Raw genomic sequence first — 57,671 nt, 5'->3', positions numbered from 1 at the left:
ACTGACCGGTACCGTCCGCCTGGATGCCAACGGTCAGATGCAGTGCACCAGCTGTCACGAACCTCACGACAATACCTGGGGGAAATTCCTGGTCAAACCGGCACGTGCGTCAGGTCTGTGCACCACCTGCCACATCAAAAATGGCTGGACACAATCACCACACAACCTGTCCGGTGCCACCTGGAACGGCCAGGCGCCCGACCCATGGCCAGCCACCAGCTGGAACAACGTATCTGATAACGGCTGCCAGAACTGCCACCGCCCACATACAGCAGGAAGCCGTGAGCGCCTGTTGAACTACCGCGTCGAGGAAGATAACTGTAGCGCCTGCCATAATGGCAACGTGGCTGGCAACAATGTCATGTCAGTCTTCAACCAGTTCTCCAGTCACCCGATTGCTGATACTGTCGAAACGCACGACCCCGCCGAACCCAATGTTGTTGCCAACCGCCATGTAGAGTGCGCTGACTGTCACGACCCCCATGCGGCCCGCGCAGGTTCCACGGCTGTCACAGGCCCACTGCTCAATGTGCGCGGCATAGATATTAATGGCATCAATATGGACCCTGTCACCGAAACTCACCAACTGTGTTTCCGCTGTCACGGTGACAGCCAGGGCAAACCCACAGCACCTACACCACGCCAGATCGAGCAGACCAACACACGCCTGGAATTCACCCTCTCCAACCCGTCTTTCCACCCCGTTGCGGGACCCGGTCGAAATCCTGACATTCCCAGTCTGATCTCGCCGCTGACCCCGGCCAGCACCATCGGCTGCACCGACTGCCATAACAGTAACGATGCACCCTCAGCAGGCGGCAGCGGTGTTGAGGGTCCTCACGGTTCGGCGTTTTCCCCGATCCTGGCGCGGCAATACATAACCCTGGACAACACACCGGAAAGTGCCTCCAACTATGCCCTGTGTTACAGCTGTCATGACCGCAATAGCATTCTCGGCGATCAGAGTTTCAGCCTGCACAGGAAACATGTTGCCGGAGAAAGGGCGCCCTGTAATGTCTGCCATGACCCGCACGGTATCAGCGATACCCAGGGGAACAGTGTGAACAACAGCCATCTGATCAACTTTGATACATCGGTGGTATCGCCCAACAGGATGGGGCAGTTGAGCTTTACCGATAACGGCAGCTTTGCAGGCACCTGCAACCTGAGCTGCCACGGACAAAATCATATGAATTTCTCCTACCCCGAGGGTATGGGGGGAGGTGGCGGCATGGGCGGCGGCCGATGACTCCAACTGGCACAGCCTGGATTTTCACAGCACTCATCCTGTGTTCTACCAGCACGATGGTTGCCGGGATGGGGAAAATGGCCGCACCTGCAGTCGATACCAGAGAGGTGCTAACGCAGCCAGACAAAGTGCCGCAATGGCTGAGCCAGGGACGGCTGCGACCGGCACAGATCCCTAACCCACACTGGCGCAACGACGCCTGTACGAGTTGCCACACCGCAACTTCACCGTCACGTAAAAACCCCGCATTGCGGCACAAGGATCCTGGACAACTGTGCAACACCTGCCACGACACTGTTAGTCAGCATGCCTATATTCATCCCTCGGGCAACACACCTGACCCTGATATGTGGAAACGCATGCCCAGCGCCTACAGGCAAGCCATGAAGAACGGAAGAATCGTCTGCACCACCTGCCACGACCTGCCGGCACAGTGCCTGGATGAACGGCGCAGGGAACAGCATGCCAACCCTGCGTTCCTGCGTGGAGCACCGTTTACACACCGCTCCGACCCCTGCTACCTGTGTCACGATGCCAGCGCCTATACGCGCATCAATCCACACGACCAGATCAGCGACAGTGGCCAGATCCGTGAGGCCACCTGCGCCCTGTGTCACACTGATGTTGAAAACCTGCGGACAGCTGCCAGAATAGAGGGTGTGGGCTTTAATATTGAACATGACCTGGCAAGGATGTGCACCGGCTGCCACCCGTGGATACCGCACCCCGGCGGGAAATTTATGTTTTCTGAAACCTTCAAGGACAGAAAGCACCCCGAACACCTGGCTGTGCCACCCAGACGGATGCGTGAACAGATGCAACGCATGGCAGTAAAAAACAACATCATCCTGCCACTCGACCCAACGACCGGGAAAGTTTACTGTGCCACCTGTCACAATCCACACGAACGCGGTTTATTGAAGAACAGTGCTGCAGCAAGTGGCGCCGACTCAGACAATCGCCTGCGAATGAAGAATCTGTGTACCAACTGTCACGATAAATAGTCACGGGTTTGCCGGGCAGTGATTATTGACCCATATCAAGGCACTCTCATTCAGCGGGGTCCAGACTGTGAAACAGGAGCAATCCACAGGGGGCAGAGAATACCAGCATATGGCCCGCTTACTTAACAAACTGGTGTTGGGGTGGCTATTACTGGCCATAGGAGGTTCTTATAGCGCTTCTGCCATAGCTTTCGAAGATGATGAAGCTTGCCTGCTTTGTCACAAGTACCCCAAAATGGGCCGCATGACAGAGGACGGGACCCGGCGATCCTACTATGTCGTGCCTCATGTGTTTGGCTCTACCGTACATCGCAATGTACCCTGCACAGACTGCCATACCTACATAAAGAAACTGCCGCACCGTGAGGTCAAAACCGGTGTAACCTGCGATGCTGAATGTCACTCTATCAAGAATCCCGCCACAGGCAAGAATTTCAGCCACAAGCCGATCGCTGAAAAATACCTGCGCAGCACACACGGACGAAAAAAACTGGCTGAAGGGCCTGATGCCGACAAACCCTACTGTGTCACCTGTCACCAGAACCCGATCTATAACCCGAATGAATCTGAACCGCCCCAGGCTATTATTGCCCGCTGCACCGTCTGCCACGAAGACAGGGACTTTGTTGAAAACTGGTACAAACACACCAGCCGTCGCATAAAGGAGGTTAAACGCTCCTCAAAGGAAATCGTGGCACTGTGCTCTTCCTGCCACGGCGACGAACGACTGGTTGAACGGCATATAAAGGCTGCTGAAGAAGAGGGCCGGGAGCTGGGTAAGAAATACCGTTACGCCGTCGAGTCATACAAGAAGAGCTTCCATGGCAAGACCACACACTACGGGCTCAAACAGGCGCCAAACTGCCTGGACTGCCATGCTGACAGCGACAACTATTATCTCAGCGTTCATTTTATCCGCCCCTCGCGCGACCCGCAGTCACCGGTAAGTCCCGAGCGCAAACTTGAGACCTGCAAGCAATGTCATATCTACGCCAACAAAAACTACGCGGCACTGGATCCTCACCCTACCGACGACCCGAAAGAAAACCCATTTATTTATTACGCAGAAATGGGCTATAACTGGATGGCCTATACCGTGATCGCCTTCCTCCTGTTCATGGCCTTACTGGAAACCATCGGGCGCCGGCGGGACGGTGTGGAGTGGCGCCTGAAGCGCGGATCCTCCTGGTGGCGCCGGTCAAAGCGCGGCCGTGACCGGGTTATTTGATCATGAATCACTGGACAGGATGAATATGTCATGAAACTTTCACCCGAAGCACGCGATGTACTTGAAACCTCGATGCGCATCAACAAGGTGAGTGACAGGGAGCGGGATGAAATCGAGTCCGTCATCCTGTCCATGCCGCAGGATCGCGTCAAACTGTACAAGAATGTTCTCTCCAACCCTATCGGTGACATCCCGCGCTATTCAGTTCATATCAGAATCCAGCACATGCTCACTTTTGTCACTTTTCTTGCCCTGGCTTTCACCGGCCTGCCTATCGCCTTCTTTGATCATTTCTGGGCACAACCACTGAACGCTATCGTCGGCGGCGTAGACATCTCGCGCGTCATTCACCGTACGCTTGCAGCCATTATGATCTTCAGCATGCTGTATCACCTTGCCACAATAACGCTGGGTCCTCTGCAACAAATACTGAAGCGACGCTTTGAATTGCGGCGCACAATTCTTCCACTTATGAAGGACATTCGCGACTTCAAGGACGACATGCTGTATTTTGCCGGCACACGCGATCAACGCCCGGAGATGGACAAATTCATGTATAAACAGAAAATTCATTACTTTGCCGCTGCGTTCGGCAATCTGGTGATGGTTATCTCCGGTTCATCCTTTCTGTTCCCGGAATTCTGGGCTGCCCTTTTACCAGCCAGTGTAGCTGCAAACTTCCAGGAAATGATGCGCCTTTCTCACCCGCACGAGGCTCTGCTTGCCCTGCTGGTGATCGCCTTCTGGCACTGGTACAACGTCCATCTGGCACCGGGCAGGTTCCCCATGCAATGGACATTCCTGACAGGCAAGATAACCCGCGAACACCAGATCGAGGAACATTTCCTCGAATACCTGCGTAATCTTGTTGAGCTGCCCGAGGAAAGGGCCTACCTGATCGGGCAACTTGAGGCACGCGAACTGTTTACGGATATTGAGGATTCTGTTTCCGATCAGGCCGATGTAGTCAGCGAGCAATCTCCGCCATGATGAAACCACTGACAGGCCTGCAAAAGTTTATCGCCTACAGTGCCCTGCTGTTTGTATTTTTCTGGACGCTGTTTGGCCTTTTCGCAATCTGGCTGATACTGACCGAGTACTGAACCATGCATGATATCGGCGCCAATGAAGCTACATACGTTGTATTGACGGTACTGTTCTTTGTACTGTTCGGTATCGCCCTGCTGGTCATTATCGACCACAAGGCAAAAATACCTGGCGCCTTCCACAATGACCCGTTCAGTATATCCGGCTTGCGCCGCGGACACCCGGTCATCAGTTTCCTCACTGCACTTATCCTGGGCGCCATCATTCTTGCACTGCTGTTTGAAATTGCAGTCGCCGGTTTTGAGTTCCTGGGACTCAACAGGGAAAAAGAGCAACCCGAACTGTTACTGGAACTCAATGAGCAGCGCTTCTCGGAACGCATGCGCCATTTCCACAATGAGCCGACCCGGGACCTTGTTACAGCCGGCAAGAAAACGGTATGTTTCTACTGCCACGGTGACTTCCCCCACGCCAAACAACGCATGATAAGAACCCTGCTCAACATGCACACCCAGTTTACCGGTTGTATGACCTGCCATACCGATCCCGACAAGGTGCCTGAGAACCGTTACCGCTTCCGCTGGCTCAACTACTCCGGCATCGACACAAAAGGGCCACCATTCGGCACCCGTCTTAACACGAAAACGGGTTTCCTGATCGATACCGACGACTACTTCTCCAAAATTGTTATCTACGCCACCAGCGGTGAAGACGAGAAACTGCTTGAAATTCCCGAGCTGTTCGGGAAAGGCCAGGAATTCCTGCGCATACGCGAGCAACTCACCGAGCAGGACAAAAATGCGTTGAAAAAACGTTTCCACGCACTGATCATGCCCAAAGGCAGGGCGTGCGCACGCTGCCATACCAGCGAAGAAAAAAGTTACCTGCCATTCAGAAAGCTCGGTTTCTCCGAGCAACGCGTATCTGACCTGACAAATGTCAATATGGTCGGCATCGTTGACAAATACCGCGAGTTTTTTCTCCCGCGATTATTTGACAACACCGGGCCAGAAAAAGAACCTGCCAGGGATTCAATTAACAAACCGTCATCGGACAAAACCGGGGCAGCTCAGTCAAACGGACAAAAATAATGACCACGGTCAACAGGCATCCTTTCCAGGCTGTCTTATTTACTCTCATGTTGTGTGTGCACGCCCTGTCCGGCGCCGCACCATTTCCCACCCGTGCAGTCCAGCCCGTTATGACGCTTGAAGGCGGCAAGGCCGGGCCAATGTCACTACCCAGTGACGTCGCCGTAGATGGCGGCAACATCTATGTCGTAGACGGCGGCAACCACCGTATTATGGTATTTGACACGAAGGGGCGTTTCCGTTTTCAGTTTGGCGCGCCAGGTAAAGGCAAGGGCCAGTTTGACGGACCTGTCGGTATCGCCGCCCGGGACGGGCGCGTGTATGTCGCTGACCGTGGCAACCACCGGTTACAGATATTCGACAACAAGGGCAATTTTATTCAGCACTTCGCTACGGGCAGCAAAGATCTCCCTGTACGCCCCATCGACGTTGCCATGAGTCGTGATAACAAAACCCTCTACGTAACAGGCAACAACAATCACAAACTCATGGCGTACAACCGCAAGGGGAAACTGTTGCGCGAATGGGGCGGAAACGGCAGCAATCAGGGCCAGTTTCGTTATCCGGCAACACTGACCATACTCGATGACAACCGGATTGCAGTTGTCGATGTACTGAACACCCGTGTGCAGCTCTTTGAACCCTCTGGAAAGTTCTCATTCGCTATCGGTGACTGGGGTGTTCTGCCCGGTCAACTGTTTCGACCCAAGGGTGTTACCGTTGACGACAAGGGAAGGCTCTATGTCTCGGACAGTTATATGAACCTGATACAGGTCTTCAGCGACGCCGGTGAATTTCTGTATGTTCTTGCCAGCAAGAACGGTCCGCTGGAATTATCAGCACCTACCGGGGTGGCGCTGGACGGACAAAACAGGCTGTATGTCGTCGAAATGATGAAAAACCGTGTTTCAGTCTTTGCGTTACCCCCATGAGCACCTCAAAACCACAAGCCGGTTCTGTTGTTCTGCTGCTCTGCGCACTGTTGTTTCTGCCCGAAATGTCAGACGCAGCCCCAAGGCTGCCCTCACCAAACCGTGAATGTTCCCTCTGCCACATCATGTGGCTGACCGAATTCAAACGACAGGACGTGACTCCGCTTGTCCCCTATGAACCAAGGCCCGTAGTGGAAACCGGACGCCAGGATGTTGTAAGCACAGAACGCATGTGCCTGTCCTGTCACGACGGCTTCGTGCTCGACTCACGCTTTCTCTGGAAAGACAGGCAACACGCTCACCCGGTGGGCAAAAAACCATCCGCTGCCATCAAAATTCCTGCCATCGACGGTGAGAATCTTTTCCCCCTCAATGACGATGGCAAGCTGTATTGCGGCACCTGCCACACGGCTCACGGCGTCGACTGGGATTCAACAGAATCTCCCATTTTCATGCGCAACCCGAGCCGGGACGGAAAGTTCTGCCAGTCCTGCCATAAAGACAAGGCGCAGGGTACCGCCGCAGGTTTTCACCCGATCAACAAACCACTTGACACCCGCCCGGCACTCTTCGACACCAGCCACGCAAAACTCAGCACAAAAGGTGAAATCATCTGCCAGAGCTGCCATACACCTCATGGGGCGCCGGCGGAAAAAATGCTGGTCGTTCGAAATGATCGTTCACAGTTGTGCGGCAGCTGCCATAGCGACCGAGCCGCGCAAGACCTGGCTGATGCGGCCCGGCTTCATACCCACCCCGTAAACCTTGTTCCCCGGCAGGCAAAAGTTCCCACAGCGCTCAGGAAGCAGGGCGCGCGGCTGGGACCGGGTGGCTCTGTTATTTGCGAGAGCTGCCACAAACCACACGAAGCTGTGACCAACACACGGTTGCTGGTCGCGGATAACCTCGATTCATCACTGTGTACCAGCTGCCACACCAGACAGAAACGTGTTGAAGGCGGCAAGCACGACATGCGCCTGATCAAGGCGGCCGGTAGCGGAAAGTCCGGAAAATCCACAACAGGTGGCGGTGCCTGCATTGCCTGTCACCTGCCGCACCAGGGAAAGGGTCCGAAAATGTGGGCGCGTGACCCGGGCTCCAGCCGCGATGCCATGGCAGCACTGTGCATGAGTTGCCACGATAAAGCGGGGCTGGCACAAAAGCACCAGGTTGGCCGTTACACCCATCCCGTAGGTGTTGAAATTGGACAGCGGGTGGAACTGCCGACCTACGACCGTAATGGGGTAAAGTCGGTTAATACCGGCACAGGACGGGTGACCTGCGCGAGCTGCCATGACCCGCACCAGTGGGATCCTGATCATCCTGCGAAAATCGCCAAACCCGGATCAGAAAGTACTTCGCGAAACAGCTTCCTGCGCAAACCCAACGCCCCGGATTCCGCACTGTGCAAAACCTGCCACAAGGACAAGTGGGCAGTGAAAGGCAGTGAGCACGATATGGCAAAAATGGCCCCTGAAGCACGCAATGCACACAACCAGACTGCGGCACAATCCGGACTGTGTGGCAGCTGCCACCAGGTACACAACGGCAAGGGGCCGCGGATGTGGGCGCGGATCTTGCCCGGCCGGACCAGCCCGTCGGCCGCACCCTGTCTCAGTTGTCACAATCCGGACGGGATAGCCAGGAATAAACTCATCGGTGATCACAGCCACCCGCTGGATGTTCCGATCACTGATCTTGGTATTCGTGCAACATTGGATAAGTGGACCAGTGAACTGGCTGTTCTGGCCGGGGTTAAACCGCTACAACCACTGCCCCTGTTCGACCGGCTTGGCCGGAATACCGGGCGGGACGGGATGGTCAGCTGCGGCAGTTGTCATGATCCACATCGCTGGTCGCCGGATACAGATAAAGTCGAGTTTGATATTGAAGGTGATTCCAGCAACAGTTTCCTGCGCATCAGCGAGCAGGGTAACGGCGAGCTGTGCATCAATTGCCACGTCGGCAAATCCAGCGTGTCTTTATCCAAACACGGGCTCAAACAACTTTCGCCAGATAAAAAGGAAACAGGCGACACCCGCAACGGTGTATGCAGCAACTGTCACCAGCCACACAACAGCAAGGGAACTTTCCTGTGGGCCAGAGATGACGGATCCGGGCATAGCGCAGGTGAAAAACGTTGTTCCAGCTGCCACCGCGACGATGGCCTCGCCAAAGACAAGCAAACGGGCCGTTATAGCCACCCGCTGGGGATCAAGGTGGCGAATACCGAACACCCGGAACATCTTCCGCTATACACAGCAGAAGGCAAAAGCACAAAAAACGGAGGCCACATTGACTGCGGCAGTTGCCACGACCCTCACCAGTGGCAGCCAGGCAAGCTCATGAGCGAAAGCGACATGACCCCGGACAGCGAAGGTGATGCAGGCAACAGTTTCCTGCGCGTCTCGGCCACCCGCGGCGAACTGTGTGTTGAATGCCATCATAATAAACGCCAGGTAATCGCCACTGACCACGACCTTGCCCTGACTGCACCCGAAGCCACCAATGACCATAGCCAGACTGTCAGTGAATCCGGGCTGTGCGGTCCCTGCCACAGCATACACAACGCTACATCGCCAATGCGCCTGTGGGCCAGACCTCTGGGCGAGGCCAACAACCCCGCAGAGCAAACCTGCAGGAGCTGCCATGCTGACAAAGCCATTGCACAGGCCAAAGTACCACCCTATTTCCTGCACCCCGACAAGGTCAGCGTCTGGTCAGAACAACTGCGCAAAGGCCTTCGCCCGGGTAAAAGCACCGCGTTACCGGTACTTGACCGTGAAGGACATCCCGCACTGACCGGTGTCATCAGCTGTACAAGTTGCCACGACCCACACCAGTGGCAGGCAGATCTGGCCCGGCCCGGCCCGGGCAAAAATACCGAAGGCGATGCCACCACCAGCTTCCTTCGCCTGTCCGGCAGCGCTTCATTCCTGTGCGCCGATTGTCACGGACTGGACTCGATCTTCCGCTATAAATACTTCCACGCCGAAAAAGCACACCGGAAACACCCGCTATTCCGTTGATCCGGAACACGTTACCTCGATGGACAACCGTGCCCCGCTACAAGCGGGCAACCTGCCCCTAAAGAAATCTCCTGCAAGCTCGATAACCTGAACAGTTTTGTGACAAAAGCAAACCAGCCGAAAGGCTGGGACGCAAAGTTACCTGCCTGTGGCCAACGGCTATGGCAGAGGGACTACCGGAGAAACAGCATGAACAGGTTTTATCGCCTGACACGCATACTCATCACAGCGTGTCTGACCACCTTATTACCAGGCATCACTCATCCCGTATATGCAGGCAGCTTCTCAGATGCCTTCAGGGAATTCGTGTTGGGGCCGGAAGCCAGTGCCGCAACCATTCCGACCGTGCAATTACCCACCAACAGCCAGTCAGGCACCTGCATGCAATGCCACAACGGTAGTAACGGACCACAGGTCAACATGAAACACGCCGGGACATCCATGCAGTTCCGCGGGAACCTCAGCGTCGATCACCCGATCGGCATGGATTATAAGCAATACGCATACAGATATCCTGACACCTACGTTGCGCCTGGACAAATAGACAAACGGATGGTCTTTGAGAGCGGAAAGGTTACCTGCGTCACATGCCATGAAATTAAAACTGAAACTGCGACCGTGCCTGGCGTAACACAGGCCATGCAATACCCCATGTACTGTAATGCCAAATCCAGCTATACCACCGGCCAAAATCGTACCCGACTTTGCATGAGTTGCCATAGCATGTAACCTGGTAAGCTCATCTTGAATGCAGTAGCCCGGAAGGGTAAACACCATCATAATTGGCTGAACCACCCCAATCCTTGTTTCGATACAAGGCGTTTGTACTTTTCAGGCGGGTACAAAAAAGGGCGGCCCGGGCCGCCCTTTTTCTGTTCACTGACAGGGCGCTAATCAGTTAACGCGCACGTCCAGTTCACCGGACTCATAACGCGCAACCATACCTTCCAGACTGATCGGCTTGATCCTGGAAGCGTGGCCGGCACACCCGAAGGCCTCGTAACGCGCCTTGCAGATGTCCTTCATGGCCGCAGTAGAAGCCTTGAGGAATTTGCGCGGATCGAAGTTGGATTTGTTTTCCGCCAGATGTTTGCGGATTGCACCGGTGGACGCCATACGCAGGTCGGTATCAATATTGACCTTGCGCACGCCGTGCTTGATGCCCTCGCAGATTTCTTCAACCGGCACCCCATAGGTCTCGCCCATGTCGCCGCCGAAGTCGTTGATGATCTTCAGCCATTCCTGCGGTACGGAAGACGAACCGTGCATCACCAGGTGCGTGTTGGGCAGACGCGCATGGATCTCCTTGATGCGGTTGATGGCCAGGATGTCACCGGTCGGCGGACGGGTGAACTTGTAGGCGCCGTGGCTGGTGCCGATAGCGATAGCCAATGCATCAACACCGGTTTCCTTGACGAAGCTCGCGGCCTCTTCCGGATCGGTCAGCAACTGGTCCATGGACAGCTTGCCTTCGGCGCCGTGACCGTCTTCCTCACCCATTTCACCGGTTTCCAGTGACCCCAGGCAACCCAGCTCACCTTCAACGGATACGCCGCCGGCGTGCGCCATTTCCACCACCTTGCGGGTCACGTCAACGTTATATTCAAAAGTAGACGGGGTTTTCATGTCGGCCATCAGTGAACCGTCCATCATCACGGAAGAGAAACCGGACTGGATGGAACGCAGGCAAACGGCAGGCTCGGAACCATGATCCTGGTGCATGACGATCGGGATGTGCGGGTACATTTCGGTTGCCGCGGTAATCAGGTGACGCAGGAAGGGTTCGCCCGCATAGGAACGCGCGCCTGCGGAACCCTGCATGATAACGGGGCTGTCAGCTTCATCGGCAGCCTGCATGATGGCATGCACCTGTTCCATGTTGTTCACGTTGAAAGCCGGCATACCGAAATCATTTTCAGCAGCATAGTCGAGTAGTTGTCGCAGGGATATCAAGGCCATGACGGACTCCTTGGAGTTTTTAATTGAGTGATGTTGTACGTTTGATTGCAGGTGCCCGGGCGTACATCATTCTGCATTGATGACATGTTCGCCCACGCGAATTATCTTCATGGCATTTGTGCCACCGAGAACACCCATCAGATCACCCTTGGTGATAATGACGAGGTCCCCGTCGCGCACCGCACCCCGCCGCATCAGTTCGTCGATCGCTTCGCGATTGACCTGTGCATGATCGGAGGTCGTGACGTCAAAGCTGACGGGGTAAACGCCGCGATACAGGGTTACCTTTCTACGCGTCTCGACATGACGCGTCAAGGCGTAGATCGGGATACCGGAGCTGATGCGCGACATCCATAAAGGCGTTGCGCCAGACTCGGTCAGCGCGGCAATGGCCTTAACTCCGGTGTGGTTTGCGGTGTACATGGCAGCCTTGGCAATTGCCTCGTCGATCGCCCTGAAGTGTGTAGCGGTACGCCGTTCCGCGGCACTGTCCATGCGCTGGGTTTCTGCACCGCGGCAGATACGGTCCATGGCCTCAATGACCTTGGCGACGTGCTTGCCGGTTGCCGTTTCTGCCGACAGCATGACAGCGTCGGTACCGTCGATAACCGCATTTGCCACGTCAAAAACCTCGGCCCGCGTAGGGATAGGATTTTCGATCATGGACTGCATCATCTGTGTTGCGGTAATCACAACGCGATCCATGCTGCGGGCAATGCGGATGATCCGTTTCTGAACGGCGGGAAGTTCGGCATCACCGATTTCCACACCCAGGTCCCCGCGCGCGATCATCACAACGTCGGTCGCCTCGATGATTTCTTCCAGCGCATTCATGGCTTCGGCGCGTTCGATCTTGGCAACAACGCCACCGTGACCGCCGGCCTTGCGCAGCAGATCACGCGCTTCGTGGATATCGCTGGCATGGCGCGGGAAGGATACCGCGATATAGTCAGCGCGCATTTCCGCCGCCACCTTGATGTCGGCACGATCCTTGTCGGTAATCGCCTGTGCAGACAAACCGCCGCCCTGGCGATTGATCCCCTTGTTATTGGACAAGGTACCGCCAACCACAACACGCGTGTCGATTTCAGTACCTTTGACTTCCTCGACCCACAGTACCACTGCACCGTCATCGAGCAGCAATGTGTCGCCACGATTGACGTCTTCGACCAGCGCCTTGTAGGCTATGCCGACGCGTTCGACGGTGCCGTCGTTTGCACCAAGCGCCGCATCAAGAATAAACCGCTCACCTTCCTTGAGTTCGACCTTGCCCTCCTTGAAGCGGTCGATGCGGATCTTCGGCCCCTGCAGATCGACAAACACGCCGACCTGTCGGCCGTGCGCGCGGGCGCGGTTACGAACCGCCTCGGCACGCTGCATGTGCTCTTCCGGCGAGCCATGCGAAAAATTCAGTCGAACAACGTCCACGCCGGCCTGGATCATATCATCCAGCACCTTGGGGTCGTCGGTCGATGGACCGAGTGTTGCGACTATCTTTGTTCTACGTTGCATATTGGGCTACTTGTGTCCCTGGGTGTTGCGCCGTTAACTGCGGGCGCGTTCTTCCAGCATGGCGACAGCCGGCAGGGTCTTGCCTTCGAGGTATTCAAGGAAAGCGCCACCGGCGGTAGAAATGTAGGAAACCTTGTCGTAAATATCGTACTTCTGGATCGCGGCGATGGTGTCGCCACCGCCGGCCAGACTGAAGCCTTTGGAGTTGGCGATTGCCATGGCGATTGTTTTGGTGCCTTCACCGAACTGGTCGAATTCGAACACGCCGACCGGGCCATTCCAGACGATGGTACCGGCCTTCTCGATAATATCCGCCAGCTCCTGCGCAGATTTCGGGCCGATGTCGAAGATCATGTCATCGTCCTCAACCTTATCTGCGTCCTTGACCACAGCCGGTTCATTTTCGTCAAACTTCTTGCCGCATACCACATCGACGGCAATCGGAATGTTGGCGCCGCGCGCTTTCATTTTTTCGATGAGTGCTTTGGCGGTATCCACCAGGTCATTCTCGCAAAGCGATTTACCTACGTTGCAACCGACAGCCTTGAGGAAGGTATTGGCAATACCGCCACCCACCACCAGCTGATCGACCTTTTCCGACAGGGCTTCCAGCACGGTCAGCTTGGTCGATACCTTGGAACCGCCAACAATAGCCACCATCGGACGCGCCGGGTTGGCCAGCGCCTTGGCCAGACTGTCCAGCTCGCTGGCCAGCAGAAGACCTGCGCAGGCAACTGGCGCGAACTTGCCAACGCCATGGGTTGAAGCCTGGGCGCGGTGCGCAGTACCAAAAGCATCCATCACAAATACGTCGCACAGGGCGGCATATTTCCTTGCCAGCGTTTCGTCGTCTTTTTTCTCGCCAACATTGAAACGGACATTTTCCAGCAGCACCACTTCACCTTCCGCAACATCAAAGCCGCCTTCGAGGTAATCCTTGACCAGGCGCACGTCCTTGCCGAGCTTTTCGGACAGGCTGGCGGCGATCGGTGCCATGGAGTTTTCCTCATCGGGTTCACCCTCTTCCGGGCGGCCGCGGTGAGACATCACCATGACTTTGGCACCGGCTTTAACACAATGCTCGATCGTTGGCATGGATGCGGTAATACGCGCATCGGAGGTTACCTTGCCGTCCTTGACAGGAACATTAAGATCAGCGCGGATCAGTACGCGCTTGCCGGCAAGATCAAGATCGGTCAGCTTGATAAAAGACATCGTGTAACTCCTGACTATTTTTTTGAAAAACCCTTTGCCAAACACGATCGGCGCTTGGCAAACAGCTTTTATCTTCCGTGCTAAAAACGTTGATCTCGCAAAGATGCGAAGAGCGCAAAGAGAAAGCTTTTCTCTGCGTACTCCGCGCCTCTGCGAGAGCCCCGTTTAAAATTCGGACCTGTTACAGCCTAGTTAGCCGCAACGTGCTCAACAAAACGCAGCATGTTGCAGGTGTAACCGTACTCGTTGTCGTACCAGGAAACGACCTTGACGAAAGTACCGTCCAGCGCGATACCGGCTTCGGAATCGAAGATGGAGGACTTGCCACAACCCCGGAAGTCAGTGGAAACCACTTTCTCATCGGTGTAGCCCAGCGTCTTGCTCATGTCGCCGCTTTCAGAGGCGGCTTTCATGGCGGCGCAGATATCCTCGTAGGAAGCGTCTTTCTCCAGTTCGACGGTCAGGTCAACCACGGATACGTCAGAGGTCGGCACGCGGAACGCCATACCGGTCAGCTTGCCATTCAGCTCCGGCAACACCACGCCCACAGCCTTGGCGGCACCGGTGGAAGACGGAATGATGTTTTCCAGGATACCGCGACCGCCGCGCCAGTCTTTCATGGACGGGCCGTCAACAGTCTTCTGGGTCGCGGTTGCCGCGTGAACGGTGGTCATCAGGCCGCGCTTGATGCCCCACTTGTCGTGCAGCACCTTGGCAACCGGCGCCAGGCAGTTGGTGGTACAGGAGGCAGCGGAAACAATGGCCTGACCGGCATAGGTGTCGTGGTTCACGCCGTATACGAACATCGGCGTGCCATCCTTGGAAGGCGCGCTCTGCACAACCTTTTTGGCGCCGGCGTCGATGTGCTTCTGGCAGGTTTCTTCGGTGAGGAAGAAGCCGGTGCACTCGATAACCAGGTCGGCGCCGATGTCACCCCACTTGAGGTCGGATGGGTCACGCTCGGCCGTCAGGCGGATGGTCTTGCCATTTACCACCAGGTTATTGCCATCGACAGAAATGTCGCCGTCGAAGTTGCCGTGTACGGAATCGTACTTGAGCATGTAGGCCAGGTAGTCCGCATCCAGCAGATCGTTGATACCGACCACTTCGATGTCGCTGAAGTCCTTGGCGATTGCGCGGAATGCCATACGACCGATACGGCCGAAACCATTAATACCGACTTTGATTGTCATAGTTATCTCTCCGTAATTCTCTTGGTGTTAACTGCAATAAAAAATTCAACATTCCTGTCAAAACCTACAGCACGTCTTCCACGGCCTTGACCACGTTCTCCGTGGTAAAGCCGAAGTGCCTGAACAGGTCGCCGGCCGGCGCGGACTCGCCGAAGGTATTGATACCAATCACCTTGCCGTCCAGGCCCACGTACTTGATCCAGCCGTCGGTCACGCCAGCTTCCACCGCCACACGCGCCTTCACGGCAGACGGCAGCACAGACTCGCGGTAGTCGTCGTCCTGGGCATCGAAGACATTGGTGGATGGCATGGAGACCACGCGGATCTTCTTGCCGCCGAGCTGCTCGGCAGCCTGCATGGCGAGATCCACTTCGGAACCGGTGGCGATGATGATCGCGTCCGGCGTACCGTCGCAGTCCTTGAGAATATAACCACCCTTTTCGATGGCGGCGATCTGCTCGGCGCTGCGGTTCTGGTGGGCCAGGTTCTGGCGCGAAAAGATCAGGCAGCTGGGGCCATCCTTGTGTTCGATGGCGGCCTTCCAGCACACCGCAGACTCAACTGCGTCACAGGGACGCCATACCTGCATGTTCGGGATCATGCGCAGCGTGGCGGTTTGCTCAACCGGCTGGTGGGTCGGGCCGTCTTCACCCAGGCCGATGGAATCGTGAGTATAGACAAAGATGCTCTGGATCTTCATCAGCGCCGCCATGCGCAGGGCATTACGGGCGTACTCGGAAAACATCAGGAAGGTGGCGCCATAAGGGATGAAGCCGCCGTGCAATGACGCGCCGTTCATGATGGCGGACATGCCGAACTCGCGCACACCATAGTAGATGTAGTTGCCGTCCGACACGGTGTTGCTGATGCCTTTTGAGCCGGACCAGATGGTCAGGTTTGAACCTGCCAGGTCGGCGGAACCGCCCAGGAATTCCGGCAGTAACGGACCGAAGCCGTTGAGTGCGTTCTGTGAAGCTTTACGCGAGGCAATGGACTCGGCCTTTTCGTTGACTTCATTGATGAACTTCGCAGCGCCTTCCGCCCAGTTGGCCGGCAGGTCACCCGCCATGCGGCGTTCGAATTCGGCTGCAAGCTCAGGATAGGCAGCCTTGTAGGCGGCAAACTTTTCGTTCCATTCCGCTTCTGCCGCGGCACCCTTGTCCTTTGCATTCCAGCCAGCATAGATGTCGTCAGGAATCTCGAACGGAGGATGGTTCCAGCCGAGGTTTTCACGGGTCGCCTTGATTTCATCATCACCCAGCGGTGCACCGTGGCAATCGTGGCTGCCACACAGGTTTGGCGCGCCGTAACCGATAACGGTTCTGGTGCAGATCAGCGTGGGCTTGTCATTGACCGACTTGGCTTCGCGAATGGCCTTGTCGACAGCTTCGGCGTTGTGGCCGTCGACGTCGCGGATAACGTGCCAGCCGTAGGCTTCGAAACGCCTCGGGGTATCATCACTGAACCAGCCTTCGACGTGACCGTCGATGGAGATACCGTTGTCATCCCAGAAAGCAATCAGCTTGCCCAGGCCCAGCGTACCGGCCAGTGAACAGGCTTCATGGGAGATACCTTCCATCATGCAACCATCACCCATGAACACAAAGGTGTTGTGATTGACAATGTGGTGGCCGTCACGGTTGAACTGTCCGGCCATGACCTTTTCAGCAATCGCCATACCGACACCGTTGGTGATGCCCTGGCCCAGTGGACCGGTGGTGGTCTCGACACCCGGCGCATAACCGTATTCCGGGTGCCCCGGGGTCTTTGAATGCAACTGACGGAAGTTCTTCAGGTCATCGATCGACAGATCGTAACCGGTCAGGTGCAGCAATGAATAGATCAGCATGGAGCCGTGACCGTTGGACAGGATAAACCGGTCGCGGTCGACCCACTTGGGGTTGTTGGGGTTATGGTGCATGTGGTCGTTCCACAGCACTTCGGCGATGTCCGCCATGCCCATGGGCGCACCGGGGTGGCCGGATTTGGCTTTTTGTACCGCGTCCATGCTCAAGGCACGAATCGCATTCGCTAGTTCTTTACGCGAGGCCATCGCTGTCTCCTGTTTCTGTGTCTTTAAAACCGGTAGCTGCCTGAATTGAAAAGCAGCGAAGCCGCCACACCCGCACGGGTGAGACCGCTTGTGAATGTATTCTCTGCAAAGCCGGAACGCTGTGCCTGACCGCGTTCCCGACATCGCCCCCGACGCGTGGCGCAACCTGCTGCGCTTCAGCCCTCTGGCCGGATCGGATCGAGCGCGACATTCTCCAACAGATGGGATGCCGGGGCAACTGTTGATTTGCCTATGCGACGATTTATTGACGTCCGCACCCGCCTGACGCAAAGCCTGCCTTATGAAGGTATAAATTTTACTCGTGAACTATTGTCAGCCGCCGCCATCTTTCCATTTGATGGAACAACCCATGCTCGGTATCTGCTCCTGCGGCCCCTTGCCGGTCCGGGCTACCTGCGCCATGGCCTCAAACAGATCACGGCGGGCATCCGCTGGCGCGGCTTCCTTGCGACTGGCATCGAGGCGCCCCCGGTACTGGAGTTCAAGGTCAGCGTTGTAGCCAAAGAAATCCGGCGTACAAACCGCACCGTAGGCCCGGGCGACGTCCTGGGTTTCATCTATAAGGTAGGGGTAGGGGAAATTTTCCCGCTCGGCGATGGCCTTCATGTTTTCGAACGAATCCTCGGCGTACTCGGCGGGGTCGTTGGACATGATGGCAACACTGTTAACACCCAGATCCCTGAGTTCACGCGTATCGCGCACCAGGCGGTCGAGGATGGCTTTCACGTAAGGGCAGTGGTTGCAGATGAACATCACCAGCAGACCTTTCTCACCCTTGCACTGATCCAGCGTCCAGATCCTGCCGTCTACGCCGGGCAAGGCGAAATCTATTGCCGGGGCACCAAAATCGCATACGGGCGTTTGTAATGAGACCATCCTGTGCTGCTCCTGAAAATTTTTGGGGCGCAAAGTGTAACCTGACCCGCCACCCTGCTCGCAAGCTACTCTGCATCGCCTGACTTGTCGGAACTTCTGACACTGGATTTTCGCCTGCCAGGGGCCGGATAATATACATAAAATCCTTTACTATCAATTAATTGATTTCCAACGCCGTGTTTCAACACTCCGCCATATGTGACGGAATTGTTAACAGACCGGTACCCTGACCTTATACCCGGTCACGCCTTAGCCACTGAAAATCATAAAAAAATATTTTCCAGCACGATTCTTGCAGAATTTAAACAACGCGGCACCGCGAAGAACGGCAGGCTAACAACATTTCCGTGCCGTATAAAAAAAACTGGACCAGATTCCGGGGCGACAAGCTTGCAGGTTTAACGGATTTGGCGTTGCAATTCTGGAGGAGAAAGCAATGAGAGCAAGCAGAATTTTGCTGGTTGGTTTATGGGGTTTGCTGGGATTCACAAGCTCTGCAAATGCAGCGCTGCTGGGTACAGTGTGTACATTCGCGGGCGGTTGCGGACCGGATTTCGCCGTTATTGGTGCAAACGCCAGCTACACATACAATGGATCAACCGGGACGCTTTCGATCAACGGGACAACAGGCAACGCTTCATTCCTGCCCGGCCAGCTTGAACCCTGGCCCGATGCAAGCGAAGTCACCGGCGCACTGGCGGGAAAAGACCCCGACGTTTCCATTAACGTACTGAGCGCCACAGACTCCGGCAACGACAATTTCTTGCTGACTATGACGGTTGACGCCGCAGGCAACCTGATCAATGGCGCCATGACCATGAATGGCAAGGTCACACAGTTTTTCAGCAGTCTGAACAACACCAATCCGGCCTTTCAAACCGCCGGCCTCTACACTGCGACTTCGACAAATGGCACCCTCCTGGATGGTGCGCTCATCTCCGGCAGCAGCATTACATCGATGGGATTTAACGCTTCTACCATCGACTTCTATGCATCACTCGATCCCTCCAGTGTCCTTTCAATTGCGGGCTTTGGCAATATCGCCTCGGGCATCATCGGACTAAGCGGCATCACGTCAGGCTCAGGTAATATTGAGTGGACTACCGACTGGACAGCTACTGCAACACTGGATGTCGTTGTCCCACTGCCTGCTGCACTCTGGCTGTTCCTGTCAGGTATAGCCGTGCTGTTTTCAGCATCAAAATCGAAATTCACGAGATCCAGCGCCTGAACACAGCAAGCCTGGATCGTCTACATAAGTAAAATAACAGGGAGAACCGGAGATGCCGTTCAAAAAGACCGCTCTGATTACCGCAATAGCACTACCTTTACTGTCGAGCGTTGCGTCCGCGGCACTACTGGGCGTGACACCTGGGGAACCGATTTTTAACTACAATTCCGGTGGTACGACTACGTTTGATTCAACCACCGGCACACTGAGCGTCAACGCCACGCCTCTGGATTACACCCAGACGGGTGGCACGCCACTAACAATCTTCCCGCTTGCCACGGCGCCGGCTGTCACGCTCAACGTGTCACTGGACAACAACTGTAACCTGGTAGGCGGCGACCCCGGAGGCGATGATCTCGCCGTCACCGGAGACATCGACCTGAACCAGGACTTTGTACCTGAATACTCCGGCACGCTGCTGACCGGCGAAATTGTCGCTATTGGCATTGACCCGGCCAGCACGGCTACAGGCGCCAACCTGGATGCGCGGTTTGCAATAACAGGCGGAGCACTGGTGACTGCGGGTGATTACACCGTAGGCGCCGAAATTGGCATGACGCTCCTTGTTGAAAACAATAACTTTACCGGAAGCTGTAGCGCAAACTGGAATGGTGGCGCCAAAGGACAGATCGGCGCTATAGCACCCGTCGTACCCCCGGTAGCCATGTGTTTTGACGTCAAGAAAGTCAAGATCCGGGACGGCAAGAAGCACTACCGTCACATGGGTTCATACGGCATCTCAAGGTCCAAGATCAAGGCCAGCCTGTCAGCCGGTTGTCCCGCCGGTTTTGACCCGACCCAGTCACTGATTTCGCTGTCCATGGACGGTGAAACGTTTGATTTCCCGATCGGATCTTTCAGCAAGGTGGGCAACAAGAACAAGTATCGCGCATGGGTTGCGGGTTCACCAAGCCTGGATGCAACACTCGATTGCAACAAGGGCCGGTTCAACTTCAGCGCTTCCAAGGCCGACACCAGCCAGATCGATAACAGTGACGGCGTTGATATCTCGCTGGTACTGGGTGATTCCAGCGCCAGCAAGAATATCCTGCTCCAGGCAACCGGTCACCAGCACTGGTACAGGGGACAAAACAATGTTCTCTATTACCACAACGATGCTGCGCTGGATTGCTCTGCGGTAGCCGAGGAAGACGAATCGGATATACACGAACTGAAGATTCGTCACCGCGCATCCGGCAGAATCCACACGTTCAAACGCGCAAAGGGTGGCTATGGTGCAAGTTGCCTGGTGAATGACTCGATCTCGGGACAGTTTGCCGCCTTTGACACATCCAGAACGACGACCCTGACGTGTGGCGATGGCGATGCCAACTTTGAAGTGGTCGGCATCGAACATAGCTCTGCCAACAAGTCATGTACCCTGCTCGATGAAGCAGAGGAAGATGATGATGTAGAAGATAACCAGTACAACTGACGAATTGTCCGGCTTGAACCTGAAGGCCCGCTATTGCGGGCCTTTTTCTTTTTCCGCGATAATCGAATCATGAAACCCGACAAATTTCTGGTTAGCGGTCTCGCCATAGCCGGGCTTGCACTGGTCTTCGGCTACTTCGGGTTCACTGAAGATGACACAACTGCTCACATTGCCCGGGGTACCGGGCTTGACGAACAAACCAACATCATTGTTCTCAAAAAAACACTCTCCCCGGGCACATCAACCGACGCGCCGCAATCAAACCAGGAAATTGCTGAAGACACCTTGCCCGACGCGGTTAACCCGGCGTTTGCCGATGAGCCTCGCATCCAGAGAGCCTGGGTGCAACGTGGGCAGGACATGGTGCTCAAAAACCACCCTGAGGCCGATGCCGCCAGCTTCAGGCACACCTTCTTTCACCGCGGATTCAACAACCGAGCTGTGACCTGCGGTGAGGTTCAGTTTCTCGCGAATGATGAAATACTGCATGAATACCAACGCTTTATCTATGTCGGCAGACAGTCGAGTTACCTGGAAAACGATATCCCGAATTTTGACCTGCTATGGGATAAACTGTGCAGCCAAACCTACAACTGACAACCCAACCCTTTACATTAATTGTTGCCGCACGACACGATTAGCTCTACAATCCGGGTTGAGCGCTGATTTGAAATCAGATTGCGGGCGCTATACAAATACGGCTAAAGCGAGGAAAAACAAGAATTTCCAGAACCCGCTTGAGCTGACGCCAGGCGGGTTTTTTGTTTTCAGGAGATAAATATAATGAGCGAACACCTTTTTACCTCTGAATCGGTTTCCGAAGGTCACCCGGACAAGATGTCCGACCAGGTGTCGGATGCTGTTCTCGATGCCATTCTTGCCGAAGATCCCCATGCACGCGTGGCCTGCGAGACACTCTTCAAAACAGGCATGGTCATGATCGCCGGCGAAATTACCACCACCGCCAGGCCCGATTATGAACACATCATGCGCGACACCATCAAGTCTATCGGCTACACCAGTTCAGAGATGGGCTTCGACTACGAGACCTGTGCCGTCATGACGGCTATCGGTGTCCAGTCGCCGGATATCAACCAGGGTGTGGATCGGTCGAAGCCGGAGGACCAGGGCGCGGGCGACCAGGGCCTGATGTTCGGCTACGCCACCAATGAAACCGATGTGCTGATGCCGGCACCGATCACCTACGCACACCGCCTGGTACAGCGCCAGGCGGAAATGCGCCGCCGGGGCGTGCTGTCATGGCTGCGACCGGACGCCAAAAGCCAGGTGACCTTCCGTTACAGGAATAATAAGCCGGTGGCTATCGATGCAGTCGTGCTGTCCACCCAGCATGCACCGGAAATCGACCACAGGGAACTGGAAGAGGCCGTGATGGAACACATCATCAGGCCCGTGCTGCCAAGTGAATGGTTGATGGCCGATACGCAGTACCACATCAACCCCACCGGCGCCTTTGTGATCGGTGGTCCAATGGGCGATGCCGGCCTGACCGGGCGCAAGATCATTGTCGATACCTATGGTGGCGCAGCACGTCACGGCGGCGGGGCTTTCTCCGGCAAGGATCCGTCCAAGGTGGATCGCTCAGCCGCCTATGCCGGTCGCTATGTCGCCAAGAATATCGTCGCGGCCGGACTGGCGGATCGCTGTGAAATCCAGGTGTCCTACGCCATTGGTGTGGCAGACCCGACCTCGATCATGGTCGAGACTTTCGGCACCGGCAAGATCAGCGATGAACGCATTACCGAGCTGGTACGCGAGCACTTTGACCTGCGGCCCTATGGCATTCTGAAAATGCTCGACCTGCTCAACACAGACAGGATCAAGTACCGGAAAACAGCCGCCTACGGACACTTTGGTCGCGAGCAGGAAGGCTTTACCTGGGAAAATACCGACAAGGCGGAAATCCTGCGGGCTGACGCGAGAATCTAGTGCTCCCCGGCGCTTTACCCCTTGGCCTGACGTTATGAATTGGCGATAATCGCAGACTTTCAAATTCGGCTGTGTTCCCCGAGGGGCGCTGCAGCGGGCGATGCCCGCCAGGCTCGGGGAAACCAGCATCTCAAAACAACGGCGCTCGACCTTAAGCAACCTTTAAGGGAGATGCATCATGAACGCTGTTCTCGATTCCACTGACGATTATAAAGTTGCCGACATTTCGCTGGCCGACTGGGGCCGCAAGGAAATCCGCATTGCGGAAGTCGAAATGCCCGGCCTGATGGCACTGCGCGAGGAGTTTGGCGCACAGAAACCGCTCAAGGGCGCGCGTATTACCGGCAGCCTGCACATGACCATCCAGACCGCCGTGCTGATTGAAACACTGGTCGAGCTCGGCGCCGACGTGCGCTGGGCCTCGTGCAACATTTACTCCACCCAGGATCAGGCCGCCGCTGCGGTCGCAGCAGCGGGTGTGCCGGTATTCGCCTGGAAAGGCGAGACCATCGAGGAATACTGGTGGTGCACCGAACAGGCCCTGAACTGGCCCGACGGACAGATGCCCAACATGATCCTCGACGATGGCGGCGACGCCACCCTGCTGGTCCACAAGGGCGTGGAATTCGAAAAGGCCGGCGCTGTGCCGGAACCCATGGCCGACGACAACGAGGAATGGAAAGCCATTCTCGACGTGCTGCGACGCAACCTGGAAAACAACCCGGGCATGTGGCGGAAAATGGCTGACAGCATCAAGGGCGTCACCGAAGAAACCACCACCGGTGTTCACCGCCTGTACCAGATGCAGGAAACCGGCGATCTGCTGTTCCCCGCCATGAACGTCAACGACTCGGTGACCAAGTCCAAGTTCGACAACCTGTACGGTTGCCGAGAGTCATTGATCGACGGCATCAAGCGCGCCACCGACGTAATGATTGCCGGCAAGATCTGTGTCGTACTCGGTTACGGCGACGTCGGCAAGGGTTGTGCGCAAGCCTACCGTGGCATGGGCGCGACGGTGCTGGTGACGGAAATTGATCCGATCTGCGCCCTGCAGGCGGCCATGGAAGGTTATCGCGTGGTCACCATGGAAGAAGCTGCCGGCATCGGTGACATTTTTGTCACCACCACAGGCAACATGAGTGTGATCACCCACGACCACATGGCGGCCATGAAGAATGAAGCCATCGTCTGCAACATCGGTCATTTCGATTCGGAAATCGATATTGCCTCCCTGGAAAAATACCAGTGGGAAGAAATCAAGCCACAGGTCGATCACGTCATCTTCCCGGACGGCAAGAAGATCATCATTCTTGCCAGGGGGCGCCTGGTCAACCTGGGCTGTGCGACCGGTCACCCGAGTTTCGTGATGTCAGCCTCTTTCACCAACCAGGTGATGGCGCAGATGGAACTGTTCAGCAATGGTTCAAGCTACAAAAACGAAGTCTTTGTATTGCCGAAACACCTGGATGAAAAGGTCGCGCGTCTGCACCTGAAGAAGATCGGTGCACAGTTGACTGAACTGACGCCAGAACAGGCGGAATACCTGGGGATTCCGGTAGAAGGTCCGTACAAACCAAACCACTATCGTTACTGATTCGAGCGGTAACTGAGTTGTGCCGGGGGACGAATTCCCCCGGCACTGACCGGAGTCATTGATACTCATGGAATCACAAAAAAAATACCCTCGCGTTTACAGTTTCGAGTTTTTCCCGCCCAAAACCGATGAAGGTGCAGCAAAGCTGCGGGTAACACGCGATGAACTGGCAAAACTCAAACCACGGTTCTTTTCTGTCACATTTGGCGCCGGCGGTTCAACCCGGGAACGTACGTTCGATACCGTCCGGGAAATACAACAGGATTCAGGCATCGAGGCGGCGCCTCACCTGTCATGCGTAGGCTCCACGAAAGAAAGTATTCGTGACATCCTGAACAGGTACCGGAAAGAAAATATCCGCCACATTGTCGCGTTACGCGGTGATCTTCCGTCCGGCATGGGGCAGCCGGGGGAATTCCGCTATGCGAACGAACTGGTTGAATTTATTCGCGCGGAAACCGGCGACCATTTCCACATTGAAGTCGCGGCCTACCCGGAATTCCATCCCCAGGCACCCAACGCGCTGGCTGATATCGACAACTTCAAACGCAAGGTCGAGGCGGGCGCCGACAGCGCCATTACGCAATATTTTTATAATGCGGACGCCTATTTCAGCTTTGTCGATCTTTGCGAAAAACGCGGCCTGGACATTCCCGTTGTACCGGGCATCATGCCCATCACCAACTATACGCAACTGGCGCGTTTCTCCGACATGTGCGGTGCGGAAATTCCGCGCTGGATCCGCAAACGCCTGGAAGCCTGTGGTGATGACAGCAAGGCCATTCGCGCCTTCGGCACAGAAGTCGTCACGAATATGTGCCGTCAGTTACTGGACGCCGGTGCGCCCGGACTGCATTTCTACACCATGAACCGGGCCGAACCGTCGCGCCTCATCTGGGAACAGCTCGGCCTCGACTGAGCGGGGCCGGGGTGCAACACTGCACCATTCAACTGTACCCGGGAAGCCGATATCCATGACCTCGAAAACAAACCTCAACGCTGAGCTTGCCGCACGCGACCTGTCAGTCATCTGGCATCCCTGCACGCAGATGAAGGACCACGAATGGCTGCCGATGATCCCGATCCGGCGCGGCGAAGGCGTATGGCTGGAAGACTTTGAAGGTAACCGTTACCTGGATGCCATCAGTTCCTGGTGGGTCAACCTGTTCGGGCACTGCAACCCGTATATTAACGCGGCGCTGACCGATCAACTCAATACGCTGGAACACACGATCCTGGCAGGCTTTACCCATACCGCTGCAGTTGAACTTGCTGAAAAGCTGGTATCACTCACACCTGCGGGACTGGATCGCTGCTTTTTCGCCGACAATGGTTCATCGGCCGTCGAAGTCGCGCTGAAGATGAGCTTCCATTACTGGCTCAACCAGGGACAGCCCGGCAAGACAAAATTCATCACGCTGGAAAACAGCTACCACGGTGAAACGCTCGGTGCACTCGCCGTGGGTAATGTGCAGCTGTACCGGGATACCTACGGCCCGTTATTGATGGAAACCCTTCGCGTGCAGTCACCCGACTGCTACCTGCGCGAGGAGGGGGAAACCTGTGCCGACTACAGCCGCCGCGCTTTCGCACACATGGAACGCGCACTCGAACGCCACGCGGGAGAAGTCTGCGCGGTCATTGTCGAGCCACTGGTGCAATGCGCCGGCTCCATGCGCATGTATGACCCGGTTTACCTGGAGCTGCTGCGAGAGGCCTGTGACCGTCACAATGTTCACCTGATCGCCGATGAAGTCGCCGTCGGATTTGGCCGTACCGGTACCCTGTTCGCCTGCGAACAGGCCGGCATCAGCCCGGACTTCATCTGCCTGTCCAAGGGACTGACCGGCGGCTACCTGCCCCTGTCGGCCGTGTTGACGCGTGAATCCGTCTACCAGGCCTTCTATGACGACTACGAAAAACTGTCAGCCTTCCTGCATTCTCACAGCTACACCGGCAATGCACTGGCCTGCCGCGCAGCCCTGGCTACACTGGAAATCTTCTCGAAAGACCCGGTCATTACACAGAATCGCGAACTTGCGGCTTATATGGGACAGGCCACGGCACATTTCCGCGAACACCCCCATGTCGCGGAAGTCCGTCAGACCGGCATGATACTGGCGATCGAACTGGTGAAGGACAAAAAAACCCGGCAACCCTACGCCTGGCAGGAACGACGAGGACTGAAAGTCTACCGGCACGGCCTGGAAAACGGCGTACTGCTGCGGCCACTGGGTAATGTTGTGTATTTCATGCCGCCATACATCATCAGCAGGGATGAGATCGACAAGATGGTCAAGGTGGCCTGGGAAGGCATACAAAAGGCCGTTGCAGATTAATGCGCCTGTCACGCTTTTACGTTGACCAGCCGCTGACTGAAGGCGCCGGCATCCTGCTGGATGAACGCAACAGCCACTATCTGCTGCGTGTACTGCGCCTGAAACCGGGGGACACGCTGGTCATGTTTAACGGCGACGGCTATGAATACACCGCCCGGCTGGACCAGGCCACAAAAAAGCAGGCCAGGGTACGGCTGGATCGGAAAGTTTCGCCACATCGCGAATCCCCGCTGCACATCGAACTGGGGCAAGGCATCTCACGCGGGGAACGTATGGATTTTGTGCTGCAGAAATCCGTGGAACTTGGCGTAAATTGTATTGCGCCGCTGTGGACACAACGGTCACAGGTACGGCTGGATGAAAAACGGCGGGAGAAACGCCTGGCACACTGGCGAGGTGTCGTACGTTCAGCCTGCGAACAGTCGGGACGGGTTCATATCCCTGAACTGCAGACACCGGCCACGCTCGATAGCTGGCTGGAAAAACCGGCTGACGGAACGGGTCTCGTGCTATCACCCCATGCCGGCACGACACTGAAAGACCTGCCACCAACAAACCGCGTCCGGGTATTGATTGGCCCGGAAGGTGGACTGAAACAGGAAGAAATACGTCTGGCCGAGACAATGGGTTTTCAACCGGTTTGCCTCGGGCCGAGAATACTGCGTACTGAAACGGCAGCGCTGGCAGCGCTGGCTGCGCTGCAAATGCTGTGGGGCGACCTCTCAGCTCAGGCCTCGGATAGCTGAGCAGATACGCCTTTCCACACTTCGGCAACCACGGTCTGGACCACTTCCAGGTTGGGAATCAGCGCCTGCTCACTACCGATCTGCACACAGTCCGCCACCGTATCGGGCAGGTTATTGGCCGCCATCAGCGACGGTCCGAGCGCATCTTCATCCGCACTGAACAGCCGCGGTATACCTGCCGTCACTATGGCATAGAACGCAATATCCGAATCTGCCTGCACAGAGTTGAGGATGGAAATACGCGCTCCCCGCCCACCCTGCGGCAAACTGAAACCACACAGGCGCTCCATGGAAATGAGCGGCAATGCCTTGTCACGCCAGTGCAGACCGCCCAGCAGCCAGTCGGGGCCTGACTGGATCATGTCCAGTGGCTGGTAATTAATAACTTCTGCCACAGCTACGTTTGGCAGCAACAGGTTCACACCTTCCAGTGGCACCCACAGGCTTCGTACCGATTCAACGACTGCATTCATGATCTACCACTCCCTGTCAAAATTCAGTTTATGCCAGCCTGGGCAAGCTGGCAGCGCAGTGCCAGTTGCTCGGCCAGTTGTTCCGGAGTTCCGCTGAACTCGACCCGGCAGGATCGTCCAGCCGCATCCGGAAGATTTGAAATCGTGCAACTGTCCGCGCTTTGTGTCCATACAAAACCGCCGTATCCGGACACTGCCGAACAACCACGCGAACCATCTTCGCCCAGGCCGCTGAACAGGATAACCCCGCAACGCGCCCCACACCCTGCCGCAACACTTTCCAGCAGCGAATCGATATCCGGCTGGTAGACCGTGTCCCACGCCCGGTCCAGTCGTGTCGCACGGCGCTGTTTGTCGAGCTCAACCCTGCGTTCGGCGGGGACCATCCACACCTGTCCGGCTTCCAGCACCTGTTCATCACCCAGCAGGGCAACTGGCCAGCGGCTGCAACGGTCAAGCTGCTCGGCAAGCAGGTCCTGGAACGATTCCGAGATGTGCTGTGCCACAAGCAGGACGAGAGGGAGATCGGGTGGCAGTGCTTTCAGAAACCGTGCCAGCGCAACAGGACCGCCAATCGATCCACCCAGCACAACCACCCACGGGGCGGAAACATCGGCAGCTGCGCCTGTATTCTCAACCACCCTGAGATCCGGGCGATTGTTATCTGTATCGTCGAGCCGGGCATGCGGAAGGGCCCGGCGCGCCAGCGTTTGTAATTTACCAATCAGGCGCCGGTTCCAGATTTCACCCTGGCCTATACCACCGTGATTCAGTAATACCGGAACCGGGGACTGTTGCAATACGCCGCGGACTTTCGCCCTGTCAACCTGTTCACCATCCATGCCGACCAGCAGCACTTCCGCACCGTTCCAGATGACCGGCAGTGGCAGTTCAAGAATGCCATCGAGAACCACTTCCAGCCCTTCTTCTTCGAGCAAGGCGCGAAAACCACTCCGCTCGCGCTCGGCCGCCAGCACAGCGACGCGCAGAACATCCTGTGGTAAATCGTCCATCCGAAGTCTATTCCTCGAGCAGTTCCGTTATATTGTCCAGCAAATCACTTTCCTGGAATGGCTTGCCCAGGTAGCGATTGACGCCGATCTGCATCGCACGCTGGCGATGCTTGTCACCGGTACGCGATGTAATCATGATAATCGGAATATGTCGCAAGCGCGGCTCGTTACGAATGTGCGTCGCGAGTTCGAAACCGTCCATGCGCGGCATCTCGATATCGAGCAGCATTATATCAGGGATATTTTCCTGAAGCCTGGAGACCGCATCAACGCCATCCTTGGCCGAGATAACATTCATATCGTGTCGCTCCAGCAATCGGGTGGTGACCTTACGCACAGTAATCGAGTCATCCACGACCATGACCGTCAACCCTTCACGCGCTTCCGGCTGTTGCATCATTTCCTGAACCTGGTCCAGCATACCGGATGCGTAGCCGCTACCGCGCAGCATGGCGACCATATCCAGGATCATCACGACCCGCCCGTCGCCAAGAATGGTCGCACCGGATACACCGCGTACCGTGCTGATCTGCGGGCCAACCGATTTAACAACGATTTCGCGGCTGCCCAGCAGGTTTTCAACGTGGAAAGCCACACCGTGATCGCCGGAACGGGCCAGTAACACCGGCAAACGTTTCTGCCCACCATCAAGATAGGGCCTGCCAGTACCCAGCACGCTGCCGAGGTGGCGCACTTCATACTCGTAGCCACCGTATTCAAAACGGGAATCCGGGTCATCGTAGTAGCCCTTGAGGTCTTCACGGCGCAGGCGCACGATACCTTCCACACTCGAAAGCGGAACCGCATAGGTGTCTTCACCAACCTCGATGAGCAACGCCTGGTTAAGTGCCAGGGTAAACGGCAGGCGCACCGTGAAGGTTGTACCTTCTCCCGGCACAGAATCAATATGCAGCGAACCGCCCAGTTGTTTGACTTCGCTGTTCACCACATCCATACCAACACCACGGCCTGACACCTGTGTCACCTTGTCTGCTGTACTAAAGCCGGTCTCAAGAATAAACTGGAGCACTTCGTTATCGCTCAGCACGGCATTTTCGTCCATCAGACCGCGTTCGACAGCCTTGCGGCGAATGGCATCAAGGCTTATGCCTGCGCCATCATCGGTTATCTTCAGCACAACATCGGAAGATTCACGCTCGAAGGTAATACGTATGGTACCGGCTTCGGGCTTGCCGGCCTTGCGGCGCTGTTCAGGTGTTTCAATGCCGTGGGATATGGCATTGCGCAGCATATGCTCGATCGGTGCAACAATCCGGTCTACCACCGTGCGGTCCATTTCTCCTTCGGCACCGGACAGCTCAAGCTCGGCCTGTTTGCCCAGCTCCTGACAGGTCTGGCGAACAATACGGCGCATCCGCGGCGCCAGACCGAGGAAAGGCACCATGCGGGTGCGCATCAGACCTTCCTGCAATTCTGTGTTGACGCGTGACTGCTGCAACAGCAGGGTTTCCGATTCACGGGTAATATTTTCAAGCAGACCCTGCAAACTGCCAAGGTCACTGCAGCTTTCCACCAATGAACGCGAAAGCTGCTGCATATGGGAATAACGGTCCATTTCCAGCGGGTCAAACTCTTCAGCACCACTGTTTTCCTCCGCTTCGCGCTCGTAGCGGAACAACACCTGTGCTTCGGTCTCGATCTCGAGCTTGCGCAATTGCTCACGCACACGCGCAACGGTCTGGTCCAGCTCAACCAGGTTAAACCGATAGGCGCCGACCTGCTGTTCAAGGCGTGAACGGTAGATACTGACTTCACCGGCATAATTCACCAGGCTGTCCAGCAGCGATGCCTTGACACGAACGAGTTCCTGGCTGGAGCGGGTCTGCGTCCTTCGTTCTTCCGTCTCGCCGTCTTTTTCCACAACCACCGGCTGTGCAGCAGCCTCGGTTTTTTCCGGCTGACGGGTACGCGTGGCAAGCTCACGGCCTTCACGAAGTGCTTCGAGATCGGCGATAAGCTCCGGGCTTTCCTCGATTGCCCTGTTTGCCGCAACATTGGCAACCATGTGAGTCAACGCATCATGCACATTCTGCAACACGGAAAACATCGGGGTACTGGCCTCGACGTCACCCGCGGCCACCTTCTCTACCAGTGATTCCACGGCGTGGGCCAGGTCTCCGATCGCGGTGATATCCGCCATTCTGGAGCCGCCTTTCAGGGTATGCAGCTCGCGCTGGAACTCGGCCATCAACTCGTGATTGCCAGCATCATCCTTCCAGTTCTGTAATGTTTCTTCACTGTGCTCGAGAATGTCCGTCGCTTCCTCAAGGAAGACTTCAAGCAGCTCGGGGTCTATTTCCGCATACAGGCTGTCGGCTGTGGCGACTTCAGCGGGTGATTCCCCTGCTTCAGCGGCTGGCGGCGCAGAATCCTCTGCTTCGGGTTCAACCGCAACTTCATCAGCATCATGACCGGACATCACCTGTTCACGTAACGCCTGAAGCTCTTCAATCAACGCATCCTGGGCGCTCATCGGCCTGTGGCCCCGGACCTCGTCAAGCAGGCTTACCAGTGCATCCTGGGCCCGCTGAACACCTTCGAGGGCCTTTTCATCGGCGACCCCGTCACAGTCGTTGACAGCGATAATCAGTGATTCAACCGCATGCGCCAGATCACCCACGACCCCGAGTTGCGCCATGCGCGCACCACCTTTTACAGTGTGCAATGCACGTTGCAGCTCGGCCAGCGCCTCACGATCCGTACCATCGGTACGCCAGCGATGCAGCGCTGCATCGCTGGTCTCCAGATTCTCATCACTTTCTTCAAGGAAAATTTCCAGCAATTCAGGATCGATACCGGCATACAGTTGATCGTCAGCCTCGCTTTCGCGGACATCTTCAACATACGGCTCGGGGATTTCTTCTGAATATGCAAATTCATCCGCAACCACCGGTGCAGATTCACATAACGCCTGAATCCGTGCCAGCAATTCATCAAAACCTTGCGGCGCACGGTGTTCGCCCGGGAGCACATCAAGCATATCCTGAATCTGGCTTACACTTTCCTGGAGCGCAACACAGCCTTCTTCGGGCATACCGGTACCGGCCATAGCCAGCCGCTTGGTATATCTTTCCAGCTCGCCGGCAAGGTCGGCGATCGGGTTACTGCCGGCCATATGCGCACTGCCGTGCAGGGTATGCAGCGCACGGGTCAATGTGTCGTCTATGGCGGGTTCTCCATTGTCCACCCGACCAAGATACTGACGTATCACTTCCAGGTGCCCGCGTGATTCCGAATTAAAGATCTCGTACAGCATCGGGTCCATCACACTGTCGACTAACAGGCTGTCATCAGCCGCCGCCAGGTCATCCACCGCTTCAATCTCTTCTGATGCTGACTCCGACTGCATGGATTCAGCTTCTGTAGCCGGGGGTTCAGCCTCGACTTCAGCAGCGGGAGCATCTTCCTGTACGGGCGACATATCGGGAGCTGAAGGAAGTGCTTCGCGCTTACTGATGGCGTCTGCACACGCCATCAACCAGGCAACGGGTTGCGTAACGGGTGTGCCGTTCTTCACCTGGCCGACAAGCTCGACCAGTGCATCAAGCACACGTTCGAGAATATCCGTCATGGGCTCACTGACTTCAACAGTTCCATCAATGACCCGGTTCAGCATATTTTCGTAGGCCCAGGCGAATTCACCGATCCGCATGGCCCCCACCAGGCGGCCACTGCCCTTCAATGTATGAAATGAGCGCCGCACTGTCTCCAGCGCATCGCTGTCTTCATTGTTTCCAATCCACCGGGGCAACAGGGTGGCCAGGCTTTCGATCTCTTCCTCGGCTTCCTCAATGAAAATCTCGAGGATTTCCTCATCGATTTCTTCACCAATAATTGCCAAACCGTCATCTTCTTCCACAACCCATCCAGTCGTCGTATCGACATGTCCTTCAGCGGAAGCCTCTTCACTGACTGGCTGATCCAGTACAATCTCCGTCTCATCCAGATCCGCAATGGCTTCAGCTGCCGGCTCTTCCTCAACGACGATCGACAGTTCAACCTCATCGGCAGCCTCGACCTCACTCACCTCTTCAGCAAGTTCGTCCTTGACCACACCTGAAATCTCATCGATGTCAGAATCGAACGGCGCCAGTACATCTTCACACGCAGCCACTTCTTCAGCCTGCACATCCGGTTGTTCTGAATCATCTTCCTGAACGGGATAGCCCAGTGTTTCGATGCCCTTTTCCGCAACGTTCATGGCCGAGTTGCCGTACATCCGGCGCTCGCGGCGACTTTCGAGATAGTACTCAAGACCACAGATGGCATCCGCCAGCGAGTCGAGCTCGTTTTCCGGTGTTTCCACATCACCTGGAATCAGCTTGTCTTCGATATACCTGGCCGCAGCGTCAATAATAGAAGCTGCCCGCGTCTCTTCTAGCAGCAACAGGCCACCCTTGACCTGGTTAAACCACTGGGGCACCTGATCTATCCCGGCAGCTTCGTCATCACCCCGGGTACAGGCGACTATTGCCTCCTTGGCACGCGCAAGGTCCGCTATCGCTTCCTGGAGCACGACATCCATGACCTGATTGAATTCAGACTTTGCCAGATGCTCATCGATACTGTCTGCCGGTGTTGCGACAGAACGTCCTGAACCCATGGAATCGACAGATGACTCAACAAACAACAATGTACTGGCTACGTCCATCAACAGGGTATCCGACGGCACGTCACCTGCCTGCACGCACTCACCAAGCTCATTCACTCTTGAAACAACGGCTGCACGCGCCTCCCCCAGACTCAGCATGCCAAGCGTGTCGGCAAGCGACCCCAGTGTCTGCACCATTGTCTGCAGGGTTTCGCTATCTTCACAGCCATTGCGCAATGCAATATCCAGCTGATCCTTGAGCCTCGTCAATTCTTCCTTCACCGCAACAGCAACCGTGGCAAACAGGTCGGCGTTCTGACCGGCCAGGCTTTCTCTGGCAGCGGCCATTTCCTCTTCACCAGGCAACAGCTCCTGCAACCTGTAGGTCGACTGGATAGCTGCAATCCGCTCACCACCGCCTCTGGACTGCGCCGCATAGAACAGCAGGTTCTTGTACAGGTCCGCAGCAGGCTCCTGTGCAAGCTTCTGCTCACCATGATCCACCAGACGCTTGATCTGGCGGTCGACCTGCCCCATTAACCGTTTTACCGCCACGCTCCCATCGAGCGCGCCTGACCGGATCGCATCGGCAACGCCCGCCGCAACCCACCATAGGCGCGCCACAGGCGCCGCGCCACAAACACCGTGCAGCGTATCAAGCACGCCGGACAATGCCTCCAGTGACTTCTGCTCATTCCCGGCGCCGCGGAACCAGCCAAGCAAGCCAATCTGGAAACGGTGACGCAACTCACGCACATCCGCAGCAAGATCCCCATCGACGCTATAGGCCGACACACTGTCGGGCAGCGCCGCATCGAGATCCGGCGAAAACATGACATTTTCAGAAAGCAGGTTTGCTCCACGCACTGCACGCAAATCGTTGAGTACGGGCAGCAACACCAGTGGAATGTCCTGACAACCCGCTATCAGGCGGTCGAGGTAATCGGGTAGTTGTAAAATCGCCCGCATAAGGACATCACATGCCTCGTCCTGCAGGGCAACACTGCCATCGGCTATGGCTTTTGCAACCTGCTCCATTTCTTCCGCGAGCAGCGCAGCGCCATATAATTCGACCATCTGCAGGGTGCCGTACACCTGGTGGAGATGGGCAGCGAGGAATCCGGGTTGAGCCGTGTCCGACGTATCTTCAACGTATGCTTCGAGAGACTGGCGCGCTTCCTTAAGCGTTTCATCCAGTTCGTTCTTAACCCACGTCAGTGTACTGAAGTCGATTACCTGATTCATTTTAGTTCCTTCCATCCTGCACCAAGTGCTTTTAGTCCGTGCGGCGATACGCAAGCGTATCCTGGTAACGCACTTTCTCCATATGTGGATGTTGCCAATTCAGCAATTCCCCCGGCCCCAGCACCAGCACACCGCCCGGCCTGAGAAACTCCGACAGACTGTTAACAATCTCCAGCCGTCGTTGCCGATCGTAATAAATCAACAGGTTCTGGCAAAACACAAGATCCATGTCGGTCATCGGGGCACATTCAACATCCCGCAGGTTGATCTGCGCAAAGCAAACACGCTTCTGCAATTGCCCCGCCATTCCAAACCGGCCCTGTGTTACCGGTGTACAATACTTTTCGCGGTAAGCGTCGGGAATATCCTTCAGCCTTCTTTCCGGGTAGCATCCCTGTCTCGCCTGTCGCAACGAGGGCAGACTGATATCCGTCCCGGTTACACTATACTGCGCCTTTTTATCCAGTCCCGAGCAGAAGTTGTCGATTAACATGGCCAGGCTGTATGCCTCTTCGCCCGTCGAGCAGGCAACACTCCAGGCATGGAACGCGTTACTGCTGCACATGACATCCGGAACAACCACTTCCTCGATCAGTCGCATCGACGATGCGTGACGAAAGAAGCAGGTCTCGTGAACCGTCAGCTGGTCGACCAGCAATGACCATTCCCTGGCCTGCCGTACAGGTGATGAAAGAAGTCGGTAATACTCACCAAGATCTTCACACCCTGTCTCCCGCATCCTGGCCCTGAGACCGCTCGCCAGAAATGACTTTCGCTCCGGAGCAATAAACAATCCCGCACGCCCCTCAAGCAATTCCGCCCACCTGGCAAACTGCCGGTCATCAATGTGCAGTGAACGCCCGGCAGAATGCCGGGCTGCATATCCTGCACCGGATTGTCCAGCGAAATCAGACACGGGCTTCCCGATACCTCTGCGTTATTCCGGCAACTTGAAGCCGGCGACCGTGCCACCCATTTCCTCGGCAAGTTTGGCAAGATTACCGATAGAGGCCGCTGTCTCGTTCGTGCCGGCAGAGGTCTGCGTGGTAATTTCCTGGATAACATGCATGGTTTCGGAGATATTGGCTGCCGCCTTGGACTGCTGACGGGCAGACGCACTGATGTTCTGGATCAAGCTGGAAAGGTCATCAGACACATTCATGATCTGCTCCAGAGCTTCGCCGGATTCCTCAGCCAGTCGCGCGCCATTCACCACACCCGCGGTACTCTGTTCCATCGAGATAACCGCTTCGTTGGTATCGGTCTGGATGGTTTTAACCAGTGCTTCAATCTGCTTGGTCGCGTTACCTGAACGTTCAGCGAGACGCTGGACTTCATCAGCAACCACCGCGAAACCACGACCTGCCTCACCGGCCATGGCTGCCTGAATCGCCGCATTCAATGCCAGGATGTTGGTCTGTTCCGCGATGTCATTGATCAGCTCAACGATATCGCCGATTTCCTGCGAGCTTTCCCCCAGACGCTTGATGCGTTTCGATGTTTCCTGGATGTTCTCACGGATGCGATCCATACCTTCAATATTACGACGAACTGTTTCACCACCCTTGCGTGCGTATTCAACCGATTTCACCGCCATCTGTTCGGTATCTTCCGCATTACGGGACACCTCATCGATAGACACCGCCATTTCGTTGATAGCCGTTGTGGCGGTAGTGATTTCTTCAGCCTGGTGGTTACTGGCTTCAGTCAGATGCTGCGCAGTCTCCTGCGTCTGCTTGGCAGCTGACGACACCTGGCCGGAGGTCTCGTTAATGGTGGTTACCATGTCACGCAGTGCATCGATAGTGTAGTTCACGGAGTCTGCGATAGCCCCTGTGAAATCCTCGGTCACCGTGGCGTAGGTCGTCAGGTCACCATCAGCCAGATTACCCATTTCATCGAGCAGTCGAAGGATGGCTTTCTGGTTATTCTCGTTCTCTTTCTCTGCGTATTTGCGACGCGCTTCCTGGTCACGATACACCTGCATGCCCAGAAGGAACAGAACCAGCAGTCCGACGGCACCAAAGATATACGCCATCTCGGGCTGGATCGGGCGCAGGTCTGCTGCCAGTGAGTAGGCATTCTGCAGTCGCAGGGCGCCTGCAAACAGATCATCGGACTGGGAGGCGATACTCCTCGCTGCAGCCTGTATCTCGAGCAGATCTTCGGACATGTCCAGCAGTTCCTCGACGTAGTCCGATACAATGGTAAACAGCATGGAGGTCTCAAACAGCTTGGTCTGAACATCTTCGTTCCTGACCATCTTCATGACGTCGTTACCACGCACCATGCCATCAAGCACCTGGCCATAAGCCTCGACATCTTCCGAGAAGCGTTCGATTGCCGTCTCCACACCTTCACCACTGAGTGCGTGGTTGATGTTATTGGCGATACGCTGACTGAGCATCAACTGGCGGGTTGCCACGTTAATGGTCTCGCGACTTGCCTTGCTGTCCATCAGGATGGCAACGATCTCTTCATCATAGGCCTGCAGTTTCGGCATGATCTCGTTGATGACCTGGCTGGCCTCGGACACAACAGCGACACTTTCCTTGCCGCCGAGCACGAAGTCTACGCTTTCACGGAACTTCGACCAGGATTCCTTCATCGAATCCAGGTCATCCCTGATGACTTCACCACTCGGTGGAAGCCCGGTCACAACATTACCGTTTTCCTGATAGCCAAGAATCTGTTCAAAGCGATCACGATACTTGGTCAGCTGGTCGAATGCAGGCTCTACACCCGAAGAAGCCTCCAGCGCATACTTTGCAATCTGCTGCGAAAGCACCTGCTGTTCACTGGTGTACCCGATATATTCCTTGTCATAGTTAGCCTGGGTGCCAACGTACCAGAATACGCTGACCATGGCGCCCAATGACAACAGCAGCGCTGCAATCAGATACATTGTCCTTTTGTGTGAGCCCACCTTGGCGTGGGATTGTTTCGCTGTACTCATGCTTCGTCTCCTGACCTAATCAGCTGATCGTCTTCCCCAATTGGATTACTACAAAACCGGAACCTGTTCATGCCGCTATACCGCGGCCTGTAAAAATTGTGGCGTTTCCGCCAGTCTGTACATACTGAAAACACCCCAGTGTTCGGCACCTGCCCGGAACCCGTGCGTCAGATACGCATGGATCTTTTCATCATCACCCGGTAACTCATCACAGCGCTGCTCTTCCCGGAAATGGCGAAGACCCAGCACGGCATCAACAACAAGCCCCGAGTAAACACCGTTGTGATTAACAACAAGGATACGGCTTCGCCGGTTCAATGCTGCCGGCCTGTCGTGAAGGTAGCCCTGCAAATCCATAATCGGCATCAGATTGCCGCGGATATTTGCGATCCCGCAGACCCATGCCCTGGTGCGCGGCACTTTTGAAAGCGAAGGTGGCGTCAGTATTTCCGCCACCTCTCCAAGAGGCGCAACCAGGTTGAGCTTTCCAAGACGGAAACCGATTCCGATCCATTCATCGTCACCCTCTTCCTGCTGAGGCAAACCGTGTGCATGGCGCAGGCAACATCTTTCCAGATGTGCCAGGCACTGCAGCGGTGTGTCGAAATCCTGTGCAGACATATCCCTGCTCCTCAGGCAGCCGCCAGAATCGCGTTGATCTTTTCCATCAGGGTCTTTTCCGAGACCGGCTTGGTCAGGAAATCCTTCGCGCCCTGGCGCAGGCCCCATACGCGGTCAGTTTCCTGGTCCTTGGTGGTCACGATAATGACCGGGATATCGGCTGTGTCAGCGCCCTTGGTCAGCTGCCGTGTAGCCTGGAAACCGTTCAGCCCCGGCATCACGACATCCATCAGGATGAGATCCGGTTTCAGCTCCCTGGCGCGCTCGATACCCTCAGTACCGTTCTCGGCCGTTTCAATTTCAAAACCGTTTTTCTCCAGCATTCCTTTAAGAATGTGAGCTTCGGTCGGTGAGTCATCTACAATCAGAATTTGTGCCATCTCTTTCTTCCCCTAGGGTTGGTTACTGCTCCACAACGGGTGCGCCAAACACCGGCGCTATCGCGGGAGACGCTCCGTCATGTCGTTACGTGTTCGCGGATCGCTCCCAGTAATTCATCTTTGGTAAACGGTTTGGTCAGGTACTGGTCGGAACCGACAATCCGGCCGCGTGCACGGTCAAACAGCCCGTCCTTGCTCGATAACATGATGACCGGGGTATTCCGGAACACCTGGTTGTTCTTGATCAGGGCGCAGGTCTGGTAGCCATCCAGCCGTGGCATCATGATGTCGACAAAAATAATGCCTGGCTTTTCGTCAGCAATCTTGGCCAGCGCCTCGAAACCGTCGGTGGCTGTTACCACCTCGCAGCCGGCCTTTTTAAGCAGCGTTTCGGCCGTTCGGCGAATCGTCTTCGAATCGTCGATGACCATAACCTTAAGACCCGCAAAACCATCATCGGCAGTTGTGCCTTCGCCGGTCTCTTCTGTTTCGTTTACCGTTTCCATATTTTCTGCTTCTATCGGATCCATAACTGTTTCCATACGACTCCCGCCTGCGTTCTGTTCCTCGCCCGGTTCCTGAATCTGCGCTTCCACTGGTGGTGTGCAGCAGACTTCAAGCACCCGTTTTGCCGATAAAATTACGATACAATCGCGGCTACTGGCATCTATCGTCCGTTGCCAAGTAAACTTTACAAACCTGAATTCGTTCACAATCTGAGCGATTGACCCGATCGCAGCAGGAACCCCGATGACGATACGACTGGGCATCGTGATGGACCCGATCCAGTCCATCAAAGCCTATAAAGACAGCAGCTTCGCGATGTTACTGGCCGCACAGCGCCGTGGCTGGCAACTCTTCTATATGGAGCAATCCGACCTGTTCCAGCACGACGGTGAAGTTTCCGCCAGCCTGCGCTCACTGCGGGTTTTTGACCGCGAGCATGACGGGTTTGAGCTGTCCGAAGCCCGGGATCTACCCCTCAGCAGCCTGGATGTGGTGCTGATGCGCAAGGATCCACCGCTGGATATGGAATTCCTGTACACCACCCACCTGCTTGAACTTGCCGCCAAAAGGGGGCTTCTTGTGGTGAATCGCGCCGATTCTCTGAGAAATTGCAACGAGAAGCTGTTCACCGGCTGGTTTCCCCAGTGCTGTGCGCCCAGCCTGGTCAGCCGCGATCCTGCCCGCCTGCGCGGTTTTCTCAATGAACACGGTGACATCATCCTCAAGCCTCTCGACGCCATGGGCGGCACATCGATTTTCCGTGTCACGCGTGATGACCCCAACATCAGCGTCATCCTGGAAACCTTGACCGAACTTGGCCAGCGCACCGCCATGGCACAGAAATTCATCCCCGAAATCAGCGCCGGCGACAAACGCATCCTGATGATCGATGGCGAACCCGTCCCCTGGGCGCTGGCGCGCATCCCGGCCAAAGGCGAGACCCGCGGCAACCTTGCAGCCGGCGGCCGTGGTGAAGGTGCAGCACTGAGTGAACGCGACCGCTGGATTTGTGACCAGGTAGGCCCGGAGCTGCGCCGGCGCGGACTGATGTTTGTCGGCCTCGATGTCATTGGCGACTACCTGACAGAAATCAACGTCACCAGTCCGACCTGTATTCGCGAACTGGACAGGCTCTATGGGCTGGATATCGCCTCGGATCTGATGGACGTCATCGAAAACCGGCTTGCTGCCCGCCATTGACGACACGCATTGCATTTCTGCTGGGACTGACGCTGCTGCTGACAAGTGCCTGTCAGCCCCGGCAGGCAACCGTCTATCAACAACAACTGTTTGCCTTCGGCACACTGATCGACATCATCACCCAGGGTGCTGACGCCGCACGCTCGCGCAGTGCCGTGCAGGCCGTGGACGCGATGTACCAGCAACAACACCGTGACTGGCACGCCTGGCAGCGCGGCGCGCTTGATGACCTGAACCACGCTATTGCTGCCGGCGACCCCTGGCAAACCGATCCCTCCATTGTGCAACTGATCCGTATGGGACAAACCTTCGAACGCCTGAGTGATGGCCTGTTCAACCCGGCAATTGGTGAACTGCTGGCGCTGTGGGGTTTTCAGCAGGATGCACCGCCCGAAGGTCCGCCCCCTTCAGCCCGGAAGATAAATGCGTGGCTGTCGCACAAGCCCTCAAGCCTGCAGCTTGTGATTGAAGGGAACACCGTCAGCAGCAGCAACCCACATGTTCGACTGGATTTTGGCGGATTTGCCAAAGGCTATTCCGTCGGCAAGGCCGTTGAGCTGCTGGAGGCGCGCGGCATCCGCAACCTTATCGTCAATGCCGGCGGCGATCTCTGCCTGCGCGGCAGCCGGGGTGGCAAACCCTGGCGTATCGGTATCCGCCACCCACGACAGCAGGGCACAATCGCCACCCTGCTCCTGCAGGGTGCCAGCTGCATCTTCACTTCCGGCGATTACGAGCGCTATTTCACCTACCAGGGCCGGCGTTATCACCATATTCTTGACCCACGCAGCGGCTACCCTGCCAGCGGAACACGCTCCGTCACTGTCATTGCCGATGACCCGGCACTGGCTGACGCGGCTGCCACCGCGCTATTTGTCGCGGGTGCGGAACGCTGGCAGTCTGTTGCGGTCAGTATGGGCGTCAGGGAGGTACTGCGTATCGACGACCAGGATGTTGCCTGGGTTACGCCCGAACTGGCAAAACGCATTATTTTCGACCCGGAATGGAAAACGGTCAGGGTGGTTTCACTGAAGCCCTGACCAGGACACTCCGGTATGATTGCTGCATACTGCAATGCATGAACTGCAACAGAACAGAATTGTGACGACCCTGAGCCAGACCCCCATCGAAGCACCGACCACTGACCGGCTGGCGCTGACCCTGTTTATCGCCACGGCCTTTCATGCGCTGATTATTCTCGGCATCAGTTTCGATGCCTTTGACCGCAACCCGCCGGACCAGTACCTGCCGACCCTGGATATTACCGTCGTCAACCCCGGCAAGGAGCTGCCACCGGAAGAGTTCGACTACCTGGCGGAATCCAGCCAGCAGGGTGCGGGCAACACCACAGAGAAGGTCAAGGTCCGTCAGCAAATGCAGGCGCAGGCCAAAGCTGCCGCCAGCCGGGAACTGCAACCGGACAAAACGCGACGACTCACCAGCACCGACAATCAGCGAAAGACACCCGACAGCAAGGAACCGCAGGAAAAACCTAAGCAACCCAATGCCGCCGATATCATCAACCGCAGCAAGGAGATGCTCTCGTTAAATGAAAGTATCCAGCAGAATGCGCTGGTCTACTCGAAGCGACTGACCGGTGCCTACATCACCGCCAGCACCCGGGAAGAACGCTATGCCAGCTATATGCGCGACTGGGTACACAAGGTTGAACGGGTTGGCCAGCTCAACTACCCCGATGCCGCACGCCGCCAGGGCCTGTCCGGAAAACTGATGGTGGAAGTGGCCGTCTACCTGGATGGCAGTGTACGCAATATCACCATACTGAAACCGTCCGGGCATAAAATCCTGGATGATGCAGCCGTACGTATCGTCCGGCTCGCCGCCCCCTTTGCCCCCTTCCCGCAGAACATCCGCAAGGACAACGACATCCTCTATATCACCCGCACCTGGATATTCTCCAGCAGCAACACGCTCACCACACACCCCTCAATCCAGTAAACGATGCGGCAGCCATGACTTGTACTCTGTGATGCGCTACAGGATACTACCGTCATGACTGGATCGTTCCTCACCAACCAGTTTCTGATCGCCATGCCCGGGCTGGAGGATCCCAATTTCTTCCATTCCGTTACCTATATCTGTGAGCACAACAAAGACGGCGCCATGGGGCTGGTCATCAACCGGCCGATGAACATGCAGCTCGGTGAAATCCTCGAACACATCGATGTCAGGGATGCCTCGCCCGAAGCACGACAAACCCCCGTCCATGTCGGCGGCCCGGTCCAGCAGGAACGTGGCTTTGTATTGCATACGCCGGTGGGCGACTGGGAAGCCACCATGCAGGTTACCGATCGTATCGGCGTTACCTCGTCACTGGATATCCTCAACGCCATTGCCCATGACAGCGGCCCGGAGAAATACCTGATTACACTGGGCTACGCGGGCTGGGGCGCCGGCCAGCTGGAACAGGAACTGGCCGACAACGCCTGGCTCAGCGGTCCGGCGGACCCCGACATCCTGTTCAACAAACCGGACGAGGAACGCTGGAAGGCGGCCGCCGCCTCGCTGGGCGTGGATCTCGACCTGTTATCCGGAGAAGCCGGTCACGCCTGATGCCAGCGACTGAAGCCAGCCAGCCGCTGCTCGGCTTCGACTACGGCCGCCGGCGCATCGGTGTCGCCGTGGGCCAGCGGCTGACACGCTCGGCCACGCCGCTGACCACCCTTCGCGCCCGCGACGGCAAACCGGACTGGGCAGCGGTCAGCCGCCTGATCGAGGAATGGAAACCAGGCGCACTGGTGGTCGGAATCCCGTATCATATGGACGGTGCCGAGCAGGACATGACCCACGCGGCAAAACGTTTCTGCCGACAGCTCGAAGGCCGTTACCGCCTGCCGGTACACCAGGCGGAGGAACGGCTCAGTTCGTGGGTGGTGGAAAGCCGGCTCAGTGCGCGCGAACAGGCTAACACCGACATCGATGCGATGTCGGCACAGGTTATTCTCCAGGACTGGTTACAGCAAGAGCCAAACGATTGAACGAAACAACTGATATTTCAGCCCTGATCGCCAGCATGGCCGACGCACTGCGCGCGCGCGTTCAGATCGACGATCAGACCGCCATGGTCGGTATTCATACCGGCGGTGTCTGGGTCGCGCAGCAACTGCACTCGCTGCTGGGGATCAGGGAACCGCTCGGCGTTCTGGATATTTCCTTCTACCGTGACGATTTTACCCGTATCGGCATGAACCCGCAGGTGCGACCCTCACAACTGCCGTTTTCCGTCGACGACCGGCACATTATTCTGGTTGACGACGTGCTGCATACCGGGCGCACCATCCGCGCCGCCATGAATGAGCTGTTCGACTATGGCCGGCCGGCATCCATTACCCTTGCCGTGCTGGTGGAACGCGACGGCCGCGAATTGCCCATCGAGGCCGCTGTCACCGGCCGGCACATGGAACTCGGCGAACACGAACACGTCAAACTGACCGGCCCGGAGCCGCTGCAACTGGAGATTAACCGCGCACCATGAGCGCCAATCTGCAAATCGGCGATGACGGAAAACTGCGGCACTTTCTTTCTATTGAAGGCCTGAACCGCGCGCTGCTGACAGAAATTCTCGATACCGCCGAGTCCTTTGCCGGGGTTACCGAGCAATCTGTAAAAAAGGTTCCACTGCTGCGCGGTCGCACCATCGTCAACCTGTTCTTCGAAGCCAGTACGCGCACCCGCACCACCTTCGAACTGGCAGCCAAGCGCCTGTCGGCCGATGTACTCAATATCAACATCAACGCCTCCAGCGCCGTCAAGGGCGAGACGCTGCTGGATACGCTGCGTAACCTGGAAGCCATGCACGTCGACATGTTCGTGGTGCGCCACGCTGACAGTGGCACGGCCCACTTCATTGCCCGCCATGTACAGCCGCACGTCAGTGTGATCAACGCCGGTGACGGTCGCCATGCACACCCGACACAGGCCATGCTGGATATGTTCACTATCCGCCGCGAAAAAGGTCCTGACTTCGGCCGCCTGAGCGTGGCCATTGTCGGTGACATCGCCCACTCGCGCGTGGCGCGCTCACAGATCCATGCGCTCAACCTGCTGAATGTCGGTGACCTGCGCGTGGTGGCACCGCGCACGCTGATTCCAGCCCATGTCGAATCACTCGGCGTACGCGTATTCCACGACCTGCACGAAGGCCTGCGTGATGCCGATGTGATTATCATGCTGCGACTGCAGCGCGAACGCATGCAGGGCGCCATGCTGCCCAGCGAGCACGAGTACTACCGTCTGTATGGCCTGACCCGTGAACGTCTCGCCAATGCCAAACCGGATGTCACCGTGATGCACCCCGGCCCGATCAACCGTGGCGTGGAAATGGACTCATACGTTGCCGACGGTCCACACTCGGTGATCCTGGAACAGGTGACCTACGGCATCGCTACCCGCATGGCAGTGATGTCGATGGCCATGCACCCCACTCCAACCCGGGACAATCATGACTGAACCGCGCATTCATATCCACGGCGGACACCTGGTCGACCCGGCCAATGGCATCGATGCCCCGACCGACCTGTATATCGCTGACGGCCGCATTGCCGCTGTCGGTAATGCACCGGACGGGTTCTCGGCTGACATTACGCTGGATGCCAGTGGCCTGCACGTGATCCCCGGGCTGGTGGATCTGTGCGCACGACTGCGCGATCCCGGCCAGGAGCACAAGGCAACCATCGACAGTGAATGTCGTGCAGCCGCCGCTGCCGGCATCACCACCCTGTGCTGCCCGCCCGATACCACACCCGTTGTCGACACCCCCGCCGTGCTTGAATTAATCCGTCACCGCGCCAGCCAGGTCGATGCCGCCCGTGTTGTCACACTGGGCGCACTGACACGTGGCCTCGACGGCGAACACCTGAGCGAAATGGCGGCACTGAAACAGGCTGGCTGCGTCGGCGTGGGCAATGCCCTGAAACCCCTGGCATCGACGCAGATTGAACGACGCGCTTTCGAATATGCGGCAACCTTCGACCTGACCGTATTCCTGCACGCCGACGACCCGGCACTGTCAGCCGACGGCTGCCTGCACGAAGGCCATGTCTCCACCCGGCTCGGCCTGCGCGGCATTCCGGAAGCGGCAGAAACCGTTGCAGTAGCACGCGACCTGGCCCTGATCCAGCAGACCGGCGTACGCGCACACTTCTGCAGACTGACCACCGAGCGCGCCGTGCGCATGGTGGCGCGCGCGCAGTTTGACGGCCTGCCGGTCAGTGCCGATGTCGCTGCCCCCTACCTGTACCTGACTGAACTGGATGCCTCGGAATTCAATCCCGACTTCCACTTCATACCACCGCTGCGCACCCAGAATGATCGCAGCGGGCTGATCACCGGGCTGCGGGATGGCACGCTGGGCGCACTCTGTTCAGATCACCAGCCGCACGAGGCAGATGCCAAGCTGGCACCCTTCCCGGCCACCGAACCAGGTGCTTCCGGCATCGATACGCTGTTGTCACTGACCCTGAAACTTGCCCGGGAGAGCCCGCTCACACTGAGCGACGCCATCGCCCGGGTAACCTGTGGCCCCGCCGCCATTCTCAACCTGCCCTGCGGCGAACTCAGCACCGGGCGGGTAGCCGACCTCTGCCTGTTCGATGCCGATGCTCACTGGCAGGTCAGTCATGACACCCTGCGCAGCCAGGGCAAGAACACACCCTTCAATGGCTGGGAAATGCCCGGGCAAGTCCGTTACACCCTGCGCGACGGCCAGATTATTTTTACCCGCGAGGCCCGATGAAACACCCCGACCACCGCGACACCATTGCCGTGGAGATGGCCGAAGTCATCTCTCACCAGGCCTTCGAGGGCGACCAGTTCATCCTGCGCCTGCAGGCGCCTGAGTGCGCCGCGCTGGCGCAACCCGGCCAGTTTGCACACCTGACATGCGACCCCATGCTGCCCATGCGCAGGCCGCTGTCTATCATGCGTGTCGATGCGAACACGGGCCGGGTGGATTTCCTCTACAAGGCAATTGGCCGGGGTACCCGCCTGCTGGCAACGCGCACGCCGGGCGAAATGCTCAGCCTGCTCGGCCCTGTCGGGAATCCGTTTACAGCAAACCCGGATCGTCCACGCGCGTTACTGCTGGGTGGCGGCGTGGGCATCCCGCCGATGGTTTTTCTTGCCGAGCATTTAAAAAACAACCCGGACTATCAGCCACTGGCGCTGATGGGATCGGAAGTCCCCTTCCCGTTCAGCGAGCGACCTTCGCACATCATGGTTCCCGGCATACCGGAAGGTGTCATCGCGGCCATGCCGTTACTCGATGACTGGGGCATTCCCAGTCGACTGGCCAGTCTGCAAGGCTACCCCGGTTGCTACGAAGGCTATATCACCGACCTTGCACGCAGCTGGCTGGACGGACTGGATGACAGGCAACGCCGGGAAGTCAGTGTGTACGCCTGTGGCCCACACCCCATGCTGGCAGCCGTGGCACAACTGGCGAAGGACTATGACCTGCCCTGCCAGGTATCACTGGAAGAATACATGGCGTGTGCCGTAGGAGGCTGTGCGGGCTGTGTCGTCAAGGTGCAGACAGACGACGGTGTAGCCATGAAGCGCGTGTGCGTGGATGGCCCGGTATTCGAGGCCAGCAGCGTTTTCTGACCCATAAAAAATAACGGGGCGCAGACACCACAGCATCCACGCCCCGCTACCGGCAGCAAAAAAGTATCAGGGGGTTTCGACCAGCGTCACACCTTCCAGCGCACTGGAGGCGTCCACCTCACTGTCCTTGAGCTTGATCATCAGGCGCACCTCGTTGGCCGAATCGGCGTAATGAATCGCATCATCCTGGGTGATCTCACCCTCACGGTACAGTTCATACAGGGCCTGATCGAAGGTTTTCATACCCTGCTGGTTGGAGCGCTTCATCAGGTCCTTGATCTTGTGCACCTCGCCCTTGCGGATCAGGTCTGCCGCCAGCGGCGTATTGATCAGCACCTCGACAGCCACCCGGCGCCCCTTGCCATCCGGCGTCGGTAACAGTTGCTGGGCAAGAATCGCTTTAAGGTTCAATGACAGGTCCATCAACAGCTGATCACGGCGGTCTTCCGGGAAGAAGTTGATAATACGATCCATGGCCTGGTTGGCATTGTTGGCGTGCAGTGTTGCCAGGCACAGGTGGCCGGTTTCTGCAAAGGCAATAGCATGATCCATGGTTTCACGGGTACGAATTTCGCCGATGAGAATAACGTCCGGCGCCTGACGCAGGGTATTTTTCAACGCGGTGCCAAATGAGTCGGTATCAATACCGACTTCCCGCTGCGTCACGATGCAGCCATTGTGCTGGTGCACATACTCGATGGGATCTTCAATGGTAATGATGTGTCCCGTACTGTTGGCATTCCGGTAACCGATCATGGACGCCAGCGAGGTTGACTTACCGGTACCTGTTGCGCCGACAAAGATAATCAGGCCACGCTTGGTCATGGCCAGGTTCTTGATAATCGGCGGAAGCGTCAGTTCCTCGATAGTCGGTATGTTTGTCTCGATGCGACGCAACACCATGCCACAGTGACTGCGCTGATAAAATGCACTGACACGAAAGCGTCCGACACCCGGAGAACTGATGGCGAAATTGCATTCGAGCTTGTCATCAAATTCCTTGCGCTGCGCCTCCGTCATAACACTCAGCACCACCTCGCGCGCCTGGTCAGGCGTCAGTGTTGACTGGGAGACCGGTTTGATACGCCCGTTGACCTTCATACTCGGTGGCATGCCGGCTGTGATAAACAGGTCGGACGCCTGCTTGTGCACCATGAGCTTTAACAGTGAGTTGAAATCCATCATGTGCCCCGTTAGCGGAAGAGTTCTTTGTTCATGGCCTTGGAGCGCGCATCGATACGGCTGATCAGGCCACGCTGCACCAGTTCCTGAAGGTTCTGGTCGAGTGTCTGCATACCCACTGCCTGGCCGGTCTGGATGGCGGAGTACATCTGCGCCACCTTGTCTTCGCGGATCAGGTTACGAATGGCCGGGGTACCAATCATGATTTCGTGTGCAGCAATACGCCCGCCGCCGGTTTTCTTCAGCAGGGTCTGGGAGATAACTGCGCGCAACGACTCAGACAGCATGGAACGCACCATGGTCTTCTCCGCCGCCGGGAACACATCGATAATACGGTCGATGGTCTTGGCAGCAGAACTGGTGTGCAGGGTGCCAAATACCAGGTGACCGGTTTCAGCCGCGGTCAGCGCCAGACGGATGGTTTCCAGGTCACGCAATTCGCCGACCAGGATAATGTCCGGGTCTTCACGCAAGGCTGAACGCAGGGCTTCGTTGAAGCCGTGGGTATCGCGGTGGACTTCACGCTGGTTGACCAGGCATTTTTTACTTTCATGAACAAATTCGATGGGATCCTCGATGGTGAGAATGTGTTCGAAGCGTTCGTTATTCACGTGATCCATCATCGCCGCCAGCGTGGTGGACTTGCCGGAACCGGTCGGGCCGGTCACCAGCACAATACCGCGCGGCTGATCAGCAATATCCTTGAAACTTGCCGGGCAACCCAGTTCTTCCAGTGTCAGGATGGTCGACGGGATAGTACGAAACACGCCGCCGGCGCCACGATTATGGTTGAAAGCGTTAACACGGAAACGCGCCAGGTTGGGAATCTCGAACGAGAAATCGGTCTCGAGAAATTCCTCGAAATCCTTGCGCTGCTTGTCGTTCATGATGTCGTAGATCAGGCTGTACACGGTTTTGTGATCGAGTGCCGGCACGTTAATACGACGAATATCACCATCGACGCGAATCATGGGTGGCAGACCCGCGGAAATGTGTAAATCGGATGCGTTATTTTTGACGCTAAAGGCGAGTAATTCAGCAATATCCATGCTTTTCCCCAACTGTGGTTCTGGCTTTCCTTATCGTCACGCGGGCCGGGAACTTGACTTCACAGCCCGGCCTGACGGCTGCAAGTATAGCGTCCCGGCACGGCGATGCCCGGTTACCGGGTTTTCCGCTTGAATCAGGCATTTGGAGTGAGGTATGGTCTGCGCCATGAAGAAAACCCGACTTGCTTTCATTGGTGCCGGCAACATGGCGCGCAGTCTGATCGGCGGCCTGGTTGCCGACGGCTGGGACCCGGCCTGTATATCGGTGTCCGACCCGGACCCCGAGCAGCTGGCGGCCATCACCCGGCTGTTTGACATAACGGCTGCAGCCGATAACAGCGCCGCTGTAGAGCAGAGCGAACTGGTCGTGCTGGCGGTCAAGCCACAGGCCATGCGTGATGTTGCCCGCGAACTGGCTGCAACCGTGCAAGCCAAACGGCCTCTCGTGATTTCAATCGCCGCCGGGATTTGCAGCAATGACCTGCAACGCTGGCTTGGCGGCGACTGCGCCGTGGTGCGCTGCATGCCCAATACACCGGCACTGGTGCAAAGTGGCGCCACCGCCATGTTTGCCAGCAGTAGCGTCAATGAAGCGCAGAAGGCGCTGGCGGAAAATATTCTGCGCGCGGTAGGGCTGGCGCTGTGGGTCGAGGATGAGACGCAGCTGGACGCGGTCACGGCGCTCTCCGGGAGCGGCCCGGCCTACTTCTTCCTGGTCATCGAAGCCATGCAGGAAGCCGGGGAATCGCTTGGACTGGAGGCCGGAACGGCCCGGCTTCTGGCCCTGCAAACCGCCTTTGGCGCGGCAAAGATGGCCCTGGAAAGCCGGGACGATGCGGCCGCACTGCGGCAACGGGTCACTTCACCAGGTGGCACCACGGAAAAAGCCCTCGCTGTCCTTGAGGAAGGGGGATTACGCACACTATTCAACGATGCCCTCAAGGCCGCCTGTGATCGCTCACGCGAACTGGCCAAACAGTTCGGCGCAGAATGATGGGCACCAACTACGTCACCAACCCACTTGAGTTTTTGATTAACACCCTGTTTGGACTGTATATTCTGACGGTCATGCTGCGTTTCCTGCTGGCCGCCGTACGCGCTGATTTCTATAACCCGGTCAGCCAGTTTCTGGTCAAGGTCACCAACCCCGCACTGCTTCCCCTGCGGCGAATTATCCCCAGCACAGGCAAGGTCGATACCAGTTCGCTGGTGCTGATGCTGCTCCTGCAGCTGCTGTCCTTTACCCTGATCAGTCTGCTGCGAGGCGGCCCGCTGGCGGTGTGGCCCATGCTGGTGCTGTCCCTCCGCGAACTGACCGAACTGGCGCTCAACGTATTCCTGTTCGCCATATTTATTCAGGTGATTATCAGCTGGGTCAACCCGGGCAGCTACAACCCGGTGGTATCACTGCTGTACAGCATTACCGAGCCGGTATTGCGTCCCTGCCGGCGATTGATACCACCGATATCCGGCATGGACCTGTCGCCGCTGGTGGCCCTGATTGCTATACAGCTGGCCAAGTACCTGATACTTCCGATCTTTTTAATATTTCTATAAGATCTCCGGATGCCCGAACCCTGTTTCCGCTGGCAGGATGATGACCTGATCCTGTCGATCCGCGTGCAGCCACGTGCCCGTCGGGACGAGATTGCCGGTGTATACGGCGACCACCTGAAAATCCGCCTTACGGCCCCGCCGGTCGATGGCAAGGCCAACCAGTACCTGCTGCGCTTTCTCGCAAAATACTGCAAGGTGCCACGCGCTCGCGTCGAACTGATCAGCGGTCAAACCGGCCGCACCAAAAAAGTGCGCATCTGCCGGCCTGTGCATTTCCCCGAACCGGTGACGCCGCCACGCCCGGCCAGATAAGTTCAACCGGTCAGGCAATATCGGCTGCAACCCGTCTAACCCCCTAAAAAACAGACTAAAGCCCTCATCCTCGCAGCCGCTACCCGGAAAAGATGCGCCCTGGCGTAAAACCGGCCATGCCTGACATACAGGCCATAATTTTCAGCGGGATGAAATGCATGCAACAGGATCAACTTGACCGCCGTCTCAAGGATTACTCACGATGGCGCGAGAAACTGATTCACGATGTCCAGTCGTTTCAGGAATGGCTCGACACGCATCAGCTGGCATCCAGTGAACAGGAATTCAGGATATTTGAAACCCTCGATGCACTTCGCAAGGACCGCCTGACCGTCGCTTTTGTCGCGGAATTCTCGCGCGGCAAGACAGAACTGATCAATGCGCTGTTCTTTGCACATTTTGGACAGCGTCTGCTGCCCTCCGAGGCCGGACGCACCACCATGTGCCCGACCGAACTGTTCTATGATCACGAAACACCGGATGCCTATATTCGCCTGCTGCCAATCGAAACCCGTCTCCAGAACAAAAGTATTGCCGACTTCAAGCACGAGCCCATTCACTGGAATCACACGCCGCTGAACATGGACGACCCCGCGCAGATAGCGCAGGCATTGCGCGAAGTCATCAAAACCCGTCATGTCCCACTGGGGAAGGCCCGTGAACTTGGCCTCTACGACGAAACCACCGACCCGGGCTACAAGGCAACCGGCAAACGGCCGGAACAGGTTGAAATCCCCTGCTGGCGGCACGCGCTGGTCAATTTTCCCCATGAACTGCTCAAACAGGGACTGGTCGTACTGGATACGCCCGGGCTGAACGCCATGGGCAGCGAACCTGAATTGACCCTCAGCATGCTACCCGCTGCACAGGCTGTGCTGTTTCTGCTGGGCGCAGACACCGGCGTGACGCGCAGCGATATGGACATGTGGGAACACCACGTTGCTGCCGTACGCGGTAAATCCCCCCACAACCTGATCGTGGTACTGAACAAAATCGATATGCTGTGGGATGAACTCAAGTCATCAGCCGCGGTAAAAGCCAGCATCGAATCTCAACGCACGAGCAGCGCCGAACAACTGGGTATCTCGCCTGAGCTGGTATTCCCGATGTCTGCGCAGAAAGCGCTGCTGGCAAAAATCCGCGGCGAGAAAAAACTGCTCAACGACAGCCGCCTGCCCGAACTGGAAAACTATATCGCCAACACGGTACTGCCGGGCAAGCGCGCGATTATCCGTAACAACCTCGTCGAACATATCGGCGGCATGGTCGATGACAACCTCACCATACTTGAGAGCCGCAAGGGTGAGACCACCAGACAACTGGTCGAACTGCGCTCATTGCGTGGTAAAAATGCCGACGTCATCATGCACCTCATGAGCAAGTCGCGCGAGGAACAGGCCGCCTATCTGCGTAACGTGGAAAGCTTCCAGAGCAGCCGTCGCCTGCTGCAGAATCAGGCCCGTACCATGCTTGAGGTCCTCAGTATGGAAGCACTGGACCGCCTGATCAACAAGACCCGCGACACCATGACCCACAGCTGGACGACCGCGGGACTCAAACGCGGCATGGAAACCTTCTTTGAAGGCGCGCGGGACACCATGGACCAGGTCACCACTCACGCTGAACAGACGCGCATGCTGATCCGCGCCACGTACAAGAAATTCCATGAAGAGCACGGCCTGCCACAGATTATGCCGAAGCAGTTCTCAACCGCGCGCTTCTCGTCTGATCTGGAACGCCTGTATCAGGAAGCGGAGAACTTCCGTCGCAGTCCGCTGATGACTGTGACCGAGCAGTCTTTTGTCATCAAGAAGTTCTTTATCTCCCTGGTCAGCCACACCCGCAGCCTGTTCTTCAAGGCCAACCAGGACGCCAATGCCTGGCTCAAGGAAGTCATGAACCCGCTGGTCAGGCAAATCAAGGAACACAAGGCCACGATGGAGAAACGCCTGGAGACGCTTCGCCGTATCAGTGAGTCACGCGACACGCTGGATGCGCGCATCAAGGAGCTTGACGCCACCCTGCGGGAAACCAAGCGGCAGATTGACGCCTTGCAGCAGATTCGTCACTCCATCCGCTCCTGCGACGCAGAATCCGGACGTCCACCGGTCACAACGGTGCAGACAGCGGAACAAGCCATCGTCTGACTCGATAACACCCGGAAACCCTGGCGGCCTGGTTTGGTCTATAGTTTCATTGAACAAACCAAAAACCGAAGGAGAATCCGGATGCTGAAGAAAACCTTGTTGCCCTTCCTGTTTGGCGTGCTGATCACCCTGTCGGGTATGGCCGGTGCGGAAAACTCCCAGGATTTTGGCGACTATGTCGTCCATTTCAATGCACTGAATACCAGTTACCTGCCACCCGCCGTTACGCGCGAGTATGGCCTGAAACGCAGCAAGAATCGCGGCATGATCAATATTGCGGTGCTACGCAAGATCATGGGGACAACCGGCAAACCCGTCGCGGCCGAAATCACCGCCAGCGCGACCAACCTGACCGGCCAGAAACGCACCATCAAATTGCGTGAAGTTCGCGAAGGAAATGCCATCTACTACATCGGTGACTTCCCGATTGCACACGAAGAAACATTGCGTTTCACGCTGCATGTCAAACCGGGCGACAATTCGCAAGCCCACGAGGTAAAGTTCAGCCACCAGTTCTTTACAGAGTAATCATGTAGAGCGAATACAGGCCGAAGCCACATACCAGCAACCCCGCCAGTCGCCGGGTGCGCACATCGCGCACCCGCGCGGCCAGTCGCTCGGCGGCGGCACCCATCAACAATAAATTGGGTAAAGTCCCCAGCCCGAAGCTCAACAGCAACAGCGCACCCTGCGCGGGGCTGCCTGCGGCAATGGCCCACACCAGTACGCTGTAAACCAGCCCGCAGGGCAGCCAGCCCCAGATCGTACCGAGTAACAGCGCCTGCCTGCTACTGCGAACAGGCAGGAAACGCCGGCCCAGTGGCTCCAGCCTGTTCCAGACTGCACTGCCCAGTCGTTCGATGTATGTCAGCCCGTTCCACCAGCCCCCGAGGTACAGTCCCAGGGCAATCATGAACAACGCTGCCAGCCATTGCAGGCCAGTCTGAATCTGGTGAATACCACTCCAGTGTGCTGCCAGCCACCCGACGCCACCAAACAGCCCACCTGCCAGGCTGTAACTGAAAATCCGCCCCGCGTTATAGGATAGCTGGTAGCGCCAGCGTACAGCGCGGCTATCAGCCGGCAGCCCCAGCGATAACGCGGTCACAATTCCACCGCACATCCCCACGCAATGCACGCCGCCAAGCAACCCGACAAGAAATGCCGACAACAGCGACACGTCAGTCAGCACGATCTGTCTCCACCAGCCAGCCGCGGAAGCGTGTCAGCAGCAATAACCCGGGTATGGCAATCAGGGTACACAGCACGAAAAATCCGACCCAGCCAAGCCCTTCGGCAATATAACCGGTCGGTGCCGCGACAATGACACGAGGAATCCCCATCAGACTGGTCAACAGGGCATATTGTGTCGCCGTGAAGCGGCGATTGGTCAGGCTCGCCATGAAAGCGACGAAAGCCGCCGTGCCCATACCGCCACTGAGATTTTCAAAGGCAATCACGGCGGCCAGTAGCGGCAGGCTGTAGCCGGTGAATGCCAGCGCGGCAAAACCGGCGGTGGAAACGGCCTGCAGAATACCGAACCCCCACAACGCCCGATAGATCCCGATACGCAGCATAATAATGCCACCGACCAGGCCGCCGGCCAGTGTCGCCCAGAAGCCGAACAGCTTCACCACTGTGCCGATTTCACTCTTGCTGAAGCCAATGTCCAGGTAAAACGGTACCGTCATATGGCTGGCCATGGTATCGCCCACCTTGAACAGCAGGATGAACAGCAGAATCAGCCAGGCATGATGACGTTTGAAGTAATCAACGAAAGGATGAATGACCGCCTCGCCGAGTGTCGTCGGCAGGCCCTGCGCCGCCACCGGTTCGGGCGCGAACAGGGTGGTGCCGATACCAACCACCATGACCACGGCCATCAACTGGTAGACCTGCGGAAAGGGGATAAAGTCAGCCAGGATCAACCCGCCCCCCGAAGCCAGCAGCATACCGACACGGTAACCGTTCACATACAGCGACGCGCCCAGCCCCAGCTCACGGTCGACCAGTGCTTCACGCCGGTAGGCATCGACGACAATATCCTGGCTCGCGGAAAAGAATGTCACCAGTAATGCCGCCAGCGCAACCGGCAAGGCATTCTGCGCCGGGTGAGTCCAGCCCAGCGCAACAATCGAAATCATCAGACCGGTCTGGATCAGTAACAGCCAGCCACGTCTGCGACCAAGTAACGGCAGCGTGTAGCGATCGACCAGCGGCGCCCACAGGAATTTCAGCGTATACGGCAACCCGACCAGCGCGAACAAGCCGATGGTCCCCAGGTCGACGCCCTCATCGGTCATCCACGCCTGCAGCACCGAACCGGTCAACAGCAGCGGCAGTCCGGAAGAAAACCCCATCAACAACGCGACCAGCATGCGTCCTGACAGGACGACCTTTACCGTGTCATTCATAACGGGTAGTCGTAATCCATGATGAGCGGTGCATGGTCGGAGAAACGCTTGTCCTTGTAGATGCGCGCTTTCTGCACCCGTCTCGCCAGTCCTGGTGTAACAACCTGGTAATCGATACGCCAGCCCACGTTCTTCTCCCGGGCACGGCCACGATTCGACCACCAGGTGTACTGATCCGGCCGTTGATCGACCACCCGGAAGGCATCGATAAACCCCGCCGGACCAAACAGTTCATCCATCCAGGCCCGTTCTTCGGGCAGGAAACCGGAATTTTTCTGGTTGCCGCGCCAGTTTTTCAGATCGATCCTGCGGTGCGCAATGTTCCAGTCGCCGCAAATCACGTACTCGCGCCGGCTGCGCCGCAACTTGCGCAGGTAGGGCATAAAGCGTTCCAGCATTTCAAATTTCTTCTGCTGGCGCTCCTCACTGGAGGAGCCGGAATGCATATACAACGACACCACGCCCAGTGAACCGAAGCGCACTTCAAGATAGCGCCCCTCGCTATCGACATCCGGCCAGCCCAGCCCGCTGATCACCTTGTCCGGCTCGCGCCGGCAGTAGATCGCCACGCCGCTGTAGCCTTTTTTCTCCGCATCGTGGAAATACGCATGCCAGCCGCGCGGCCAGAACACCGGGTCCTGCAACTGATGAACCTGCGCCTTTGTCTCCTGAATGCACACTACATCCGCACGCTGCCGCACCATCCAGCTGAAAAATCCCTTGCGGGCGGCTGAACGTATCCCGTTCACATTGATGGTGATGATGCGCATGCGTTCTCCTGTTGCGGTTGCGCGTGTATCATACCGGAGCTTTTTCGTTCCCGGTGGAGTCTCATGCAGTCCTACAAAAAAGAATTTCTCGAATTTGCCATTGAAGCCGGCGTGTTGCGGTTTGGCGAGTTCACCCTGAAATCCGGCCGTGTCAGCCCGTATTTTTTCAATGCCGGACTGTTTAACCGCGGCAGCCACCTGGCGCGACTGGGACGCTTCTACGCCCGCACCATTATCGATTCAGGTATTGGCTTCGATGTGCTGTTCGGCCCGGCCTACAAGGGTATCCCGCTGGCCGCCGCCACCAGTATCGCGCTCGCCGATCACCACGAGCGGGACACGCCCTGGTGCTTCAACCGCAAGGAGGCCAAGGACCACGGTGAAGGCGGCAGCCTGGTTGGCGCGCCGCTGGAAGGCCGGGTGCTGATTATCGATGACGTTATTACCGCCGGTACCGCCATCCGCGAATCGCTGCAGATCATCGATGCTGCGGGCGCCAGCGCGGCAGGTGTGGTCATCGCACTGGATCGCCAGGAACGCGGTCAGGGCAAGCGTTCCGCCATCCAGGAAGTCGAACAGGAGCTGGGACTGAAAGTCGCCAGTATCGTCACCCTGGCAGAGCTGCAGACCTTTCTGCAGGATCGGCCCGAGTATGCCGGGGCACTGGGTGCTATTGCTGAATACCGGGCGAAATACGGGATTGCGGCCTGATCAGGCCGGATTTCCTGGAATATCTAAAGCTCAGTGGTTGATGTCGTCCCGGGCGGGTCAGGTCTTTTTCAGGCGGCGACTTGCCCGCTGCGCGGGTTCCCTGCGCTTCTCGGTCTGTTGCGCGCTCGCTAAACTCGCGATTCGCGCTGCCGCGCGAATCACTCAGACAACGCTCGCTTCCTCGCAACAGC

At 56.9% G+C, this 57,671-nt stretch carries 50 protein-coding genes and 2 riboswitches (1 of these 52 running past the window's edge); of the genes, 31 read left to right on the top strand and 19 right to left on the bottom strand.

Annotation, left to right across the window (positions count from 1 at the left end; translation table 11 throughout):
* From ACW81B_RS07905 to ACW81B_RS07870, 8 genes are all read left to right on the top strand, one after another.
* Positions 1-1,249 carry the 3' portion of a cytochrome c3 family protein gene (locus ACW81B_RS07905; RefSeq protein WP_491579674.1) on the top strand. 479 nt of this gene lie to the left of the window's left edge, so 1,249 of the gene's 1,728 nt are visible here — the last part of the coding sequence; its start codon lies off the left edge, out of view; it ends in the stop codon at positions 1,247-1,249.
* Positions 1,250-1,326: 77 nt separating this feature from the next.
* The gene (locus tag ACW81B_RS07900; RefSeq protein ID WP_491579673.1) at positions 1,327-2,253 is read left to right on the top strand and encodes a cytochrome c3 family protein; all 927 of its coding nucleotides are present in this window, start codon (positions 1,327-1,329) and stop codon (positions 2,251-2,253) included.
* A gap of 235 nt (positions 2,254-2,488) precedes the next feature.
* The gene (locus ACW81B_RS07895; protein WP_491579672.1) at positions 2,489-3,481 is read left to right on the top strand and encodes a hypothetical protein; all 993 of its coding nucleotides are present in this window, start codon (positions 2,489-2,491) and stop codon (positions 3,479-3,481) included.
* A 30-nt stretch (positions 3,482-3,511) separates the two neighbouring features.
* Positions 3,512-4,471 carry a formate dehydrogenase subunit gamma gene (locus tag ACW81B_RS07890; protein WP_491579671.1) on the top strand — a complete coding sequence of 320 codons (960 nt, stop codon included), beginning with the start codon at positions 3,512-3,514 and terminating at the stop codon, positions 4,469-4,471.
* A 116-nt stretch (positions 4,472-4,587) separates the two neighbouring features.
* Complete coding sequence (locus ACW81B_RS07885) at positions 4,588-5,619, top strand: hypothetical protein (protein WP_491579670.1); 1,032 nt, start codon at positions 4,588-4,590, stop codon at positions 5,617-5,619.
* A gap of 110 nt (positions 5,620-5,729) precedes the next feature.
* The gene (locus ACW81B_RS07880) at positions 5,730-6,551 is read left to right on the top strand and encodes an NHL repeat-containing protein (protein ID WP_491579669.1); all 822 of its coding nucleotides are present in this window, start codon (positions 5,730-5,732) and stop codon (positions 6,549-6,551) included.
* A gap of 125 nt (positions 6,552-6,676) precedes the next feature.
* Entirely contained in the window at positions 6,677-9,580 is a 2,904-nt protein-coding gene (locus ACW81B_RS07875; RefSeq protein ID WP_491579668.1) for a cytochrome c3 family protein, read from the top strand.
* A 97-nt stretch (positions 9,581-9,677) separates the two neighbouring features.
* A riboswitch (cyclic di-GMP riboswitch) is annotated at positions 9,678-9,761 on the top strand.
* Positions 9,762-9,769: 8 nt separating this feature from the next.
* Positions 9,770-10,309, top strand: coding sequence for a hypothetical protein (locus ACW81B_RS07870; protein ID WP_491579667.1), 540 nt, complete (start codon positions 9,770-9,772; stop codon positions 10,307-10,309).
* Positions 10,310-10,474: 165 nt separating this feature from the next.
* Here the strand turns inward: ACW81B_RS07870 and fba are convergent, their stop codons facing one another.
* The 6 genes from fba to ACW81B_RS07840 all read right to left on the bottom strand — a co-directional run bounded on the left by fba (position 10,475) and on the right by ACW81B_RS07840 (position 18,409).
* Positions 10,475-11,539 (bottom strand): class II fructose-bisphosphate aldolase, encoded by a 1,065-nt coding sequence (gene fba / locus ACW81B_RS07865; RefSeq protein WP_491579666.1) that lies wholly within the window; start codon positions 11,537-11,539, stop codon positions 10,475-10,477.
* Between the two features lie 66 nt (positions 11,540-11,605).
* Positions 11,606-13,051 (bottom strand): pyruvate kinase, encoded by a 1,446-nt coding sequence (gene pyk, locus ACW81B_RS07860; RefSeq protein ID WP_491579665.1) that lies wholly within the window; start codon positions 13,049-13,051, stop codon positions 11,606-11,608.
* A 33-nt stretch (positions 13,052-13,084) separates the two neighbouring features.
* Positions 13,085-14,266: a phosphoglycerate kinase gene (locus ACW81B_RS07855; RefSeq protein WP_491579664.1), complete on the bottom strand. Its 1,182-nt coding sequence runs from the start codon at positions 14,264-14,266 to the stop codon at positions 13,085-13,087.
* A 188-nt stretch (positions 14,267-14,454) separates the two neighbouring features.
* Positions 14,455-15,459 (bottom strand): type I glyceraldehyde-3-phosphate dehydrogenase, encoded by a 1,005-nt coding sequence (gene gap, locus ACW81B_RS07850; protein WP_491579663.1) that lies wholly within the window; start codon positions 15,457-15,459, stop codon positions 14,455-14,457.
* 64 nt (positions 15,460-15,523) lie between these two features.
* Entirely contained in the window at positions 15,524-17,512 is a 1,989-nt protein-coding gene (gene tkt / locus ACW81B_RS07845; RefSeq protein WP_491579662.1) for a transketolase, read from the bottom strand.
* Positions 17,513-17,845: 333 nt separating this feature from the next.
* Positions 17,846-18,409, bottom strand: a complete 564-nt coding sequence (locus ACW81B_RS07840) for a thioredoxin family protein (protein WP_491579661.1) — start codon at positions 18,407-18,409, stop codon at positions 17,846-17,848.
* Positions 18,410-18,845: 436 nt separating this feature from the next.
* On the opposite strand from ACW81B_RS07840, the gene ACW81B_RS07835 reads away from it, so the two are divergent.
* From ACW81B_RS07835 to ACW81B_RS07800, 8 genes are all read left to right on the top strand, one after another.
* Entirely contained in the window at positions 18,846-19,640 is a 795-nt protein-coding gene (locus tag ACW81B_RS07835) for a hypothetical protein (protein WP_491579660.1), read from the top strand.
* Between the two features lie 52 nt (positions 19,641-19,692).
* Positions 19,693-21,075 carry a hypothetical protein gene (locus ACW81B_RS07830; protein WP_491579659.1) on the top strand — a complete coding sequence of 461 codons (1,383 nt, stop codon included), beginning with the start codon at positions 19,693-19,695 and terminating at the stop codon, positions 21,073-21,075.
* 69 nt (positions 21,076-21,144) lie between these two features.
* A complete protein-coding gene (locus ACW81B_RS07825) occupies positions 21,145-21,672 on the top strand; it encodes a hypothetical protein (RefSeq protein WP_491579658.1) in 528 nt (175 codons plus the stop codon).
* A 186-nt stretch (positions 21,673-21,858) separates the two neighbouring features.
* Positions 21,859-23,025, top strand: a complete 1,167-nt coding sequence (gene metK / locus ACW81B_RS07820; protein ID WP_491579657.1) for a methionine adenosyltransferase — start codon at positions 21,859-21,861, stop codon at positions 23,023-23,025.
* 74 nt (positions 23,026-23,099) lie between these two features.
* Positions 23,100-23,179, top strand: a riboswitch (S-adenosyl-L-homocysteine riboswitch).
* Between the two features lie 24 nt (positions 23,180-23,203).
* The gene (gene ahcY, locus ACW81B_RS07815; protein ID WP_491579656.1) at positions 23,204-24,622 is read left to right on the top strand and encodes an adenosylhomocysteinase; all 1,419 of its coding nucleotides are present in this window, start codon (positions 23,204-23,206) and stop codon (positions 24,620-24,622) included.
* Between the two features lie 67 nt (positions 24,623-24,689).
* Entirely contained in the window at positions 24,690-25,541 is an 852-nt protein-coding gene (metF, locus tag ACW81B_RS07810) for a methylenetetrahydrofolate reductase [NAD(P)H] (protein WP_491579655.1), read from the top strand.
* A gap of 55 nt (positions 25,542-25,596) precedes the next feature.
* Positions 25,597-26,961, top strand: coding sequence for an adenosylmethionine--8-amino-7-oxononanoate transaminase (locus ACW81B_RS07805; protein ID WP_491579654.1), 1,365 nt, complete (start codon positions 25,597-25,599; stop codon positions 26,959-26,961).
* Complete coding sequence (locus ACW81B_RS07800) at positions 26,961-27,707, top strand: 16S rRNA (uracil(1498)-N(3))-methyltransferase (RefSeq protein ID WP_491579653.1); 747 nt, start codon at positions 26,961-26,963, stop codon at positions 27,705-27,707. The genes ACW81B_RS07805 and ACW81B_RS07800 overlap by 1 nt, the downstream gene beginning before the upstream one ends.
* Here the strand turns inward: ACW81B_RS07800 and ACW81B_RS07795 are convergent.
* The 8 genes from ACW81B_RS07795 to pilG all read right to left on the bottom strand — a co-directional run bounded on the left by ACW81B_RS07795 (position 27,689) and on the right by pilG (position 39,438).
* Entirely contained in the window at positions 27,689-28,180 is a 492-nt protein-coding gene (locus tag ACW81B_RS07795; RefSeq protein WP_491579652.1) for a chemotaxis protein CheW, read from the bottom strand. The genes ACW81B_RS07800 and ACW81B_RS07795 overlap by 19 nt on opposite strands.
* 23 nt (positions 28,181-28,203) lie before the next feature.
* Positions 28,204-29,193, bottom strand: a complete 990-nt coding sequence (locus ACW81B_RS07790) for a chemotaxis protein CheB (RefSeq protein WP_491579651.1) — start codon at positions 29,191-29,193, stop codon at positions 28,204-28,206.
* Between the two features lie 7 nt (positions 29,194-29,200).
* Positions 29,201-35,050: a hybrid sensor histidine kinase/response regulator gene (locus ACW81B_RS07785; protein WP_491579650.1), complete on the bottom strand. Its 5,850-nt coding sequence runs from the start codon at positions 35,048-35,050 to the stop codon at positions 29,201-29,203.
* 31 nt (positions 35,051-35,081) lie between these two features.
* Positions 35,082-35,966 carry a CheR family methyltransferase gene (locus tag ACW81B_RS07780; RefSeq protein ID WP_491579649.1) on the bottom strand — a complete coding sequence of 295 codons (885 nt, stop codon included), beginning with the start codon at positions 35,964-35,966 and terminating at the stop codon, positions 35,082-35,084.
* Between the two features lie 21 nt (positions 35,967-35,987).
* On the bottom strand, positions 35,988-38,006 hold the full coding sequence (locus ACW81B_RS07775) for a methyl-accepting chemotaxis protein (RefSeq protein ID WP_491579648.1): 2,019 nt from the start codon (positions 38,004-38,006) through the stop codon (positions 35,988-35,990).
* Between the two features lie 75 nt (positions 38,007-38,081).
* Positions 38,082-38,627 (bottom strand): chemotaxis protein CheW, encoded by a 546-nt coding sequence (locus tag ACW81B_RS07770; protein ID WP_491579647.1) that lies wholly within the window; start codon positions 38,625-38,627, stop codon positions 38,082-38,084.
* Positions 38,628-38,638: 11 nt separating this feature from the next.
* Positions 38,639-39,007, bottom strand: coding sequence for a twitching motility response regulator PilH (gene pilH / locus ACW81B_RS07765; protein WP_491579646.1), 369 nt, complete (start codon positions 39,005-39,007; stop codon positions 38,639-38,641).
* Positions 39,008-39,084: 77 nt separating this feature from the next.
* Positions 39,085-39,438, bottom strand: coding sequence for a twitching motility response regulator PilG (pilG, locus tag ACW81B_RS07760; RefSeq protein ID WP_491579686.1), 354 nt, complete (start codon positions 39,436-39,438; stop codon positions 39,085-39,087).
* Between the two features lie 319 nt (positions 39,439-39,757).
* Between pilG and gshB the strand changes: the two genes are divergently transcribed.
* From gshB to ACW81B_RS07715, 9 genes are read left to right on the top strand one after another with little or no spacing between them, the layout of a single operon-like run.
* Positions 39,758-40,714, top strand: a complete 957-nt coding sequence (gshB, locus tag ACW81B_RS07755) for a glutathione synthase (protein ID WP_491579645.1) — start codon at positions 39,758-39,760, stop codon at positions 40,712-40,714.
* Entirely contained in the window at positions 40,711-41,754 is a 1,044-nt protein-coding gene (locus ACW81B_RS07750; protein ID WP_491579644.1) for an FAD:protein FMN transferase, read from the top strand. Before gshB ends, ACW81B_RS07750 begins: the two co-directional genes overlap by 4 nt.
* Positions 41,755-41,788: 34 nt before the next feature.
* Positions 41,789-42,673 carry an energy transducer TonB gene (locus ACW81B_RS07745; protein WP_491579643.1) on the top strand — a complete coding sequence of 295 codons (885 nt, stop codon included), beginning with the start codon at positions 41,789-41,791 and terminating at the stop codon, positions 42,671-42,673.
* A gap of 54 nt (positions 42,674-42,727) precedes the next feature.
* Positions 42,728-43,288, top strand: a complete 561-nt coding sequence (locus ACW81B_RS07740) for a YqgE/AlgH family protein (protein ID WP_491579642.1) — start codon at positions 42,728-42,730, stop codon at positions 43,286-43,288.
* Positions 43,288-43,713: a Holliday junction resolvase RuvX gene (gene ruvX / locus ACW81B_RS07735; RefSeq protein ID WP_491579641.1), complete on the top strand. Its 426-nt coding sequence runs from the start codon at positions 43,288-43,290 to the stop codon at positions 43,711-43,713. The genes ACW81B_RS07740 and ruvX overlap by 1 nt, the downstream gene beginning before the upstream one ends.
* Entirely contained in the window at positions 43,710-44,210 is a 501-nt protein-coding gene (pyrR, locus tag ACW81B_RS07730) for a bifunctional pyr operon transcriptional regulator/uracil phosphoribosyltransferase PyrR (protein ID WP_491579640.1), read from the top strand. Before ruvX ends, pyrR begins: the two co-directional genes overlap by 4 nt.
* Positions 44,207-45,184: an aspartate carbamoyltransferase catalytic subunit gene (locus tag ACW81B_RS07725; RefSeq protein ID WP_491579639.1), complete on the top strand. Its 978-nt coding sequence runs from the start codon at positions 44,207-44,209 to the stop codon at positions 45,182-45,184. The genes pyrR and ACW81B_RS07725 overlap by 4 nt, the downstream gene beginning before the upstream one ends.
* On the top strand, positions 45,177-46,469 hold the full coding sequence (locus ACW81B_RS07720) for a dihydroorotase (RefSeq protein WP_491579638.1): 1,293 nt from the start codon (positions 45,177-45,179) through the stop codon (positions 46,467-46,469). The genes ACW81B_RS07725 and ACW81B_RS07720 overlap by 8 nt, the downstream gene beginning before the upstream one ends.
* The gene (locus tag ACW81B_RS07715; protein ID WP_491579637.1) at positions 46,466-47,338 is read left to right on the top strand and encodes a dihydroorotate dehydrogenase electron transfer subunit; all 873 of its coding nucleotides are present in this window, start codon (positions 46,466-46,468) and stop codon (positions 47,336-47,338) included. The genes ACW81B_RS07720 and ACW81B_RS07715 overlap by 4 nt, the downstream gene beginning before the upstream one ends.
* Before the next feature lie 66 nt (positions 47,339-47,404).
* On the opposite strand, the gene ACW81B_RS07710 is transcribed toward ACW81B_RS07715, so the two are convergent.
* Entirely contained in the window at positions 47,405-48,520 is a 1,116-nt protein-coding gene (locus ACW81B_RS07710) for a PilT/PilU family type 4a pilus ATPase (RefSeq protein WP_491579685.1), read from the bottom strand.
* Between the two features lie 11 nt (positions 48,521-48,531).
* On the bottom strand, positions 48,532-49,569 hold the full coding sequence (locus ACW81B_RS07705; RefSeq protein ID WP_491579636.1) for a type IV pilus twitching motility protein PilT: 1,038 nt from the start codon (positions 49,567-49,569) through the stop codon (positions 48,532-48,534).
* A 166-nt stretch (positions 49,570-49,735) separates the two neighbouring features.
* Here ACW81B_RS07705 and proC point away from each other — a divergent pair, with 166 nt between their 5' ends.
* From proC to ACW81B_RS07680, 5 genes are all read left to right on the top strand, one after another.
* The gene (gene proC, locus ACW81B_RS07700; RefSeq protein WP_491579635.1) at positions 49,736-50,563 is read left to right on the top strand and encodes a pyrroline-5-carboxylate reductase; all 828 of its coding nucleotides are present in this window, start codon (positions 49,736-49,738) and stop codon (positions 50,561-50,563) included.
* Positions 50,563-51,126: a YggT family protein gene (locus ACW81B_RS07695; protein WP_491579684.1), complete on the top strand. Its 564-nt coding sequence runs from the start codon at positions 50,563-50,565 to the stop codon at positions 51,124-51,126. The genes proC and ACW81B_RS07695 overlap by 1 nt, the downstream gene beginning before the upstream one ends.
* A gap of 9 nt (positions 51,127-51,135) precedes the next feature.
* Entirely contained in the window at positions 51,136-51,438 is a 303-nt protein-coding gene (locus ACW81B_RS07690; RefSeq protein WP_491579634.1) for a DUF167 domain-containing protein, read from the top strand.
* 158 nt (positions 51,439-51,596) lie between these two features.
* Positions 51,597-53,585: a dynamin family protein gene (locus ACW81B_RS07685; protein ID WP_491579633.1), complete on the top strand. Its 1,989-nt coding sequence runs from the start codon at positions 51,597-51,599 to the stop codon at positions 53,583-53,585.
* Between the two features lie 81 nt (positions 53,586-53,666).
* A complete protein-coding gene (locus ACW81B_RS07680) occupies positions 53,667-54,113 on the top strand; it encodes a DUF4426 domain-containing protein (RefSeq protein ID WP_491579632.1) in 447 nt (148 codons plus the stop codon).
* On the opposite strand, the gene ACW81B_RS07675 is transcribed toward ACW81B_RS07680, so the two are convergent.
* Genes ACW81B_RS07675 through ACW81B_RS07665 form a run of 3 tightly spaced genes read right to left on the bottom strand, consistent with a single transcriptional unit; the run spans position 54,103 to position 56,769 of the window.
* The gene (locus tag ACW81B_RS07675; RefSeq protein ID WP_491579631.1) at positions 54,103-54,777 is read right to left on the bottom strand and encodes a sulfite exporter TauE/SafE family protein; all 675 of its coding nucleotides are present in this window, start codon (positions 54,775-54,777) and stop codon (positions 54,103-54,105) included. The two genes, ACW81B_RS07680 and ACW81B_RS07675, sit on opposite strands and share 11 nt — an antisense overlap.
* Positions 54,767-55,999 carry an AmpG family muropeptide MFS transporter gene (locus ACW81B_RS07670; RefSeq protein ID WP_491579630.1) on the bottom strand — a complete coding sequence of 411 codons (1,233 nt, stop codon included), beginning with the start codon at positions 55,997-55,999 and terminating at the stop codon, positions 54,767-54,769. Before ACW81B_RS07670 ends, ACW81B_RS07675 begins: the two co-directional genes overlap by 11 nt.
* Positions 55,996-56,769, bottom strand: coding sequence for an exodeoxyribonuclease III (locus ACW81B_RS07665; RefSeq protein ID WP_491579629.1), 774 nt, complete (start codon positions 56,767-56,769; stop codon positions 55,996-55,998). Before ACW81B_RS07665 ends, ACW81B_RS07670 begins: the two co-directional genes overlap by 4 nt.
* A gap of 63 nt (positions 56,770-56,832) precedes the next feature.
* On the opposite strand from ACW81B_RS07665, the gene pyrE reads away from it, so the two are divergent.
* Positions 56,833-57,480 carry an orotate phosphoribosyltransferase gene (pyrE, locus tag ACW81B_RS07660; RefSeq protein ID WP_491579628.1) on the top strand — a complete coding sequence of 216 codons (648 nt, stop codon included), beginning with the start codon at positions 56,833-56,835 and terminating at the stop codon, positions 57,478-57,480.
* Positions 57,481-57,671 lie beyond the last annotated feature (191 nt).

The sequence above is a fragment of the Thiogranum sp. genome (genome assembly GCF_058323355.1).
The sequence above is the reverse complement of the archived record's forward strand: the minus strand, read 5'-3'. Positions and strand labels throughout refer to the sequence as shown.

What these genes read in the sequence shown, in the direction of transcription:
- ACW81B_RS07900 (WP_491579673.1), top strand. Translation starts at nt 1,327, where the DNA reads ATGGCCGCACCTGCAGTCGATACCAGAGAGGTGCTAACGCAGCCAGAC.
- ACW81B_RS07895 (WP_491579672.1), top strand. Translation starts at nt 2,489, where the DNA reads ATGGGCCGCATGACAGAGGACGGGACCCGGCGATCCTACTATGTCGTG.
- ACW81B_RS07890 (WP_491579671.1), top strand. Translation starts at nt 3,512, where the DNA reads ATGAAACTTTCACCCGAAGCACGCGATGTACTTGAAACCTCGATGCGC.
- ACW81B_RS07885 (WP_491579670.1), top strand. Translation starts at nt 4,588, where the DNA reads ATGCATGATATCGGCGCCAATGAAGCTACATACGTTGTATTGACGGTA.
- ACW81B_RS07880 (WP_491579669.1), top strand. Translation starts at nt 5,730, where the DNA reads ATGACGCTTGAAGGCGGCAAGGCCGGGCCAATGTCACTACCCAGTGAC.
- ACW81B_RS07875 (WP_491579668.1), top strand. Translation starts at nt 6,677, where the DNA reads ATGTGGCTGACCGAATTCAAACGACAGGACGTGACTCCGCTTGTCCCC.
- ACW81B_RS07870 (WP_491579667.1), top strand. Translation starts at nt 9,770, where the DNA reads ATGAACAGGTTTTATCGCCTGACACGCATACTCATCACAGCGTGTCTG.
- fba (WP_491579666.1), bottom strand. Translation starts at nt 11,539, where the DNA reads ATGGCCTTGATATCCCTGCGACAACTACTCGACTATGCTGCTGAAAAT.
- pyk (WP_491579665.1), bottom strand. Translation starts at nt 13,051, where the DNA reads ATGCAACGTAGAACAAAGATAGTCGCAACACTCGGTCCATCGACCGAC.
- ACW81B_RS07855 (WP_491579664.1), bottom strand. Translation starts at nt 14,266, where the DNA reads ATGTCTTTTATCAAGCTGACCGATCTTGATCTTGCCGGCAAGCGCGTA.
- gap (WP_491579663.1), bottom strand. Translation starts at nt 15,459, where the DNA reads ATGACAATCAAAGTCGGTATTAATGGTTTCGGCCGTATCGGTCGTATG.
- tkt (WP_491579662.1), bottom strand. Translation starts at nt 17,512, where the DNA reads ATGGCCTCGCGTAAAGAACTAGCGAATGCGATTCGTGCCTTGAGCATG.
- ACW81B_RS07840 (WP_491579661.1), bottom strand. Translation starts at nt 18,409, where the DNA reads ATGGTCTCATTACAAACGCCCGTATGCGATTTTGGTGCCCCGGCAATA.
- ACW81B_RS07835 (WP_491579660.1), top strand. Translation starts at nt 18,846, where the DNA reads ATGAGAGCAAGCAGAATTTTGCTGGTTGGTTTATGGGGTTTGCTGGGA.
- ACW81B_RS07830 (WP_491579659.1), top strand. Translation starts at nt 19,693, where the DNA reads ATGCCGTTCAAAAAGACCGCTCTGATTACCGCAATAGCACTACCTTTA.
- ACW81B_RS07825 (WP_491579658.1), top strand. Translation starts at nt 21,145, where the DNA reads ATGAAACCCGACAAATTTCTGGTTAGCGGTCTCGCCATAGCCGGGCTT.
- metK (WP_491579657.1), top strand. Translation starts at nt 21,859, where the DNA reads ATGAGCGAACACCTTTTTACCTCTGAATCGGTTTCCGAAGGTCACCCG.
- ahcY (WP_491579656.1), top strand. Translation starts at nt 23,204, where the DNA reads ATGAACGCTGTTCTCGATTCCACTGACGATTATAAAGTTGCCGACATT.
- metF (WP_491579655.1), top strand. Translation starts at nt 24,690, where the DNA reads ATGGAATCACAAAAAAAATACCCTCGCGTTTACAGTTTCGAGTTTTTC.
- ACW81B_RS07805 (WP_491579654.1), top strand. Translation starts at nt 25,597, where the DNA reads ATGACCTCGAAAACAAACCTCAACGCTGAGCTTGCCGCACGCGACCTG.
- ACW81B_RS07800 (WP_491579653.1), top strand. Translation starts at nt 26,961, where the DNA reads ATGCGCCTGTCACGCTTTTACGTTGACCAGCCGCTGACTGAAGGCGCC.
- ACW81B_RS07795 (WP_491579652.1), bottom strand. Translation starts at nt 28,180, where the DNA reads ATGAATGCAGTCGTTGAATCGGTACGAAGCCTGTGGGTGCCACTGGAA.
- ACW81B_RS07790 (WP_491579651.1), bottom strand. Translation starts at nt 29,193, where the DNA reads ATGGACGATTTACCACAGGATGTTCTGCGCGTCGCTGTGCTGGCGGCC.
- ACW81B_RS07785 (WP_491579650.1), bottom strand. Translation starts at nt 35,050, where the DNA reads ATGAATCAGGTAATCGACTTCAGTACACTGACGTGGGTTAAGAACGAA.
- ACW81B_RS07775 (WP_491579648.1), bottom strand. Translation starts at nt 38,006, where the DNA reads ATGAGTACAGCGAAACAATCCCACGCCAAGGTGGGCTCACACAAAAGG.
- ACW81B_RS07770 (WP_491579647.1), bottom strand. Translation starts at nt 38,627, where the DNA reads ATGTCTGCACAGGATTTCGACACACCGCTGCAGTGCCTGGCACATCTG.
- pilH (WP_491579646.1), bottom strand. Translation starts at nt 39,007, where the DNA reads ATGGCACAAATTCTGATTGTAGATGACTCACCGACCGAAGCTCACATT.
- pilG (WP_491579686.1), bottom strand. Translation starts at nt 39,438, where the DNA reads ATGGTCATCGACGATTCGAAGACGATTCGCCGAACGGCCGAAACGCTG.
- gshB (WP_491579645.1), top strand. Translation starts at nt 39,758, where the DNA reads ATGACGATACGACTGGGCATCGTGATGGACCCGATCCAGTCCATCAAA.
- ACW81B_RS07745 (WP_491579643.1), top strand. Translation starts at nt 41,789, where the DNA reads ATGCATGAACTGCAACAGAACAGAATTGTGACGACCCTGAGCCAGACC.
- ACW81B_RS07740 (WP_491579642.1), top strand. Translation starts at nt 42,728, where the DNA reads ATGACTGGATCGTTCCTCACCAACCAGTTTCTGATCGCCATGCCCGGG.
- ruvX (WP_491579641.1), top strand. Translation starts at nt 43,288, where the DNA reads ATGCCAGCGACTGAAGCCAGCCAGCCGCTGCTCGGCTTCGACTACGGC.
- ACW81B_RS07725 (WP_491579639.1), top strand. Translation starts at nt 44,207, where the DNA reads ATGAGCGCCAATCTGCAAATCGGCGATGACGGAAAACTGCGGCACTTT.
- ACW81B_RS07720 (WP_491579638.1), top strand. Translation starts at nt 45,177, where the DNA reads ATGACTGAACCGCGCATTCATATCCACGGCGGACACCTGGTCGACCCG.
- ACW81B_RS07715 (WP_491579637.1), top strand. Translation starts at nt 46,466, where the DNA reads ATGAAACACCCCGACCACCGCGACACCATTGCCGTGGAGATGGCCGAA.
- ACW81B_RS07710 (WP_491579685.1), bottom strand. Translation starts at nt 48,520, where the DNA reads ATGGATTTCAACTCACTGTTAAAGCTCATGGTGCACAAGCAGGCGTCC.
- ACW81B_RS07705 (WP_491579636.1), bottom strand. Translation starts at nt 49,569, where the DNA reads ATGGATATTGCTGAATTACTCGCCTTTAGCGTCAAAAATAACGCATCC.
- proC (WP_491579635.1), top strand. Translation starts at nt 49,736, where the DNA reads ATGAAGAAAACCCGACTTGCTTTCATTGGTGCCGGCAACATGGCGCGC.
- ACW81B_RS07695 (WP_491579684.1), top strand. Translation starts at nt 50,563, where the DNA reads ATGGGCACCAACTACGTCACCAACCCACTTGAGTTTTTGATTAACACC.
- ACW81B_RS07690 (WP_491579634.1), top strand. Translation starts at nt 51,136, where the DNA reads ATGCCCGAACCCTGTTTCCGCTGGCAGGATGATGACCTGATCCTGTCG.
- ACW81B_RS07685 (WP_491579633.1), top strand. Translation starts at nt 51,597, where the DNA reads ATGCAACAGGATCAACTTGACCGCCGTCTCAAGGATTACTCACGATGG.
- ACW81B_RS07680 (WP_491579632.1), top strand. Translation starts at nt 53,667, where the DNA reads ATGCTGAAGAAAACCTTGTTGCCCTTCCTGTTTGGCGTGCTGATCACC.
- ACW81B_RS07670 (WP_491579630.1), bottom strand. Translation starts at nt 55,999, where the DNA reads ATGAATGACACGGTAAAGGTCGTCCTGTCAGGACGCATGCTGGTCGCG.
- ACW81B_RS07665 (WP_491579629.1), bottom strand. Translation starts at nt 56,769, where the DNA reads ATGCGCATCATCACCATCAATGTGAACGGGATACGTTCAGCCGCCCGC.
- pyrE (WP_491579628.1), top strand. Translation starts at nt 56,833, where the DNA reads ATGCAGTCCTACAAAAAAGAATTTCTCGAATTTGCCATTGAAGCCGGC.